The organism is Sphingomonas sp. AC411 (assembly GCF_979253035.1).
Genome location: NZ_CEEDAQ010000001.1, coordinates 1,319,265 through 1,376,935 on the forward strand (window position 1 = coordinate 1,319,265; position 57,671 = coordinate 1,376,935).

The 57,671-nt window shown below is 67.1% G+C and carries 37 protein-coding genes and 9 pseudogenes (2 of these 46 cut by a window edge); 23 read left to right on the forward strand and 23 right to left on the reverse strand.

Features of this window, described 5'->3' with window-relative positions:
- From AC0IX7_RS06740 to AC0IX7_RS06755, 4 genes and pseudogenes are all read right to left on the reverse strand, one after another.
- Positions 1–876 (reverse strand): annotated as a pseudogene (locus tag AC0IX7_RS06740) (nucleoside hydrolase); it reaches 284 nt to the left of the window's first position.
- A gap of 39 nt (positions 877–915) precedes the next feature.
- Positions 916–3,252, reverse strand: a pseudogene (locus tag AC0IX7_RS06745) (xanthine dehydrogenase family protein molybdopterin-binding subunit).
- Entirely contained in the window at positions 3,249–4,235 is a 987-nt protein-coding gene (locus AC0IX7_RS06750; protein WP_471810937.1) for an FAD binding domain-containing protein, read from the reverse strand. Before AC0IX7_RS06750 ends, AC0IX7_RS06745 begins: the two are co-directional and overlap by 4 nt.
- Positions 4,232–4,753 (reverse strand): 2Fe-2S iron-sulfur cluster-binding protein, encoded by a 522-nt coding sequence (locus AC0IX7_RS06755; RefSeq protein WP_471810938.1) that lies wholly within the window; start codon positions 4,751–4,753, stop codon positions 4,232–4,234. Before AC0IX7_RS06755 ends, AC0IX7_RS06750 begins: the two co-directional genes overlap by 4 nt.
- A gap of 257 nt (positions 4,754–5,010) precedes the next feature.
- Here AC0IX7_RS06755 and AC0IX7_RS06760 point away from each other — a divergent pair, with 257 nt between their 5' ends.
- From AC0IX7_RS06760 to AC0IX7_RS06795, 8 genes and pseudogenes are all read left to right on the forward strand, one after another.
- Complete coding sequence (locus AC0IX7_RS06760; protein ID WP_471810939.1) at positions 5,011–5,589, forward strand: ANTAR domain-containing response regulator; 579 nt, start codon at positions 5,011–5,013, stop codon at positions 5,587–5,589.
- Positions 5,589–6,802, forward strand: a pseudogene (locus AC0IX7_RS06765) (CmpA/NrtA family ABC transporter substrate-binding protein). The gene AC0IX7_RS06760 and the pseudogene AC0IX7_RS06765 overlap by 1 nt, the downstream one beginning before the upstream one ends.
- Before the next feature lie 380 nt (positions 6,803–7,182).
- Positions 7,183–8,544, forward strand: a complete 1,362-nt coding sequence (locus tag AC0IX7_RS06770) for an MFS transporter (RefSeq protein ID WP_471810940.1) — start codon at positions 7,183–7,185, stop codon at positions 8,542–8,544.
- Between the two features lie 63 nt (positions 8,545–8,607).
- Entirely contained in the window at positions 8,608–11,094 is a 2,487-nt protein-coding gene (gene nirB / locus AC0IX7_RS06775) for a nitrite reductase large subunit NirB (RefSeq protein WP_471813773.1), read from the forward strand.
- On the forward strand, positions 11,091–11,429 hold the full coding sequence (gene nirD / locus AC0IX7_RS06780; RefSeq protein WP_471810941.1) for a nitrite reductase small subunit NirD: 339 nt from the start codon (positions 11,091–11,093) through the stop codon (positions 11,427–11,429). The genes nirB and nirD overlap by 4 nt, the downstream gene beginning before the upstream one ends.
- A gap of 130 nt (positions 11,430–11,559) precedes the next feature.
- A complete protein-coding gene (locus AC0IX7_RS06785; RefSeq protein WP_471810942.1) occupies positions 11,560–14,154 on the forward strand; it encodes a molybdopterin-dependent oxidoreductase in 2,595 nt (864 codons plus the stop codon).
- On the forward strand, positions 14,144–14,941 hold the full coding sequence (gene cobA, locus AC0IX7_RS06790; protein ID WP_471810943.1) for a uroporphyrinogen-III C-methyltransferase: 798 nt from the start codon (positions 14,144–14,146) through the stop codon (positions 14,939–14,941). The genes AC0IX7_RS06785 and cobA overlap by 11 nt, the downstream gene beginning before the upstream one ends.
- A 159-nt stretch (positions 14,942–15,100) precedes the next feature.
- Positions 15,101–16,344: pseudogene (locus AC0IX7_RS06795) on the forward strand (NAD(P)/FAD-dependent oxidoreductase).
- 21 nt (positions 16,345–16,365) lie between these two features.
- On the opposite strand, the gene AC0IX7_RS06800 reads toward AC0IX7_RS06795, so the two are convergent.
- The 4 genes and pseudogenes from AC0IX7_RS06800 to AC0IX7_RS06815 form a co-directional block, all read right to left on the reverse strand.
- Positions 16,366–16,992, reverse strand: coding sequence for a hypothetical protein (locus AC0IX7_RS06800; protein ID WP_471810944.1), 627 nt, complete (start codon positions 16,990–16,992; stop codon positions 16,366–16,368).
- A gap of 3 nt (positions 16,993–16,995) precedes the next feature.
- A pseudogene (locus tag AC0IX7_RS06805) lies at positions 16,996–18,416 on the reverse strand (efflux transporter outer membrane subunit).
- Positions 18,413–21,614 (reverse strand): annotated as a pseudogene (locus AC0IX7_RS06810) (efflux RND transporter permease subunit). Before AC0IX7_RS06810 ends, AC0IX7_RS06805 begins: the two co-directional pseudogenes overlap by 4 nt.
- A complete protein-coding gene (locus tag AC0IX7_RS06815) occupies positions 21,611–22,810 on the reverse strand; it encodes an efflux RND transporter periplasmic adaptor subunit (protein WP_471810945.1) in 1,200 nt (399 codons plus the stop codon). The pseudogene AC0IX7_RS06810 and the gene AC0IX7_RS06815 overlap by 4 nt, the downstream one beginning before the upstream one ends.
- Before the next feature lie 157 nt (positions 22,811–22,967).
- Here AC0IX7_RS06815 and AC0IX7_RS06820 point away from each other — a divergent pair, with 157 nt between their 5' ends.
- The 5 genes from AC0IX7_RS06820 to AC0IX7_RS06840 are packed head-to-tail and all read left to right on the forward strand — an operon-like array spanning position 22,968 to position 24,961.
- Positions 22,968–23,348, forward strand: a complete 381-nt coding sequence (locus AC0IX7_RS06820; protein WP_471810946.1) for a response regulator — start codon at positions 22,968–22,970, stop codon at positions 23,346–23,348.
- A gap of 38 nt (positions 23,349–23,386) precedes the next feature.
- Positions 23,387–23,641: a winged helix-turn-helix domain-containing protein gene (locus AC0IX7_RS06825; RefSeq protein WP_471810947.1), complete on the forward strand. Its 255-nt coding sequence runs from the start codon at positions 23,387–23,389 to the stop codon at positions 23,639–23,641.
- Positions 23,638–24,096, forward strand: coding sequence for a hypothetical protein (locus AC0IX7_RS06830; protein ID WP_471810948.1), 459 nt, complete (start codon positions 23,638–23,640; stop codon positions 24,094–24,096). Before AC0IX7_RS06825 ends, AC0IX7_RS06830 begins: the two co-directional genes overlap by 4 nt.
- Positions 24,063–24,794 (forward strand): histidine kinase dimerization/phospho-acceptor domain-containing protein, encoded by a 732-nt coding sequence (locus AC0IX7_RS06835; protein WP_471810949.1) that lies wholly within the window; start codon positions 24,063–24,065, stop codon positions 24,792–24,794. The genes AC0IX7_RS06830 and AC0IX7_RS06835 overlap by 34 nt, the downstream gene beginning before the upstream one ends.
- Complete coding sequence (locus AC0IX7_RS06840) at positions 24,791–24,961, forward strand: ATP-binding protein (RefSeq protein ID WP_471813774.1); 171 nt, start codon at positions 24,791–24,793, stop codon at positions 24,959–24,961. Before AC0IX7_RS06835 ends, AC0IX7_RS06840 begins: the two co-directional genes overlap by 4 nt.
- A 12-nt stretch (positions 24,962–24,973) precedes the next feature.
- Here AC0IX7_RS06840 and AC0IX7_RS06845 read toward each other — a convergent pair whose 3' ends face one another.
- On the reverse strand, positions 24,974–26,173 hold the full coding sequence (locus tag AC0IX7_RS06845) for an acyl-CoA dehydrogenase family protein (RefSeq protein WP_471813776.1): 1,200 nt from the start codon (positions 26,171–26,173) through the stop codon (positions 24,974–24,976).
- A 271-nt stretch (positions 26,174–26,444) separates the two neighbouring features.
- Between AC0IX7_RS06845 and AC0IX7_RS06850 the strand changes: the two are divergent.
- Positions 26,445–27,008, forward strand: a pseudogene (locus AC0IX7_RS06850) (DNA-3-methyladenine glycosylase I).
- A gap of 17 nt (positions 27,009–27,025) precedes the next feature.
- Here the strand turns inward: AC0IX7_RS06850 and AC0IX7_RS06855 are convergent.
- Entirely contained in the window at positions 27,026–28,042 is a 1,017-nt protein-coding gene (locus AC0IX7_RS06855; protein ID WP_471810950.1) for a cupin-like domain-containing protein, read from the reverse strand.
- On the reverse strand, positions 28,039–28,725 hold the full coding sequence (locus tag AC0IX7_RS06860; protein ID WP_471810951.1) for a SapC family protein: 687 nt from the start codon (positions 28,723–28,725) through the stop codon (positions 28,039–28,041). The genes AC0IX7_RS06855 and AC0IX7_RS06860 overlap by 4 nt, the downstream gene beginning before the upstream one ends.
- Before the next feature lie 321 nt (positions 28,726–29,046).
- On the opposite strand from AC0IX7_RS06860, the gene AC0IX7_RS06865 reads away from it, so the two are divergent.
- The 6 genes and pseudogenes from AC0IX7_RS06865 to AC0IX7_RS06890 all read left to right on the forward strand — a co-directional run bounded on the left by AC0IX7_RS06865 (position 29,047) and on the right by AC0IX7_RS06890 (position 40,230).
- Complete coding sequence (locus AC0IX7_RS06865) at positions 29,047–32,016, forward strand: TonB-dependent receptor (RefSeq protein ID WP_471810952.1); 2,970 nt, start codon at positions 29,047–29,049, stop codon at positions 32,014–32,016.
- A gap of 61 nt (positions 32,017–32,077) precedes the next feature.
- Positions 32,078–33,619: a tryptophan halogenase family protein gene (locus tag AC0IX7_RS06870; RefSeq protein WP_471810953.1), complete on the forward strand. Its 1,542-nt coding sequence runs from the start codon at positions 32,078–32,080 to the stop codon at positions 33,617–33,619.
- Positions 33,620–33,635: 16 nt separating this feature from the next.
- On the forward strand, positions 33,636–35,588 hold the full coding sequence (locus tag AC0IX7_RS06875; RefSeq protein ID WP_471810954.1) for a sialate O-acetylesterase: 1,953 nt from the start codon (positions 33,636–33,638) through the stop codon (positions 35,586–35,588).
- A 64-nt stretch (positions 35,589–35,652) separates the two neighbouring features.
- Positions 35,653–38,322: pseudogene (locus AC0IX7_RS06880) on the forward strand (glycoside hydrolase family 3 C-terminal domain-containing protein).
- 13 nt (positions 38,323–38,335) lie between these two features.
- Positions 38,336–38,935 (forward strand): hypothetical protein, encoded by a 600-nt coding sequence (locus AC0IX7_RS06885; RefSeq protein WP_471810955.1) that lies wholly within the window; start codon positions 38,336–38,338, stop codon positions 38,933–38,935.
- On the forward strand, positions 38,851–40,230 hold the full coding sequence (locus tag AC0IX7_RS06890) for an NPCBM/NEW2 domain-containing protein (protein WP_471810956.1): 1,380 nt from the start codon (positions 38,851–38,853) through the stop codon (positions 40,228–40,230). The genes AC0IX7_RS06885 and AC0IX7_RS06890 overlap by 85 nt, the downstream gene beginning before the upstream one ends.
- Positions 40,231–40,359: 129 nt before the next feature.
- Here the strand turns inward: AC0IX7_RS06890 and AC0IX7_RS06895 are convergent, their stop codons facing one another.
- The 7 genes from AC0IX7_RS06895 to AC0IX7_RS06925 all read right to left on the reverse strand — a co-directional run bounded on the left by AC0IX7_RS06895 (position 40,360) and on the right by AC0IX7_RS06925 (position 50,260).
- The gene (locus tag AC0IX7_RS06895) at positions 40,360–41,892 is read right to left on the reverse strand and encodes a glycoside hydrolase family 43 protein (protein ID WP_471810957.1); all 1,533 of its coding nucleotides are present in this window, start codon (positions 41,890–41,892) and stop codon (positions 40,360–40,362) included.
- Between the two features lie 29 nt (positions 41,893–41,921).
- A complete protein-coding gene (locus AC0IX7_RS06900) occupies positions 41,922–42,983 on the reverse strand; it encodes an alpha/beta hydrolase (protein WP_471810958.1) in 1,062 nt (353 codons plus the stop codon).
- 19 nt (positions 42,984–43,002) lie between these two features.
- A complete protein-coding gene (locus AC0IX7_RS06905) occupies positions 43,003–45,267 on the reverse strand; it encodes a glycoside hydrolase family 95 protein (protein WP_471813778.1) in 2,265 nt (754 codons plus the stop codon).
- Positions 45,268–45,572: 305 nt separating this feature from the next.
- Positions 45,573–47,075 carry a family 43 glycosylhydrolase gene (locus AC0IX7_RS06910; protein ID WP_471810959.1) on the reverse strand — a complete coding sequence of 501 codons (1,503 nt, stop codon included), beginning with the start codon at positions 47,073–47,075 and terminating at the stop codon, positions 45,573–45,575.
- Positions 47,065–47,748 carry an acetylxylan esterase gene (locus AC0IX7_RS06915; protein WP_471810960.1) on the reverse strand — a complete coding sequence of 228 codons (684 nt, stop codon included), beginning with the start codon at positions 47,746–47,748 and terminating at the stop codon, positions 47,065–47,067. The genes AC0IX7_RS06910 and AC0IX7_RS06915 overlap by 11 nt, the downstream gene beginning before the upstream one ends.
- An 84-nt stretch (positions 47,749–47,832) precedes the next feature.
- Positions 47,833–48,555 carry an alpha/beta hydrolase gene (locus AC0IX7_RS06920; RefSeq protein WP_471813779.1) on the reverse strand — a complete coding sequence of 241 codons (723 nt, stop codon included), beginning with the start codon at positions 48,553–48,555 and terminating at the stop codon, positions 47,833–47,835.
- The gene (locus AC0IX7_RS06925) at positions 48,446–50,260 is read right to left on the reverse strand and encodes a carboxylesterase family protein (protein ID WP_471810961.1); all 1,815 of its coding nucleotides are present in this window, start codon (positions 50,258–50,260) and stop codon (positions 48,446–48,448) included. Before AC0IX7_RS06925 ends, AC0IX7_RS06920 begins: the two co-directional genes overlap by 110 nt.
- A gap of 465 nt (positions 50,261–50,725) precedes the next feature.
- Here AC0IX7_RS06925 and AC0IX7_RS06930 point away from each other — a divergent pair, with 465 nt between their 5' ends.
- From AC0IX7_RS06930 to AC0IX7_RS06940, 3 genes are all read left to right on the forward strand, one after another.
- On the forward strand, positions 50,726–53,239 hold the full coding sequence (locus AC0IX7_RS06930) for a glycoside hydrolase family 9 protein (protein WP_471810962.1): 2,514 nt from the start codon (positions 50,726–50,728) through the stop codon (positions 53,237–53,239).
- An 8-nt stretch (positions 53,240–53,247) separates the two neighbouring features.
- Positions 53,248–54,891, forward strand: coding sequence for a glycoside hydrolase family 43 protein (locus AC0IX7_RS06935; protein ID WP_471810963.1), 1,644 nt, complete (start codon positions 53,248–53,250; stop codon positions 54,889–54,891).
- Positions 54,892–55,005: 114 nt separating this feature from the next.
- On the forward strand, positions 55,006–55,659 hold the full coding sequence (locus AC0IX7_RS06940) for an outer membrane protein (protein WP_471810964.1): 654 nt from the start codon (positions 55,006–55,008) through the stop codon (positions 55,657–55,659).
- 98 nt (positions 55,660–55,757) lie between these two features.
- Here the strand turns inward: AC0IX7_RS06940 and AC0IX7_RS06945 are convergent, their stop codons facing one another.
- From AC0IX7_RS06945 to mdcG, 5 genes and pseudogenes are all read right to left on the reverse strand, one after another.
- The gene (locus AC0IX7_RS06945; RefSeq protein WP_471810965.1) at positions 55,758–56,390 is read right to left on the reverse strand and encodes an ACP S-malonyltransferase; all 633 of its coding nucleotides are present in this window, start codon (positions 56,388–56,390) and stop codon (positions 55,758–55,760) included.
- Positions 56,345–56,668 (reverse strand): hypothetical protein, encoded by a 324-nt coding sequence (locus AC0IX7_RS06950; protein ID WP_471810966.1) that lies wholly within the window; start codon positions 56,666–56,668, stop codon positions 56,345–56,347. Before AC0IX7_RS06950 ends, AC0IX7_RS06945 begins: the two co-directional genes overlap by 46 nt.
- Entirely contained in the window at positions 56,665–57,069 is a 405-nt protein-coding gene (locus tag AC0IX7_RS06955; RefSeq protein WP_471810967.1) for a triphosphoribosyl-dephospho-CoA synthase, read from the reverse strand. Before AC0IX7_RS06955 ends, AC0IX7_RS06950 begins: the two co-directional genes overlap by 4 nt.
- A 134-nt stretch (positions 57,070–57,203) precedes the next feature.
- Positions 57,204–57,584, reverse strand: a pseudogene (locus AC0IX7_RS06960) (triphosphoribosyl-dephospho-CoA synthase); the annotation flags it as partial.
- Positions 57,494–57,671: the 3' portion of a malonate decarboxylase holo-[acyl-carrier-protein] synthase gene (mdcG, locus tag AC0IX7_RS06965; RefSeq protein ID WP_471810968.1), read on the reverse strand. Its footprint extends 155 nt past the window's final position; the window shows 178 of its 333 coding nt (coding positions 156–333); its start codon lies beyond the right edge, outside the window; its stop codon occupies positions 57,494–57,496. The pseudogene AC0IX7_RS06960 and the gene mdcG, both read right to left, overlap by 91 nt.

Consider the following 57,671-nt stretch of genomic DNA (forward strand, 5'->3'; position numbering starts at 1 on the left):
TACGAGCGGGCTTCAAGCTGTCGAGAAAGCTGCGCGTCCACTGGGTCCCGGTCGACGGATCGACCGGCACCATCGTCACCTTCGGCCACGCCCCGTGCGCCATGATCCGCGCCGCTTCGGGGTCCCAGCGGATATTGAATTCGCGCCGCGGCGTATTGACGAACTCGCGCGCAAACTCCGCCGCCGCCGGCGTGTCGAGCATCTGCTGCGGATTGAGGCTGCCGCCCATGTAGACCAGTTCCTTCACGTTCGCGGCAAAACTCGGATCGAGGCTCTGCGCGATCGCGATGTTGGTCATCGGACCCGTAGCGAACAGCGTGATCTGACGGGGTGTGCGCGCACCATCCGGACGAGAAACGCGGCGGCGATCTCGCCGGAGGGCTTGGTAACCGGATCGCCGATCGGCAGGCTGGGCACGACCGAAGGCAAGGGCGCGCCCGGGCTCGGCTGGCCCGGACTGCCGGACACGGGCTCGGTCCACGGTCCCTTGAACTCTAGCCGTCCGTACAGCCCCTCCCACCGCTTGGTCGACTCCTGGGTGTTGAGCAGCGGATAGGTCGCGCCCGGCACAACCGGCACGTCGGTACGCCCGAGGATTTCGACCGTCCGCAATGCGTACGCCGTGGCGGTGTCGCGCCATACCGAGCCGCTCGTCGTCGTGATCCCGAGCACCTCGACATCGGGCGCCTGGAGCAGCAGCACGGGCGCACCGTTCAGTCCAACGACGTCGTCATCAATTATGACGAGGCGTTTGGCTGGCGCATTCTTTGCGGCAGTCGCTCCCGGCGTTCCGAGGATCATCAGGCCGACGAGGCACACCGTCCAAACGTACCGCAATGCCATCGCGCAACTTCCCCCGCCAAGCCGGCAAACCATAGACAGACGCAGGAAGGACGGACCGGCGACGCTGTTCTGTCAGATCAGCACCTTGTCCAACGTGATCGGCAAGTCCCGTACGCGTTTTCCCGTGGCGTTATAGATCGCATTCGCCACCGCCGCCGCGACTCCGGTGATGCCGATCTCGCCCACGCCGTGCGCGCCCATCGGGGTATGGGGGTCGGCAATGTCGGTCCAGATCACGTCGATCTCGGGCACGTCGAGATGTACGGGCATATGATACTCCGCCAAACTCGGGTTCATGATACGGCCGTTGCGCTCGTCGAACTGCGTCTCCTCCATCAACGCCATGCCAAGCCCCATGATGATCCCGCCGCGGAACTGGCTGCGTGCGGTCTTCGGGTTGAGGATCCGCCCGCAATCGAACGCACCCAGAAAACGGTTGACACGCGTTTCGCCGGTAACCGCGTTGACGCGCACCTCGCAGAACAGCGCACTATGCGAATGCATCGACCAGTGCATCAATTCGAGCGGTTGCGATGCCTCCTCGGTCACGACGATGCTGTCGCGCTGCGCCCGCTCCAGGATCGAGACATAGCTCTCGCGCCGCGAGGATCGTCGAGCTTGGTCAGCCCGCCGTCCTCGCTTCCGACCTCATCTGGCGACAGACCTGCGAGCGGCGAGTCATTGCCCGCCAGCTTCAGCAGTTCGGCGACCAGCGCATGATGCGCGGCGATCACGGCTGCGCCGATCGCCGCGGTCTGTTGCGATCCACCGGCCAGGATCGCGCCGGGAATGATCAGAATCGCCATAGTCGACCGAGACATGGTCTAGCGGCAGCCCCAACCGATCGGCTGCAACCATCGCGGTGGTCGTCGCGGTGCCCATCCCCATTTCCTGCGCAGCAACCTCGACCAGCGCATGTCCGTCACGGCGCAGCGTGATCCGGGCGGCTGCCCCCGGCATCCGGTAATAGGGATAGGTCCCGGTCGCGCAGCCCATGCCGATCAGCCACTCGCCTTCCCGACGCGTACCTGGCTGAGCACTCCGCTCGCCCCAGCCGAACCGTTCCGCTCCGCTGCGCCACGCCTCGACGATATGCCGCGACGAGAACGGAAGGCCTGACGTGGGATCCTCGTAGGGCTCGTTGCGGATGCGGAGCGCGATCAGGTCCATGTCGAGTTCGATCGCCAGTTCGTCGATCGCGGATTCCAGCGCGAAGGTGCCGACGGACTCGCCCGGCGCGCGCATGAACGTGTTGGCGAGCATGTTCATCGTCACGGTCTCGACCGACAGCTTGAAGCTGTCCGCTGCATAGCCGCCACGCGTGCCGAGGATGAACGGCTCGGGCATGTTGTTGTGCGGGGTCATCGCGGCGACCCCGGTGTGGATCAATGCCTTGAAGCGGCCACCGACGTCCGCCCCGATCGCGACGCGCTGTTCGGTCAGCGTCCGGCCACCGACGATGCGGTAGACGCCCTCGCGCGACAGCGTGATCCGTACCGGTCGCCCGGCCAGCTTGGCCGCGGCCGCGCCGAGAATCTGGTGATCCCACAGGCATTTGCCACCGAACCCTCCACCCACGAACGGGGAGGTAAGACGTACCTGCCCCGCCTTCAGGTCGAACACGTCGGCAATCGTCTGTGCGGCAGCGGTGACGAGTTGGCTCGCGTCGTGGACGATCAGGTCGTCGCCGACCCACGCGATCGTCGCGGCATGAGGCTCGATCGCGTTATGGTTGTGAGGCGGCGTGCGATAGACGTGATCGACCTTGTGCGGAGCCGCCGCCAGCATGGCGTCCGCGTCGCCGATCTCGTTCAGCAACGGCTGGCCCATGAACAGCCCCGGCTGCGGGCCCGCCGCCTTTGCTGCCTCGAACGACGTCGTCGACGGTTCGGTGGCATAGGTCGGTACGATCAGCGATGCCGCGTGATCGGCCTGCTCCTGCGTCTCGGCGAGCACCAGCGCGATCGGCTGGCCGTTCCAGTGAACACGGTCGTCCTGCATCACCGGCAAGTCCGCCGGACCCGCCGCCGTCGGTGAAGACCCAAACACCGCTGGCTTGTTCATCCGCGGCGCATTGAGATGCGTCATCACGAGCACGACGCCCGGCGCCGCCTCGGCCGCCGCCACGTCGATCGCCGCGATCCGCCCGCGCGGGATCGTCGCATAGGCGAGCGCGGCATAGACCATACCCTCCAGCGGAAACTCGGCTGCGAACGGTGCCGCGCCGCGCACCTTGAGCGGACCGTCGAGCCGCGACACCGACGTGCCGATCAACCCATGCTGCTGGCGGATCAGCGGATCGGGCACGCCGCCCGGAATCCAGCTGTCGGGTGCGAGCGGCACCAGCTTGCTCATCGCGCCCTGTACCAAGCCCTGCGCGGTTTCCTTGACCGTATCGACGATGCTCATGCTGCTGCTCCGGCAAGGTCGCCAAGGACGGCGACGAGAGTGCGCTTGGTCAGTTCGACCTTGAAGCCGTTGTCGCGGAGCGGCACCGCGTCCGTCATCTCGGCGACAGCGGCGGCACGGAACGCCTCTTCGGTCGCGGGTCCGCCCCGTAACGCGGCCTCCGCCTTCGACGCCCGCCACGGCTTGTGCGCGACCCCACCCAGCGCGATCCGCACTTCCGTGATGCGTCCGCCCTCGATCTCCAGCGCCGCCGCGATCGAGACCAGCGCAAAGGCATAGCTCGCCCGGTCGCGCACCTTGCGATAGGTCGAGTTGGCCGCGAAACTCATCGGAGGCAGTTCGATCGCAGTGATCAGCTCGCCCGGTTCCAGCACGGTATCGAACTCCGGCCGATCGCCCGGCAACCGGTGCAGTTCTACGAACGGCAATGTCCGCGCGCCGCCCCGCCCGTGCAGGTGAACGATCGCGTCGAGTGCGGCGAGCGCCACGCACATGTCCGACGGGTGCGTCGCCACGCAGTCGGTGGACGCGCCGAGGATAGCGTGCCCCCGCGTGAACCCCTCAATCGCGTCACATCCCGATCCCGGCGCGCGCTTGTTGCAGCGCGAACCGTCGGTGTCGTAGAAATAGGTGCACCGCGTCCGCTGCAGCAGATTGCCGCCGACGGTCGCCATGTTGCGGATCTGCGCCGACGCGCCCGCCAGGATCGCGCGCGACAGCACCGGGTAGCGCCTCCGAACCGTGATATGCTCGGCAAGCGCGGTGTTGCGGACCGCGGCGCCGATCATCAGACCGCCGCCCTCGGTTTCCTCGATACCGCCGGACAGTCCGGTCACGTCGACCAGCCCGGTCGGCCGCGCGACCGTCTCGCGGATCAAGTCGACCAGATTGGTGCCGCCGCCGAGATAGGCCGTCGCGCTTGCCTGCCCTAGCCGCAAGGCATCGGCGGCGTCTTCCGCCCGCGCATAAGTAAACGGGGTCATGCCATCATCTCCGCCGGGCCGGTCTCGGACGTCAGGGTTTCACGGATCGCATCGATGATGCCGTTATGCGCGCCGCAGCGGCACAGATTGCCGCTCATCCGCTCCTGCAGTTCCTCGCGGGTCAGCGTCACGTCGGCGGCGAGATCCGAGCTGACATGGCTCGGCACGCCGCGCTTGGCCTCCGCCGCCATGCCGATCGCCGAACAGATCTGCCCCGGCGTGCAATAGCCGCACTGGAACCCATCATGATCGATGAATGCCTGCTGCAACGGATGCAGTGCATCGCCGTCGGCCAACCCCTCGATCGTCGTGACCTCGCGCCCGTCATACTGAACAGCGAGCGCGAGACAGGAGACGATCCGCTCGCCATCGACGAGCACGGTGCACGCGCCGCACGCACCCTGATTGCAGCCCTTCTTGGTGCCGGAGAGATGCAGACCTTCGCGCAGCAGATCGAGCAGCGAAACACGAGGATCGTCGGGCGGCGCTACTGCTAACCCATTGATGAGTATCGACATCGCCACTCTCCTGCGGACCCTGCGGTAACGTTGCGACCGCTAGGAAAACACTTCAGTACCGAGCGGTATAGTCGGTAGCCGCGACATGCGCCAGAACTACTCGACTTTTTGCAGCGCTCGACATCGTGGCCGATCGGACAGGCGCCATCGCCGTCAGATTCCGTCGCCAGCTTGGTGCCGGTAACCGCGTGATGGTGGCATTTGGACTCGTCCATCCGCCGCTCGCCATTTGGTGCGGCGCCGCATAGGATGGCGGCATGCGGATCGCGATCATCGACACGAGCACGACGCGGGCGGCGATCATCTCGGACGGCCTGCGCGAGGCTGGGCTCGACGATATCGTGGTGATCGACGGCACGCTGGAGATGGTCGCGGCGCTGGAGAAGGCCGCGCCGGACGTGGTGCTGATCAACCTCGAGAATCCCAGCCGCGACATGCTCGAGGAATTCTTTGCGGTATCACGGGCGCTGGCGCGGCCGATCGCGATGTTCGTCGACCAGAGCGATGCGGAGTCCACCGCCGCCGCGGTCGATGCGGGGGTGTCGGCGTATATCGTGGACGGCTTGGCCAAGCAGCGGATCAAGCCGGTGATCGACCTCGCGATCCGCCGGTTCCAGGCATTCGCGCGGTTGCAGGCGGAGTTGCAGGAAGCCCGCAGCGCGCTGGCCGATCGGACGACCGTCGACCGTGCCAAGGCAATCCTGATGAAACGTCGCGGCATCGACGAGCCGACCGCCTACGGCCTGCTCCGCGCGCAGGCGATGCGCTCCAACCGCCGGATCGCCGAAATCGCCGACGCGATCATCACCAGCGATGCGCTCATGGGAGATTTATGATGGCGCTCGACCGGGTCCGCATCGGCTTCCTGCCGCTGGTCGATGCCGCGCTGCCGATCCTCGCGCGCGAACGCGGGTTCGCCGAGGCCGAGGGGCTGGAGATCGAGCTCGTCCGCGACATGACCTGGGCGACGGTGCGCGACCGGCTGCTGTACGGCCATACCGATGCCGCGCACATGGTCGCGCCGCTGGCGATCGCGACGGCGCTGGGGCGTGGGCGGCCAGCGGTGCCGATGGCGGTGCCGTTCGTGCTGGGGCTCAACGGCAACGCGATCACGCTGTCGTTGCCGTTGGCCGCGGAGGTGCTGGACGGGGATGCGTTGGGTGATCCCGTGGTGCTTGGCGCGCGGTTGAAGGCGGTGGCGATCGCGCGCGCCGCGACGGGGCGGCGGCTACGGTTCGGCGTGGTGCATCGCTATTCGAGCCATAATTACATGCTGCGCTACTGGCTCGCGGCGGTCGGCATCCGGCCCGATATCGATGTCGAGATCGTGACGACCAGCCCGACCTTTGCGGCGGACGCGCTGGCGGCGGGTGAGGTCGACGGCATCTGTGTGGGGAGCCGTGGAACGGCGTCGCGGTCGATCGCGGGGTCGGGCGGATCGCGCTGGTGACGGCGCAGGTCTGGCGGCGCGGCGTGGAGAAGGTGCTGGCGATGCGCGCGGCGACTTTGGTCGAGCGCGGCGACGTGGTCCACCGGCTGATCCGCGCGCTCCACGCTGCGGCTGCGCAGTTCGTCGATCCCGATACGCTTGAGGCGAATGCGGCGATCCTATCTCGCGCGGACTATCTCGATGCACCGGTCGATGCGGTGTCGCGCGCGATCGGCGACCGGGTGCGACTGGTGAAGGATGCGGCGCCGATCCACGTTCCGGACTTCATGTTTCAGTACCGCGAGGCGGCGAACTTCCCGTGGCGGAGTCAGGCGGCGTGGCTGTATTCGCAGATGGTGCGGTGGGACGGCACGCCGTTCTCGGCGGAGGAGGCGGAGGTTGCGCAAGGCGTGTTCCGGCCGGACATTTACCGCGCCGCGCTGGCGGGCTCGGGCGCGCCGTTGCCGAATGCGAGCTCGAAACTGGAGGGGGCGATCGGCGCGGACAGCATCGGTGCGGGGTCTACGCAGGGTTGGTTGATCCTCGGACGCGATGCGTTCTTCGATCGACGCGCGTTCGATCCGGATGATATCGAGGGATATCTCGCCGGATTGCCCTGAACCTCGGCTTCCCCCTCCCTGAAAGGGAGGGGTTGGGGTGGGTCGGTCGGTTTAATCCACTCCAGTACGAACATGCGGAAGCCGACCCACCCCTGCCCCTCCCTGTCAGGGAGGGGTGATCCCGGGGTCGATCGCCCCACCAAACCCAAATCTGCTGCACGTGCGAAATGGCGCTTGCGCGATAAGGCCACTTCGGTCATCTTCACATCGTCCGGCAAGGAGTCGGACACGAAATCATCGCGAGACCGGTTCCAATGACGGGACCTGACCGCGTAGGACGATCGACCGATCGTCCATAGGCAACGAAGCCGCTCCGATGCGTCCACAAGGTCGCCGTCGGGGCGGCTTTTTCTTTGTCCATCGCAGATGGAGGACCGACCATGTTGTTCGCATCACCGGGAATCGATACCACCGCACCGAAGGCCACACGGATCGATCTGTTCAGCGCCGCCACGCCGCAGATGCGCGCGTTCCACGTCACGTGGCTGGCGTTCTTCGTGTGCTTCTTCGCGTGGTTCGCCGCCGCGCCGTTGATGCCGCTGATCAAGGCCGAGTTCGGCCTCAGCAAGGATCAGATCGCCAACATCAACATCGCCGCGGTCGCGGTGACGATTCTGGTGCGGCTGGTCGTCGGGCCGCTCTGCGACCGGTTCGGGCCGCGACGTGCGTATACATGGCTGCTGCTGCTCGGTGCGATCCCGGTGTTCGGGCTGGCGTTCGCGCAGACCTACGAAACGTTCCTGTTCTTCCGCCTCGCGATCGGCGCGATCGGCGCGTCGTTCGTTATCACGCAATATCATACGAGCGTGATGTTCGCGCCGAACGTCGTCGGCACCGCCAACGCGACCGTCGGCGGCTGGGGTAATGCGGGCGGCGGCGCGGCGCAGAGCCTGATGCCGCTGGTCGTCGCGGCGCTGGTCGGTCTCGGCGTCGAGCACGCGTTCGGTTGGCGCGCGGCGATGTTCGTGCCGGGCGTCGCGATGGTCGCGATGGCTTTCGTCTATGCGCGCTACACGCAGGACACGCCGCAGGGCGACATCGTCGACCTCCGCGCGGCGGGGATCGAACTCGATGGCGGCAAGGCGACCGGCATGGCGATCTTCCGCCGCGCCGCCTCCAATTACCGGACCTGGATGCTGGCTGCGACTTACGGCGCGTGCTTCGGCGTCGAGATCTTCATCCATAACATCGCCGCGAGTTATTACGTCGACCGGTTCGGGCTTTCGCTGACGGGCGCAGGGCTGGCGGCCGGGATCTTCGGTGGCCTCGCGCTGTTTGCCCGTGCGCTCGGCGGGATCGCGAGCGACCGGATCGCGCTCAGCAAAGGCCTCGACGGCCGCGCGTTGCTGCTGTTCGCGCTGATGCTCGGCGAAGGCGTCGGACTGGTGCTGTTCGGCAACGCCGGCAGCGTCACGCTCGCGATCCTGGCGATGACGATTTTCGGGCTGTTCACGCACATGGCGTGCGGCGCGACCTATGCGCTGGTGCCGTTCATCGACCGCAAGGCGCTGGGCGGGGTCGCCGGCCTGATCGGCGCGGGCGGCAATATCGGCGCGGTCGCGGCGGGATTCCTCAACAAGGCGTCCGCCACCCGCAGCAATGCCTCATCGTGCTCGGCTACGTCGTCGCAGGCACCGCGGTCTGCGCGCTCGCCGTCCGCTTCTCCGCCAAGCACAAATCGGACGAGCGCGCGCTGCTCGACGCGGCGCTCGACGCACGCCGCACCAGCGACCGCTCCGTGAACGGCGCGCTTCCCGCGTGACCCTCCCTTCCCCGGCTCCAACCCGACTGGACGATCTGATGGAATACCAGACCATAACCCCTCCCCTGATACCCGCGAGCATCTCGTCGTGATCGGCAACGGCATGGCCGGCTGTCGCGCGGTCGAGGAGCTGATCGCGCGTGATCCGACCCGCTACCGCGTGACGATCTTCGGCGCCGAGCCGCACGTGAACTACAACCGCATCATGTTGTCGCCGGTGCTGGCGGGCGAGAAGACGTTCGAGCAGATCGTCATTAACGACCACGCTTGGTATGCGACCAACACGATCGAGCTGGTGACGAGCGATCCGGTGCAGGCGATCGACCGCGTGGCCAAGACCATCACGGCACGGTCGGGGCTGACCGTGTCGTACGACCGGCTGCTGATCGCGACCGGCTCCGATCCGTTCATCATTCCCGTCCCCGGCAAGGACCTGCCCGGCGTCATCTCGTTCCGCGACATGGCCGACGTCGATCACATGCTGGAGGCCGCCGGAAAAGGGGGCGCGGCGGTGGTGATCGGCGGCGGGCTGCTCGGGCTGGAGGCGGCGCATGGCCTCGCGTTGCGCGGCATGAAGGTGACGGTGATCCACCTGATGCCGACGCTGATGGAACGCCAGCTCGACGAGGCGGCAGGCTGGCTGCTGAAATCGGCGCTCGAAGCCCGCGGTCAGGTCATCCTCACCGAGGCGAACACCGCCGAGATCGTCGGTGATACCCATGTCGAGGGCGTGCTGCTCAAGGACGGTACGTTGATCCCCGCCAGCCTCGTCGTCATGGCGGTTGGCATTCGCCCCTCCGTCGCCCTCGCGCGCGACGCCGGGCTGGAGATCGGCCGCGGGATCAAGGTCGACGACCATATGGTCACCAGCGACCCGTCGATCCTCGCGGTCGGCGAATGCGTCGAGCATGACGGCAACGTCTACGGCCTCGTCGCGCCGCTGTGGGACATGTGCCGCGCGCTGGCCGACGGGCTAACCGACAGTCACAGCGGCTATCGCGGATCCGTGACCTCGACCAAGTTGAAGGTCGCCGGGCTCGACGTGTTCTCGGCGGGCGATTTCTCGGGTGGCGGGGCGTGCGAGGACATCGTCCTGCGCGATGCGTCGCGCGGCATCTACAAGCGCGTCGTGGTCAAGGACGACCGGATCGTCGGCGCGGTGCTGTACGGCGACACGACCGACGGCGGCTGGTATTTCGACCTGCTCAAGCGGGCGGAAGACATCGCCCCCATCCGCGACATGCTGATTTTCGGCCAATCCTTCGCCTCGGGAGGAGGCGCTGCGGACCCTAAGGCGGCCGTTGCGGCGCTCTCCGACGATGCGGAGATCTGCGGCTGCAACGGCGTCACCAAGGGCAAGGTCGTGGCATGCATCGGCGCCGGCAACGCGACGCTCGACGCGGTCCGTGCGACCTGCAAGGCGTCGGCGTCGTGCGGGTCGTGCACCGGGCTGGTCGAGACGCTGCTCGCGGTCACGCTCGGCGACGAATATTCGGGTGAACGAGACGTCAAGACGATGTGCAAATGCACCAGCTTCGGCCACGACGACGTCCGCCGCGAGATCGTCGCGCAGGGCATGCGATCGATCCCCGAAGTCATGCAGAAGATGAGCTGGTCGACCCCCGACGGGTGTTCGTCGTGCCGGCCTGCGCTCAATTACTACCTGCTCTGCGCGCTGCCGGGCGATTACAAGGACGACCAGCAAAGCCGGTTCGTCAACGAACGGCTGCACGCCAACATCCAGAAGGACGGCACCTATTCGGTCGTGCCGCGGATGTGGGGCGGGCTCACCAACCCGCGTGAGCTGCGCGCGATCGCCGATGTCGTCGAGAAATACGATGCGCCGATGGTCAAGGTGACGGGCGGCCAGCGGCTCGACATCTTCGGGATCAAGAAGGAGGATCTGCCCGCGGTCTGGGCCGATCTCAACGCCGCCGGGATGGTCAGCGGGCATGCGTATGGCAAGTCGCTGCGGACCGTGAAGACGTGCGTCGGGTCGGACTGGTGCCGGTTCGGGACGCAGGATTCGACGGGGCTCGGCGTCAAGGTCGAGCGGATGACCTGGGGCTCGTGGATGCCGCACAAGTTCAAGATCGCGGTCAGCGGCTGCCCGCGGAATTGCGCCGAGGCGACGATCAAGGATTTCGGCGTGGTCTGCGTCGACAGCGGCTACGAGCTGTCGGTCGGCGGCAATGGCGGGATGAAGGTCCGCGCGACCGACTTCCTGTGCAAGGTCGCGACCGAGGAAGAAGCGATGCACTATTGCGCCGCGTTCATCCAATTGTACCGCGAGGAAGCGCGCTATCTGGAGCGAACCGCGCCGTGGATCGAGCGGATCGGCGTCGAGTATATCCGCGAACGGATCGCCGAGGATCCCGAGGGTCGCGATGCGCTGGCGGCGCGGTTCCTGTTCTCGCAGCAGTTCACGCAGGACGATCCGTGGGCGGCACGCGCGGCGGGCGAGCACCGCGAACAGCATGCACCGATGGCGCGCTTCACGCCCATCGACGGAACGAGGGAAATGGCATGATCGGCGAATGGCTCGATATCGGCTGGGTCGACGAGATCCCGGTCCGCGGCAGCCGCACGGTGCAGGTCACCGGCGGCGACGACATCGCGGTGTTCCGCACCGGCGACGGCAAGGTGTTCGCGCTCGCCGACCGCTGCCCGCACAAGGGCGGACGACTGTCGCAGGGGATCGTCCACGGCGGCGCGGTGGCGTGCCCGCTGCACAATTGGCGGATCGCGCTGGATACGGGCGAGGCGCTGGGCGAGGACAAGGGGTGTACGCCGGTGATCCCGGTGAGGGTGTCGGGTGGGCGGGTGTTGCTGTGCCGGACGAGCACGATGAAGGCGGCGGCGTGATCGCGCTTGCTATCCTCCCCTGCAAGGGGAGGGGGACCAGCGAAGCTGGTGGAGGGGTGACCCGCTATCGAGAGGGCGACACCCCTCCGTCAGCCTCCGGCTGCCACCTCCCCTTGCAGGGGAGGACCTAATGGCGGCCGTTCGTACGACGTGCGCGTATTGCGGTGTCGGCTGCGGCATTCTCGCGACTCCTACCGGCGAACGCTCCGTCACGATCGCAGGCGACCCCGACCATCCCGCCAACGCCGGCAAACTCTGCTCCAAGGGCACCCACCTCGGCGAGACGATCGGCCTCGAAGGCCGCCTTCTCACCCCGATCATCGGCCTGCGCCGCGCATCGTGGGACAAGGCGCTCGCCCTCGTCGCCAAACGCTTCCGTGACACGATCGCGCAGCACGGCCCCAACAGCGTCGCCTTCTACGTCTCGGGCCAGCTGCTGACCGAGGACTATTATGTCGCCAACAAGCTAATGAAGGGCTTCATCGGCTCGGCCAACATCGACACCAACTCGCGACTCTGCATGGCAAGCGCAGTCGCCGGGCACATGCGCGCGTTCGGCGAGGACGTCGTGCCCGCGAGCTACGACGATCTCGACGCCGCCGACCTGATCGTGCTGGTCGGATCAAACACCGCCTGGTGCCACCCGATCGTCTATCAACGCGTCCGTGCACGATGCGATGCCGGCGCGAAACTCGTCGTCATCGACCCGCGCCGGACCGAGACCGCGGACGAGGCCGACCTACACCTCGCGATCCGGCCCGGCACCGACGTGGCGCTGATGAACGGGTTGCTGGCGTGGTGCCGCGACGCAGGCGTGATCGATCACGACTATCTCGCCGCGCACGTCGCCACGCCCGACGCGTTCTGGGACCAGCTCGGCGAGGGCAGCGACCTCTGGTCGGTAGCGCGGACCTGCGACGTTTCGCCGCAAGACCTGAAGCGCTTCTTCGAACTGTTCGCCGCGACGCCGAAGACCGTCACCATGTTCAGCCAGGGCGTGAACCAGTCATTGTCAGGCACCGATCAGGTCAACGCGATCACCAACCTACACCTCGCGACCGGCCGCATCGGCAAGCCCGGTGCCGCGCCCTTCTCGATCACCGGCCAGCCCAACGCGATGGGCGGGCGCGAAGTCGGCGGGCTAGCGTCGAGCCTCGCCGCGCACATGGATTTCGCGCCGGAGAACGTCGCGCGCGTGGGCCGGTTCTGGGCCGCGCTCAACATGGCGACCAAACCGGGGCTGAAGGCGGTCGACCTGTTCCGCGAGCTCGGCAACGGCCGGATCAAGGCGTTGTGGGTGATGGCGACCAACCCCGCAGTGTCTATGCCCGACGCAGGCCGCGTGCGCGAGGCGCTGGCGGCGTGCCCGTTCGTCGTGGTCTCGGACGTGATCGAAACGACCGACACCTCGGTCCACGCGCATGTCCGCCTGCCCGCCGCGGCGTGGGGCGAGAAGGACGGCACCGTCACCAATTCCGACCGCACGATCAGCCGCCAGCGCGCGTTCATAGCCGCGCCCGGCGAGGCGAAACCAGACTGGTGGATCGTCACGCAGGTCGCGCGGCGGATGGGGTGGAAGACCGCGTTCCCCTACGATCGCCCCGCCGAGATCTGGCGCGAACATTGCCGGTTGTCGGCGTATGAGAACAACGGCACGCGGCTGTTCTCGCTTCCCGGCCATGCGGCCAAGGGCAACGCCGAATATGACGCAATGACGCCGTTCCGCTGGGGTAGCACGCCGTTTTCGGATGGGCGCTTCCCGACATCCGACGGCCGCGCCCGGCTTGTGCCTGTAGTCCAGAAGCCGGTCGCCGCACCGCTCGCCAAATGGCCGATGACGCTCAATACCGGCCGCTACCGCGATCAGTGGCACACCATGACCCGCACCGGCCTGTCACCGAAGCTTGCACGCCACCGCGAGGAACCGCTGGTCGAAGTTCACCCCGATGATGCCGAACGGCTCGGGATCGTCGATGGCGGCCTCACGCGCGTGACGACGCCGCAGGGCGACAGCCTGTTCCGGGCAAGCGTCGTCACGGCCCAGCGGGTTGGCGAGCTGTTCGTGCCGATCCACTGGACCGACCGCACCGCGACCGGCGGGCGCACCGGCCTGCTGCCCCGCCCGCTCGCCGATCCCATCTCGGGCCAGCCGGGCTTCAAATCGACCCCCGTGCGGATCGAGCCCGTCGCGACCGAATGGCGCGGCTTCGTCGTCACGCGCGGCGAACTGGCAACGCGCCCCGATTGCCTGTGGGCAACACGCGTTGCGGTGCCGTGCGGAACGGCATGGGACATGGCGGGGAATGGCGACGCCGCCGCGCTCGACGCGCTGCTGCCCAAAGGCGAGCGGATTGAGGCGATCGACTCTGCCCGCGGGAGCCGCCGGATTGCGATCCTTCAGGGCGGCAGGCTCGCCGGCGTCCTGTTCGTCACCAGCGACGGCACACTCCCGCCCCGCGACTGGCTCGTCGCGCAACTGAGCGAGGACGTTGCCGCCCCGACCCTGCTCGCCGGCCGCGCACCGGGCGTGCAGATCGACCGCGGGCCGATCGTCTGCGCGTGCTTCGACGTCGGGCTGAAGACCATTCTCGCCGCGATCGCCGACCAGCAGCTCGCCGACGTTCCCGCGATCGGGGCGGCCTTGAAAGCCGGCACCAATTGCGGATCGTGCCGCCCTGCCCTCGCCAATCTCCTCGTCACGCAAGGATCAGCCCATGTCGCATGATTTCCCGCCCGGTTCGGTCTGGCTGGTCGGTGCCGGCCCAGGCGATCCCGACCTTCTCACGCGCAAGGCCGAACGCCTGCTCGCGGCTGCCGATATCGTATTCTACGACGCGCTGGTCGGTCCGGGCGTCCTCGCCCTCGTTCCAGCGGGAACCGAGATGGTAAGTGTCGGCAAGCGATCGGGCCGACATTCGAAGGATCAGGTCTCGATCAACGTCCTGATCGCCACGGCCGCCAAAGCCGGCAAGCGCGTCGTCCGTTTCAAGGGTGGCGACCCGTCGATCTTCGGACGCTCGACCGAGGAGATCGACCACCTTGCCGCCCAGGGCATCACGGTACGCATCTGCCCCGGTATCACCGCCGCCAGCGCCGCCGCAGCCTCAGGCGGTGCCTCGCTGACGCTCCGCGGCCTCGCGCGAAAGCTCACATTCGTCACCGCGCACGCCCGCGCGGGCGAAGCACTCGAGCTCGACTGGACCGCCCTCGCCGCGCCCGATGCAACGCTTGCCGTCTACATGGGCCGCGCCGCCGCCGCCGAAGTCGCGCGCAACCTGATCGCCGCAGGCCGCGCACCCGACACGCCGGTGATGGTCGCGGTCAACGTCTCGCTCCCGACCGAACGCATCCTTCGCGGCCGGCTGTCGGCGCTCGCGTTCCTGGTCGAGACGATCAGCGACCGTGATCCCTCGCTGCTGCTGATCGGCGAGGCGGTCGCTTCGAGGACGCTCGAAACCGTCGAGGAAACGGGGTTCGTGTCCTCGCGTTTCGCAAGCGTGGGTGGCGATTAACCTCACCCTCCCGTTCTCGCCCGCATTCTGCCTAGCCTGACCGAGAACGGGAACGTGACGCGCGACGCTGCCGCGGATATCATCGCCGGCGAAGCGGGCTGTCCTCACGGATCGACGGCTCCGGCAGATATTAACGCCATGCGTGGCGACGAGGTACGGATGACGCACACGACTTCCTATGACGTTTTGATCGTCGGCGCGGGCCATGCCGGTGCCCAGGCCGCGGTCGCGCTGCGCCAACGCAAATATGAGGGCACCATCGCGCTGCTCGGCGACGAACCCGACCATCCCTACGAACGGCCACCGCTGTCGAAGGAGTATCTGTCGGGCGACAAGCCGTTCGAGCGCATACTGATCCGTCCGCCGGCGTTCTGGGACGAGCGCGCGATAATGCTGCTGCCCGGCCGTCGCGCGACCCATGTCGATCCGATCGCAAAGACCGTAACGCTCGGCGACGGTTCGACGATCGGCTATGGATCACTGGTCTGGGGGACGGGCGGATCGCCGCGGCGGCTGTCCTGTACCGGGCATGCGTTGCGCGGCGTCCACGCGGTCCGCAACCGCGCGGACGTCGACCGGATGATCGCCGAACTCCCGGGCGTCTCCCGCGTCGTGGTGATCGGCGGGGGTATATCGGGCTCGAAGCCGCGGCCGTCCTGAACAAACTCGGCAAACACGTCACTGTCCTCGAAGCGCTCGACCGGGTCCTGGCGCGCGTCGCCGGCGAGCCCCTGTCGCGGTTCTTCGAAGCCGAGCATCGGGCGTACGGCGTGGATATCCGCCTCGAAGCCAAGGTCGCCTGCATCGAGGAACACGACGGCGCAGCCAGTGGCGTGCGTCTCATCGACGGGGAAATACTGGCGTGCGAGATGGTGATCGTCGGCATCGGTATCGAACCCGCAGTCGGGCCGCTTCTCGCGGCAGGCGCGGAGGGTGACAACGGCGTGCTGGTCGACGCGTTCTGCCGCACCAGCCTGCCCGATGTCTTTGCGATCGGCGATTGCGCGGCGCATGCCAATGCGTATGCGGGCGGCGCCGTCATCCGACTGGAATCGGTCCAGAACGCCTCCGACCAAGCGAACGTCGTCGCGCGAACGATCACCGGCGACCCGCAACCCTACCACGCCGTCCCCTGGTTCTGGTCCAGTCAATATGATCTGAAACTGCAGACCGTCGGGCTTTCGGCCGGCCACGACGCGGTGATCATCCGCGGCGAGCCCGCGACGCGATCGTTTTCGCTGATCTATGTCAAGGACGATCGCATCGTCGCGCTCGACTGCGTCAACGCGACCCGCGACTATGTGCAGGGTCGGGCGCTGATCGGCCTGCTTGCACCGACCGACCACGCCGATCTGGCATCGCCCGCCATCCCCCTGAAGGAAACGGCTGCCCGCTTGCAGTGACAGCCGACCGCCGCAGCCGGGTCAGCTCGCAACCCAGATCCGGTCGTGGCCGAGGTCGAAGATCACCCGCATGTCCTTGAACGCAGTGAGCCCGACCGACGGGGTGGCGCCGCGTATCATGACGGCGTTCTTCAGGGCCGCATGCCCGAGCGCGACGGCGCTCGCGGCGTTCGGCGCGGTCACGTCGGTAGCGTGGGCGAGATCGAGCACCGCAGCGGTCGGTGGCGCAGCGTCGAGCGTCAGCGGCACCGTCATCGAGCCGTCCGCCTGATGCGTGACTGGGATCGCGGTCATCCCGCGTTCGGCGCGCGCTGCCTCGCCCGGCAGCAACAGGCGCAGCTCGTGGTGCGGGAAGTCTATCTCGATCGGGTTGGCGTCGAGGATATCCTGGCCGATCCGCAGCTCCGCGCCTGCCGCCGGATCGGGTTCGACCGCAGCGATCGGCGCGTAGAGATACTCCGCGCGGATGCCGATCTTGACCCGGTCGCGGTGCACGATCCGATCGGCAAGCGTCGCACCGATCGCCGAATGCGGCGCGCCCGGCATGATCGCGATCAGGGTGCGTGCGTTGTCGACCCTGCCGTGAAACAACAGGGTCGCCGCCATCAGGACGAACTTGCCGCTCGTCGCGCCGGTTATCCCGCCCATCGTTTACCCTCCCGAAACGCCGCCGCCTGCGGCCTGGAACAGCGCGACCGTGTCCGACAACCGCGCGGCGCGCGCCTGCACCGCCTGCGCGCGGGCCTGCGCGTCGGTGGCGGTGGCGTTGAGCAGCGCAGGCGTTCCGACATCGCCGAGCGCAAGCTGACGCCGGACGAACCCGAGCGCACGCCCCGACGCATCGGTCGCCCTCGTGGCCGAGTCGAGCGCGTCGGCATCGGTCCGCAGCCCGGTCAGCGCGTCGGAAACGTCCCCGAATGCTTGCAACACCGCGGCACGATATTGCGCCTTGGCGGCATCGAGCGCGGCTTCGGCGGCATGTTGCTGGTGGCGGAGGGCGCCGGCGTGGAAGATAGGCTGGGTGATCCCGCCGATCAGTGTCCAGAACGGGTTGCCGCTCTTGAACATATCGCCGAACCGTTCGGCGGTACCGCCCGCCGATCCGCTGAGCGAGATTGCCGGCAGGCGCGCGGCGATCGCGGTGCCGACATCGGCCCCTGCCCCTTCGAGCTGCGCGCGCGCGGCCAGCACGTCAGGCCGGCGCGCGACGAGATCGGACGGAACGACCAGTGGCAGGTCTCGCGGCAAAGTGAGCGATGCGAGCGACGGCAGCGGCGGCAGGTCCGAGCCCGCCGACCGCCCGATCAGCGTCGCGATCACCACCCGCTGATGCGCTTCGGCGCGCACCAGCGGCGGCAGCGCGCCTTCCGCGGTCGCCAGCGCCGCCTGTTGCGTCGAGACGTCGGCCGCACCGACCGCACCGAGCTGCTGACGCTTGACCAGCGTCTGGAGGATATCGCGATTGACCGCGATGGCCGTCTGCGCAGCGGCGATCTGCTCGGCGAGCGATGCGCGCTGGATCACCGCCTCGACCAGATTGGCGATCACCGTGGTCCGCGCCGCGGCAAGCCGCTGCCGCTGCGTTTCGGTGGCGGCGCGGGCTGAGCGGATTTTCGAGCGGATGCCGCCGAACACATCCGGGTCGTAGCCGACCGTCACCTGCGCGGTGTGGAGCGTATAAAGCTGCTGGTTCTGGTCGGCGACCGCAGGCGACAGCGCGTTCGAGATGCGCGTGCGCTCCGCCTGATAGTTCACATCGGCCTGCGGCAGCGCCGAGCCCGCAGTCGCAGCCGCCTGCTCGCGATATTGCCGGAGCGTCGCTTCCGCGACGGCGATGTCGGTCGAATGCGCCTGTGCCTCGTCCACCAGCGTGTCGAGTTGGGCGCTGCCAAGCTGCGCCACCATTCGGCAGGAACCGCCGTCAGAGTCGTAGCCTGGGCCGCGCCGCTGGACGGCGCGAAGGTTTGCGCCGCGAGAGCCGGCGGGAGGCTGGCGTGCGCGTCGAGATCGCGCGGGCCCATCGTGCACGCGCTGGTGACGCCCGCGAGCAGGAGGATGGCGAAACGCTTCATGCCGTGGCCTCCGTATGGCCGTCTTCATGGGGATGATGGCCGACATCGCGCCCGTGCGCACCGCGATCTTCGGGCGGCACCCGCTTCGAGAAGCGATCGATCAGCACCGGCAGGACCAGCAGGATCAGGATCGGCGCGAGCGTCATCCCGCCGACCACGACCAGCGCGAGCGGCTTCTGCACCTGGCTGCCGATCCCGCTCGACAGCGCAGCCGGAAGCAACCCGATCGCCGCGACGAGGCAGGTCATCACGACCGGCCTGAGACTATGGCGGACTGTAGTTGCGAGCGCATTCTCCCGCCGCGCGCCCTCGTCGACCGCGTGGTTATAGGTCGTGACCACGAGGATCCCGTCCATCACCGCGATCCCGAACAGCGCGACGAAGCCGATCGCCGACGAGATGCTGAACGCGGTTCCGGTCAGCGCCAGCGCGAGCACGCCGCCGATGATCGCCATCGGGATCGCCGAGAACGCGAGCAGGCTGTCGCGGATCGAGCCGAAATTCGCATAGAGCAGCAGCAGGATCACCAGCAGGCTGATCGGCACCACGACTTCCAATCGCGCGACCGCGTTGTTGAGATTGTCGAGTTCGCCCGCCCATTCGAGATGATAGCCGGGTGGCAGGTGGACGGTCCGCTCGATCCGCGCATGCGCCTCGTCGACCGCACCGCCGAGATCGCGACCGCGGACCGAGAACTTGATCGGGATGTAGCGCTCCTGATGCTCGCGGTAGATGAACGACGCGCCCGAGGTGAGCTTCGCGTCGGCGACCTCCGACAGCGGCACCTGGATCGTGCTGACACCGTCCGGAGACGGCACACCGATCGTGATCCGGCGGATCGCGTCGATCGTGTCGCGCTGTTCGGGTTTCAGCCGGACGACGATCGGGAAGTAGCGATCGGTGTCCTTCTCGTACAGGTCGACGTTCGACTTGCCGCCAATCGCCGCGGCGACGGTAGCGTTGATGTCGTCGGGGTCAGCCCGTAGCGCGAGGCGCGCGCGCGATCGACGTCGATCCGCACCGTCGGTTGGCCCAGCGACTGGAAAACGCCGAGATCCTCGATCCCGCGGACCTTGGACATCTGCGCCTTGATCTGATCGGCGTATTTCTCGAGCGTCGTCAGGTCGGGACCGAACAGCTTGATCGAGTTCGCCCCCTTCACGCCCGAGGCGGCCTCCTCGACATTATCCTCGATGATCTGCGAGAAGGAGAAGTCGACGCCGGGATATTTGGCCGACAGCCGCTTCGACAGTTCCTCGGTCAACGTCTCCTTGGTGACGCCGCTCGGCCAGGTATCGAACGGCTTAAGCGGCACGAAATATTCGGCGTTGAAGAAGCCGGTCGAGTCCGTCCCGTCGTCCGGGCGACCATGCGCGGACAACACTGCCTGCACCTCCGGATATTGCATCAGGATCCGGCGGACGCCGTTGACCACCGGCTGCCCCGCCTCGAGGCTGACCGACGCGGGCAGCGTCGCGCGGATATACATGTTGCCCTCTTCGAGATGCGGCAGGAACTCGATCCCGAGCGAGCGAACGCCAACCACCGCGAGCAGCATCAGCAGCAGCGCGCCACCGATAGCGACGACCCGGTTGCCGAGCGCGAACGCGGCGGCCGGCTCGTAGACGCGGCGCAGCTTGCCGACGATCCACGTCTCCACTTCGGACAATTTGTCGGGCAGCAGCAGCGTCGCCAGCACCGGCGCGACCGTGAAGGTCGCGATCAGCCCGCCGGAGATCGCATACGCATAGGTCTTCGCCATCGGCCCGAAGATATGACCCTCGACGCCGGTCAGCGTGAACAGCGGCAGGAAGCTGGCGATGATGATCGCGGCGGCGAAGAAGATCCCGCGACTGACTTCGGAGCTGGCCCCGAGCACCGCGGAGAATCGGCTCGCGAGCGTGTAATGCGCACTCCGCCCCTCGAGCTGTTCGCTTTCGACGTGCGCGGACCGCTCGACCATGTGGCGGAAGATGTTCTCGACCATGATCACGCAGGCATCGACCACGAGCCCGAAATCGAGCGCGCCGACCGAAAGCAGGTTCGCGCTCTCGCCCTGCAACACCAGGATCAGGATCGCGAAGGCGAGTGCGAACGGGATCGTCGCCGAGACGATGATCGCGCTGCGCAGATTGCCGAGGAAGATCCACTGGAGTGCGAAGATCAGCAGGATGCCGACCACCATGTTCTCCAGCACGGTGTGGATCGTCAGGTGGATCAGGTCGGAGCGATCATAGACCCGGTCGAGATGGACGCCCGGCGGCAGGATGCCCGACGCGTTGATGTCGGACACTTCCTTCTGCACCGCGAGGATCGTCGGCATCGACTGCGCGCCGCGCTGCATCAGGACGATGCCCTGAACGATGTCGTCCTGATCGTTGTAGCCGGCAATGCCGAGGCGCGGTTCGTTGCCGATGCGGACATGCGCGACGTCCTTCAGCAGCACGGGCTGGCCGCCGCCGGTGCCGACGAGCACGTTCTCGATCCCCGAGACCGACTGGATCAGGCCGATACCGCGGACGATCGCCGCCTGCGACCCGAAGTTGATCGTCTGGCCGCCGACATTGCCGTCGCTCTTGCCGAGCGCCGCCAGCACCTGTGCGACCGTGACGTTGTGCGCGGCGAGCCGGTCGTTGTCGATCACCACGTCATAGGCGCGCAGCTTGCCGCCCCATCCGGTAACGTCGATCACGCCCGGGATGCGCTTGAACCGGCGCTGTAGGACCCAGTCCTGCAACGTCTTGAGGTCCATCACCGAATAGCCCTTCGGCGCGGTGATCTTGTAGCGGAAGATTTCGCCGACCGGGCTGGTCGGGGACAACGTGGGCTGCGCGCCGCCCTGGAGCGGGGAAGCTGCGACAGGCGGTTGATGACCTGTTGCTTGGCCTGGTCGTTGGTCAGGTCGTAGCTGAACTGGATCTTGATGTCCGACAGCCCGAACAGCGAGATCGCGCGGATCGCGGTCAGATGCGGAATGCCAGCCATGCCGACCTCGATCGGGATGGTGACGTTGCGCTCCATCTCCTCGGCCGACAGACCCTGCGTCTGCGTGATGATCTCGACCATCGGGGGGACCGGATCGGGATACGCCTCGATGTTGAGATTGTAGAAGCCGACGCCCCCCGCCACCAGCATGGCGACGAAGATGCCGACGATCAGCAGGCGCTGACGCAGCGCGAATTCGACGATCCGGTTCATTCGCCGAGACCGGCTTCGTTGACGAACAGCGCGCCCGCCGTGACGATGCGCTCGCCCGACTTGAGGCCGGCGACGATCGCGACCTTGCCGTCCTGCTCCTCGCCGGCTGTCACGGTGCGCGCGACCAGCAGGCCGTCGGGCCGAACCACCCAGACGCGGGCGTCGTCGCCTTCATGGATCACCGCCTCGGCGGGGACCAGCAGCGCGTCGCCGCTGTGCGGGCGTTGGATCGAGAAGCTCGCGAACATCTGAGGCTTGAGCGCGCCGTCCGGATTGGCGATCGTCGCGCGCACCGGCAGGCGGTGGCTCTGCGGATCGAGCGCGGCGCCGACCAGGTCGATCGTCGCGTGGAAACTGCGCCCCGGCAGCGCGGGCGTCGTCACGGTGACGCTGTCGCCGAGATGCACCGCGCTCGCATCGCCCTCGGCAAGCTGCGCGATCAGCCAGACGCGCGACGGATCGGTAATCGTCATCACCGGCTTGTCGCCGCCCTGCGAGAGATACTGGCCCGCCGACACGTCGCGCGTCGCGATCAGACCGGAGATCGGCGCGTGCAGCGTCGTCACGTCATGGATGCCGGACACGTCGCCGACGCTCTCCAACCGCGCGATCTCGCCCTGCGACTTGCCGAGGATCGCCAGCTTGTCGCGTGCCGCCCCCAGCGCGGCCTGCGCCGTACGCGCCGTCGCCTGCGCGGCGGCGAGATCGGTCTTGGCCTGCTGATAATCCTTCAGCGCGCCGCCGGCCGTCTCGTAGATCTGCCGCTGGCGCTCCGCGGTCCGTTCCGCGGTGGCGAGTTGCGCCTGCGCGTTCTGCGCCGCCGCCCGTGCGGCGAACAGCCCGCTGCGCGCATCGACGAAATCGCTGGTCTTGATGAGCAGCAACGGCTGGCCCTGCGTGACGTGCTGCCCGGCGTCAGCGAGCACGCGCACCACCTGCCCAGAATAGGGCATCAGCACCGGCGTGCTGCGATCGCCGTCGACGGTGATCGCGCCACTCGCCAGCGTCCGCGCATCGGACGCGCCATAGCCGACGCGCATCGTCGTCAGCCCGGCCATCTGGTCCTTGGTCGGCCGGAACGTTCCCGCCGGCGCGACCGGTTCGGGCGCCGGCACGTGATGCGTGAGCTTGCCGATCAGCGCGACGATCAGCACCAGCCCGACGATCACGGCGGCCGCGATTCCCAGCCAGCGCATCTGCGCGGATCGAGAGAGCGCGCGGGTCGGGGGAGCGTTTCGGGTGTCGTCGATGCGTGCATAATCAGCCCCTTGGGGATTAGACTGGAGCCGGTAGCGTCGCTGGCTTACAGCGCGCTTACGGATGCTGCGCTGCACCCAAACGAGGCGAAGATCGATGCGGGTATTGCTGATCGAGGACGACCGCGATCTCGCCCAGGCGCTAACCGCAGCGCTGTCCCCGCGCGGCTTCGCGGTCGATCTCGCGCGCAGCGGCGATGAGGCGGACGCCTATCTCCAGCACGGCGACTATGCCGCGATCCTGCTCGATCTGGGACTGCCGGACGAGGACGGGCTTTCGCTGCTGCACCGGTTGCGCGGGCGCGGCGACACTCGCCCGGTGCTGATCCTCACCGCGCGCGGCGCGATCGACGCGCGCATCCGCGGGCTGAACGAAGGCGCCGACGATTACCTGGTGAAGCCGTTCGACGTCGATGAACTCCACGCCCGCCTGCTCGCGGTATTGCGTCGCCAGGGGGCTATATCGGCCGGTCGCTGACGTGCGGCCGCCTCAGCTTCGATCTCGAAACGCGGCTGGTGCGGGTCGCGGACGCGGCGATCGCGCTGTCGGTGCGCGAGACCGAGCTGCTCGAACTGCTGCTGCGGCGCGCCGGCAACGTCGTGCCGAAGCGGATCGCCGAGGATCATCTGTTCGGACTGGGCGGCGATCTCGGCTCGAATGCGGTCGAGGTCTATGTCCATCGCCTGCGGAAGAAACTCGACGATGCGGATAGCGGCGCGCGGATCGAGACGGTGCGCGGCGTCGGCTACATGATCGTGTGCAAGCCGTGAGGCCGAGGCAGCCCCGGTCCCTGCTGCCCCGGTCCCTGCTGGGCCAGTTCGTCGCACTCCACATCGTCACCGCCTTGATCGCTACGATCGCGCTGTCGCTCGGCGTCGCAGCGCTGCTGCATAGCACCGCCGATCATTACCAGCGGCGGCTGCTCCGCCAGCAGGCGGCGACCGTCGCAAGCGCCCTGCCCTCGTATGCCGCACTTCGCAGCGACGCGCTGACCGATGGCATGGCGATCGCCGTCATCGACCGGAACCGTGCGGTTCTGTTGGCAAAGGCCCCGCCCGCCCGCACGTCATCGCCGCTGCACCGCTGGATCGCGGCGCGCATTTCTTCCGCCGCGGGGCCGTCGAGGCGTACAGCCTGCCGACGCGAGACGGGCGCTGGATCGTCGCATCGCAGGACAGCGCCGCGCCCGAAGTGGTCACCGACGACATCGTCAGCGCATTCCTGAAACGGTTCGCTCTGCTCGTCCTGCCGATCGCCGCGCTGGTGCCGCTGATCGGCGCGCTGCTGACCCGACGCCTCACCCGGCGGATGCAGGCGGTGTCGGCGACCGCGGCCGCGATCGGTCCACGCACGCTCGACACGCGGTTGCCGCGCGGCACGCTGCCGTCCGAGGTCGAGCCGCTCGCCGCCGCCACCAACGAAGCGCTCGACCGGCTAGAGGACGGCTTCCGCACGCAGGCCGCGTTCGCCGCGGACATCGCCCACGAACTGCGCACGCCGCTCGCCGTGATCCGCCTGCGCGCGGATGCGGTCGACGACGCGGCGGTGAAGACGGCGCTGCTCGCAGCGGTCGACCGCGCCGCCCGCGTAGTGACGCAACTGCTCGCACTCGCCGATCTCGAACGGCCGGTCGAGGAGGACGGCGAACCGCTCGAACTCCTCGCACTGGCCGAATCGGTGATCGCCGGTCGCGCGCCGGGGATCATTGCAGGCGGACGAACGATCGCTCTCGAAGACCAGTCGTCGGACATCGGCGGCACCGGCTATCCGGGCGCCATCGTCCTCGCGCTGGAGAACCTCGTCGACAACGCCGTGCGCCACACCCCGCCCGGCACCGCGATCGTCGTCCAGATCGGGCCGGGCCCTGCCTCGCCGTCACCGACGATGGCGACGGCGTCGCGCCCGACCAACTCGCACGGCTGAAGGACCGCTTCTGGCGCGCCGACGGCTCCCGCTCCGAAGGCTCGGGGATCGGCCTGTCGATCGTCGACCGCGTCGCCCGCGCGCACCACGGCGTTCTCGACGTCGCGACCGGTCCCGGCGGCAGGGGGCTGCGCTTCACCATGACACTTGGCCCGCGCTCGTCCTGAAAAGCGCCTCGCTCAACCCTGAGCCTCGCTGGCCTGCGCCTTCCAGTCGCGCTTGATCTTCTTGGCGAGGCTCCATTTATGGACTTCGGTCGGGCCGTCGTAGATGCGGAAGGCGCGGACCTCACGGAATACCTGCTCGACGATCGTATCGCCAGTCACGCCCGTGCCGCCCATCACCTGAACGCAGCGGTCGGCGATCCGCATCAGCGCCTCCGACACCGCGACCTTCGCCATCGAACTCTCCGCGGTACCGAGCGATCCGGTATCGAGCACCCCGGCGCACCAGTCGATCATCAATTCGGCCTGGCGGAGGTCGATCATATTTTCGGCCAGCATGAAGCCGACACCCTCGTGATCGATCAGCGGCTTGCCGAACGCGTGACGGCGACAGGCATAATCGACAGCGATATCGTTGGCGCGGACGCAGGCGCCGAGCCAGCGCATGCAGTGTGACAATCGTGCCGGGGACAGCCGCACCTGAGCGTAGCGAAACCCCTCGTGCGGCGCGCCGAGGATCGCGTCTGACGAAACACGCAGACCGTCGATCGCGATTACCGCGTGACCGCCCGGCATCGAACTGTCGATCGTATCGAGCACGCGTTCGATGCGGATCGCCGGATCGGGCAGATCGACCAGGAACATCGTCGCCGCGAGCTTTCCGTCACCCGCGTCGGTACGCGCCATGACGATGCCGACCTTCGCGCCGTCGGCCCCGGTGATGAACGCCTTGCGCCCGTCGATCACCCAGTGGTTGCCGTCGAGCCGCGCGGTCGTCTGCATCATCGACGGATCGGAGCCCGCGCCCCCTTCTGCCGCCGGCTCGGTCATGAAGAACGCCGACCGCGCATGGCCGGCGATCATCGGCGTCAGGAAACGTGCCTTCTGCGCCGTCGTACCGGCCTTGCCGATCAGGTACATATTGCCTTCATCGGGGGCCATCGTGTTGCAGGCCAGCGGACCGAGCGGCGACAGGCCCGAGCGGATCAGCACATACGCGGTCTCCGCCTGGGTCAGGTGCTCGCCATCGCCGAGAATGTGCGGCGTCAGCACGCCGGCCTCGCGTGCCAGCCCCCGCATCTCGTGGACGAGATCGTCCGACGGACCATGGGGACCGCGCCGCGGATCGCGCTCGAAGGGTATGACGACCTCGCGCACGAACCGCTCGACCCGCTCACCGATCGCCACCGCCCGTGCGGTCGGGGCAGCACTCATGAGGACCATCCGTGGTCGATCATGGTATCCGAACGGGGTGCCCGCGCGCTTGGTGGACGATAGGTCGGTCGGCATGGCGTCCAGCGATCCTCTCTCGGCAATTCGCACCGTCTTCGGTGCCCTTCATCACCTTCGCTATCGCACCAGACGCTGGCAAGTTCCGATCCTTTCTCGGTGCGCGACATTGCCGCGCAGGATCGACAGAGGCGCGCAAACCGCGCATCGTACCGGGCAACATGACACTTCCCGATCAAACCTCGCGGTGCCCGACATGACGATTTCGGACGTCACGCGCTGTCGCTGGGCGCAGAGCGATCCGTTGCTTGCCGCCTATCACGATGCCGAATGGGGCGTGCCCGAGCGCGATCCGCGCGCGCTGTGGGAAAAGTTGATGCTCGACGGGTTTCAGGCCGGGCTGGCCTGGATCACGATCCTGCGAAAGCGCGATGCGTTTCGTGCGGCATTCGCGGGCTTCGACCCCGAGACCGTTGCTGGGTTCGGCGAGGACGACGTCACGGCGATGCTTGCCAATGCCGGCATCGTCCGCTCGCGCGCCAAGATCGAAGCGACGATCGGCAACGCCCGCGCCTATCTGGCGATGCGCGACGCCGGCGAAGATTTCGCCGATTTCGTCTGACGCTTCGTCGACGGCTCCCCGGTCGTCGGCGATGGCGAGAAGGCGCTGACCCGGTCGCCGGCATCGGCGGCGCTGTCCGCGGCGCTCAAGCAGCGCGGGTTCAAGTTCGTCGGGCCGGTCATCGTCTATGCGTGGATGCAGGCATGCGGACTGGTCGACGACCACGAGGCATGCTGTTTCCGGCGAACCGCCGCGTGATGCGGCGCGGTTCGCCGTCAGCCGCCGCGCAATAGGCGCATGACGAGCGTGCGGATGCGCGCGTAATTGTCCTTCGATTGTGCCCCGAGCACGCCGTGCTGCTCGACGGGCAGGAACGACAGCGGGTGGCCGTCCGGGCGAAACACGTAATGATCGAACCATGCGCGCCATGCTTCGCGCTCGGCAGGCGGCCGCTCGGCGATCGCGAGCATGGACATCAGCATCGCGGTGTATGGCTGGTCGGGCCCTGTCGCGAAACCATCCCACCAGAAATTGACGAGCACGTTGACCTCGCTGAGCGCCTCGACCTGATGCCACCACAGCTTCGGGATATAGAGGGCGTCGCCGGGATCGAGTTCGACGACCAATGCCCGGTCCCTCGCCTGCGCGAACTTCGGGTACCGCGGATCGCCCGGTTCGCTGCCGACCGCGAGGCTTATCGGTTGCCCGGCCAGCGTGTGGTCGATCGGCCCGACGTACAGGTCCTCGATCGCATCGGGCGGAAACAGCGTGAAGCGACGCCGACCCACCGCCACGCAGGCGACATTGTCCATCGTATCGTAATGGCAGGCGACGGTGGACGGGTGACCGATCCAGAACCGCGGACGGACGGCGACCGGCACGAACGGCAGCCGGGTCGTCTCCTCGATGCCGGGGAAATACGTCTCCGCCGCCAGCGACCCCATATACATGCTGGGTCGATCAGGCTCGGACGCGCTCGCGAGGATCTGCGTGAGCGCGTCGTCGAACCGGATCATGCTCCGATCGAAATTGAAGCCAGCCATCGACGCATCGTAATTGTACCGCGCCGCGATCTCCGGTTTGCCGACGAACACCTCCGCCAGCCGCCCCGCGTCGAAGCGCCGGAATTGGTCGATGACCCCGGCCAGGTTTTCGCCCGGTGCCGTACGATCGGCCAGCATCGCCCAATCGCGCGCCGCACCGCGCATGATCGCGGGTTCTCCCCGTTCCATGACGATCGTCCGGAAATGGTCCGGATCGCGCAACGCGCCAGCGGGCGGCTCGTGGATCATCGGCCGATTTCTCCCAGCCGGTCGTTCCGGCGGCGTCCCAGCGTCCGCAGATGGCGCACCGACCCGGTCTGGGCATAGGCAAGCTGCAGATCGCCACTGTGGAAGAGGTCGAGCGCGGCCGCGTCGGGCAGCGCGTGCAACGCGTCGAGGCTGATCGTGTACAGCCCTTCGAGCGTCAGGCTCTCGCCGTCGTCGAACGACATCGAGATGTCGATCGGTTCCAGCAGGCGGTGCTCCAGCAGGCGTCCGATAAACGCATCGGTTTCGGGGAGGCCTCTCTCCAGCACATGCAACGCGTGCTGAACCCGTTTCAATGGTAGCGCTGCCTCTCCATCCAGCTCGAATACCGGCTGGCCATCGGGCGCGACGAACACCGGATGGTCGCGATCCACGACCAACTGTCCGTCGGTGATATAGAAGCCCTGGCGCTCCAGATCGGCAGGACGATAATCCGCCAGAACGCCCTCCTTCGTCAGCAGATTTTGTCCCGGCTCCAGCCCCATCACGACCCCGGCGTAGAACGCGCCCGTCTCCGGATGCTTGGTGAAGAGGATAGGATAATAGGGCGCGGCCTGCAAAAACTCGTCCGCGACGATCTGCGCAAAATGCCGCTGGCCATCACAGGCCCGCGATACGCGAAGCGACGCATGCTGTGCGTGGTTCAGCATTTCCCAGGCCGGCATCGCCTTCTCCCTATCTCGCTATCGTCTTTGCCCCTCAGATCGCACAGCGCGGCGCGGTTGCAAAGGCGCGGTGCGATCACTCATACAAATGCTTGCAACTCCAAATAGGGTGCGTATGGTGGGAGCGCTAACGGTGATGGCCGAGACGGTTCGTAGAGCACCTGATTCGCCCATCACAAGATTTGGTCGCGCATGCTTCTCAGAAGAAGAGCGGAGCGACGTTGCATGAGGGGATGACTGGATATGACCACGAATTTTCGTGATTTGGGCCTTCACAGCTTGTCGCGGCCAAAGAACACACTTGCTTGTGCCACCAGCGTCATGGCGTTGATGTGGTCGATCCCTGCTTTGGCACAGGACCAAGGTACGCCGCAGAACAGCACGACCGTTCAGCCGGCCGCCCCGCAGCCCGCCGTCCCTTCCACCGCGAACACGACTACCGCGGCGCAGGCCGGGCAGCCGCAGGATCCGGCGACCGCGCCCGACGCATCGCAGGGCAACGCAGCCGGCGAAGGCGACGAGATCATCATCACCGGCCTGCGCGGCTCGTTGCAGCGCAACCTCGACCTGAAGCGCACGTCCTCGGGCGTCGTGGACGTCATATCTGCCGAGGATATCGGCAAATTCCCCGATTCGAACGTCGCAGCGGCCTTGCAGCGCCTTCCCGGCGTGTCGATCCAGCGCTCGGGTTCGCGTGGCGAGCCTACGGGCATCACCGTCCGCGGCTTCGGCGGCGATTTCAACACCACTCTGTATGACGGCCGTCGCATCTCGACCGCCACCGGTGGTCGCCAGATCGATTTCAGCACCGTCGGCGTCGACTTCATCGGCCAGCTCAGCGTGCTCAAGACCCCGGACGTATCGCTGTCGTCGAGCTCGATCGGTGCGACGGTCGACATCCAGTTCCCGAAGCCGTTCGATCATCCCGGCTTCCGCCTTGCCGCGACCGGCTCGGGTTCGATCCAGGAGCGGGCCGGCAGGATCGTGCCGACCGCGGGCCTGCTGATCAGCGATACCAACGCGGACGAGACGTTCGGCGTGCTGGCCGACGTCATCTACACGCGGCGTGATACCGATACCAACCGCGTGTACGTGTCCGGTTGGCCGGGCGGTAACTTCGCGCCGTGCCAGCTGGCTGGGAACGCCGGTGCCGGGGCGTGCTCGCCGACCAGCGATACGGCATCGGCGGCGTACGCGAACCCCAACAACCGCCAGAACATCCCGGGCTGGTTCCCGCAGCAATATGGCGCGGAGCAGCAGCGCGTGAAGGACGAGCGCGTCGACGCCCGCGTCGCGTTCCAATATCATCCGACCGACGACCTGATGATCACGCTGGACAATAACTTCTCGCGCCAGGAAATCGTCCAGAACAACTACGCGTTCGGCGTCTGGTTCAACCAGGGCGATCTGCGCAACGTGACCCTCGACGGAAACGGGACCGCGGTCGACTTCACGCAGGCCGGTACGCCGACCGACTTCACGGCGGCGCGCAACACCGAGATCCTGCAGACCAATCAGACCGGCCTCAACGTTAAATACGACGTGACCGACAATCTGACGCTCGAGGCCGACGGGTCCTATGCGAAGAGCTGGCGGAACCCCGGCAACGTCATCGGCAGCCAGAACGGCGACATCGGCTATGGCAGTGCGCTGGGCAACACGTTGCAGTTCACGGTCGACGGCAACAGCAGCGGCGCGTTCCCGACGATTAGCAACTTCGGTCCGGCCGGCAACACCGCCGCCTGGGCGGACACGTCGCTGATCGGCACGCATGTCGCGGTCAACCAGACGCAGCGCAACACCGACGAACTGATGCAGTTCCGCGGCAATGCCACCTGGAAGCAGGACGACCTGACGATCAAGGCCGGCGGCCAATTCTATCAGGATACGTTCAACTTCCGGAACACCAGCACGTTCACGAACAATTTCTGGCAGGCCTATGCCGGTTATGGTGCGCCCTCCGCCGGCACCTCGGGCGTCGCGCCCCTGCCGGGCAGCCTGTACCAGGGATCGGTCAGCCTCAACAACTTCATCCCGGGGTTCGACGGCAGCCTGCCGCCATCGGTGTTCGTGTTCAGCCCGGTCGCCTACCAGAACTATCTGACCAGCCTGGGCAACCCGCAGGCGCAGAACGTGCCGGGCTTCAACTATGCGAACGTGACCGGCTTCACCGGGACCTTCGACGAAGCGGTCGATCCGGGCAGCATATTGCGCGTCAGGGAGCGGACGTGGTCGCTGTACTTCAGCGTCAACTTCAAGACCGAGATCGGCAGCCTGCCGTTCACCTTCAACGCAGGCGTGCGTAACGAGAACACCAACCTCGTCTCGACCGGACAGGGTCGCCTGCCGACGTCGCTGGTGACCAGCACGGCGGACCGGACGCTGCTGAGCATCCCGACCTATACGGAAGTGCAAGGCGTCACGAGCAACAGCTCCTACTCGTACCTGCTGCCCAGCATGGATGCGAAGCTGGAACTGACGGACAATCTAATCCTCCGGTTCGATGCCTCGCGGACGCTGACCCGTCCGTCGCTCGCGCTGCTGAACCCGGTGCTCAACGTCGGCAACGGCCAGCGCATCGGCGCCCTGTCGGCAAGCGGCGGCAACCCGGACCTCAAGCCCTATCTCGCCGACAATTTCGATATCGGGGCGGAATGGTACTATAAGCGGAACTCGTACCTGTCGGTCGGCTTCTTCCTGAAGAACGTCAGCAACTTCGTGGTCGGCGGCGTGACGCGGCAGACGATCAACGGCCTCGTCGATCCGACCACCGGACAGCTCGCCAGCTTCGCGGTCACCCAGCAGGTCAACGGACCCGACGCCACCGTACGCGGCGTCGAGCTCGCCTGGCAGCAGGTCTTCGGCGACACCGGCTTTGGCTTCCAGGCCAATGCGACGTTCGTGAACACCAACCGGCCCTATGACGACAAGAACATCTCGCAGACCGGCTTCGCGGTCACGGGCCTGGCGAACTCGGCGAACTTCGTCGGCTTCTACGACAAGGGCGGGTTCCAGTTCAGGACGGCGCTCAACTGGCGCGACAAGTATCTGCTCCAGTTCGGCCAGAACCAGAACACCGGGTCGTTCGGTGCCGAGCCGACCTTCGTCAACCAGAGCTTCCAGATCGACCTGACGACGAGCTACGACATCAACAAGCACTTCAGCGTGTTCGGCGAGGCGCTGAACATCAACAACAACCAGCAGAGCACGCACGGTCGATACGACAACCAGCTGCTCGACGTGTTCGATTACGGCCGTCGCTACACGGCCGGTATCCGCTACCGCTTCTGACCCTCTCCCCCTGGCGGAGCACGATTTGTTCGTGCTCCGCCTCTTTCGATTACGCTGCACCATGCACGAAATTCAGAACATCGTTATCGTCGGCGGCGGCACCGCAGGGTGGCTGACCGCGGGCGTCATCGCGGCCAAGCATCAGGCCCGTCGCCAGCACGGCTTCACCGTGACCCTGGCCGAATCGCCCAACGTGCCGACCATCGGCGTCGGCGAAGGGACATGGCCGACGCTGCGCTCCACGCTCAAGAAGATGGGCGTGTCGGAGACCGAACTGTTCCGGCAATGCGACGCATCCTTCAAGCAGGGCGCACGGTTCAACCGCTGGGCCACCGGCGCGCCGGACGACGGCTATTACCATCCGCTTATGCTCCCGCAGCATTTCGGGCAGGTGAACCTCGCGCCGCACTGGCTGGCGGAAGAGGGCGGCACGACGTTCTGCGACACGGTCACGCCGCAGGGCCGGATCTGCGACGAAGGGCTCGGTCCCAAGACGATCGCGACGCCCGAATATGACGGCCACGCGAACTACGCCTACCACCTCGACGCGGGCAAATTCTCGCACTTCCTCCAGCGGCATTGCTGCGACACGCTGGGTGTCCGCCACGTCAAGGCGGACGTCACCGAGGTCCGGCTCGACGAGAGCGGCGACATCGCCAGTCTCGATACCGAGCAGGGCATATCGATCGCGGGCGACCTGTTCGTCGACTGCACGGGCTTTGCCGCACTATTGATCGGCGGCGCGATGAAGGTACCATTCCGCAGCTGCACCGACGTGCTGTTCTGCGACACCGCGCTGGCGATGCAGGTGCCGTACGACCTGCCCGACGATCCGATCGCGAGCCATACGATCTCGACCGCGCAGTCGGCGGGCTGGATCTGGGACATCGGCCTGCCGACGCGGCGCGGGGTCGGCCATGTCTTCTCCAGCAGTCACATCAGCGTGGATGCCGCCGAGCAGGAACTGCGCGACTATATCGGCCCTGCCGCGCGCGACCTGACCGCGCGGCAGCTAGCCATACGTGCCGGTCACCGCGAGCAGTTCTGGGCGCGCAACTGCGTCGCGGTCGGTCTTGCGGCGGGGTTCCTCGAGCCACTCGAAGCCTCCGCGATCGTCTTGATCGAGCTTTCGGCGAAGATGATCGCGGAACAGATGCCGGCCTGCCGCGAGGTGATGGACGTCGTCGCGCGCCGCTTCAACGACACCACCAGCTACCGCTGGGGCCGCATCATCGACTTCCTCAAGCTGCATTATGCACTGACCAAGCGCACCGACACCGCGTTCTGGCGCGACAATGTGCGGCCGGAAACGATCCCCGACCGCCTGATGGGACTGATGGAATTGTGGCGCTTCCAGTCGCCATGGGTGCATGACGAGTTCGACCGCGCCGAAGAGGTCTTCCCGTCCGCCAGCTATCAATATGTGCTGTACGGCATGGGTGCGCGGACCGCGGTGATGCCGGGCACGATCGACGACGACCTCGCGCTGGCGCGGCGTGCGCGACACGACAACCAGATGCAGACGCAGCGACTGGTCAGCAGCCTGCCGGGCCACCGCGATCTCATCGATAAGATCAAGCGGCACGGCCTTCGGTCGATCTAGCCGTCAGGGGAACATTATGCGGACCGTCACAGCGTGCTTGGCCATCGGCGCGATCCTAACCATCGGCGCGACCGCCGCGTCGGCGGCCCCGCGCCTCGACGGTATCCTGAGCGATCACGCGGTAATCCAGCGCGGCCAGCCCGTCGTCCTGACCGGACAGGCGGCGGCTGGCGAGACGGTGATGATCACGCTCGCCGGCCGCAGCGTCACGGCCAAGGCCGCGCGCGACGGCAAGTTTTCGGCGACCCTGCCCGCGCTTCCCGCCGGCGGTCCCTACGACCTGACGATCGCCGCGCCGAGCGGTGCGGCGGTCCTCCGCGATATCCTGGTCGGCGACGTGTTCCTGTGTTCGGGGCAGAGCAACATGGAGTTGCGCGTCGACCAGGGTCAGAGCCTGTTCCCAGACGCGCATCCGGAGGTCGACGACAAGCTCCGGCTGCTGACCGTAGAGAAGGTCTCCGCCGCTGCACCGGTCGCGCGATTTGCCCAACAGCCAGCATGGACCGTGTCCGGCCCCACCACCGCGCCAAGCTTCTCCGCCGCGTGCTTCTACATGGTCCAGGCGCTGCGCCGCACGTCGGGCGTGCCGATCGGCGCAGTGCATTCGAGCTGGGGCGGATCGCGGATCAGCGCGTGGATGAGCGACGCTGCGCTGCGTCAGGCCGGGCTCGGCGACCCCGCCGACCTGCTCGCGCTTTATGCCCGCGATCCCGCCGCGGCCAACCGCCGCGCGTCGACGATCTGGGAAAGTTGGTGGCGCACGGGCTCGGGCGACGCCGTCGGCCGCGAGCCGTGGCAGCCGGATGCCGCGCTCGACTGGCGTCCCGTGCCAGCGATGACCAATTTCGAGACATGGGGCGTGCCAGAACTCGCCAGCTACAACGGCATGCTCTGGTACCAGCACGAGGTCCAGCTGACCGCCGAACAGGCGCGCGGCCCTGCGACCCTGGTGCTTGGCATGGTCGACGACGCGGACCGCACCTGGGTCAACGGCGTGGGCGTCGGCGGCAGCAGCCTCGCCTCGCAATCGCGCGTCTACGCGCTGCCCGCCGGCAGTTTGAAAGCCGGGCGCAACGTCATCACCGTCAACGACGACGACGTCTACGCCTATGGCGGGATGACCGGCCCCGCGGATGCGATGCGCCTGTCGTTCGCCGACGGAACGAGCGTACCGCTCGGTACCGGCTGGCGTTATGCGATCGCCAAGCGTCTCGCGGGCGCCGCGCCGCGCGTGCCGTGGGACGACATCAATGGCGCGGGCACGCTCTACAACGCGATGATCGCGCCGCTCGGCGCCACGAAATTCGCCGGGATGGCCTGGTATCAGGGCGAGTCCGACACCGGCATCCCCGGTTACGATCGCCGGATGACGGCATTGATCGCCGACTGGCGGCGCCGTTTCGGCACGCCCGAGACCGGCTTCGCGATCGTCCAGCTCGCCAATTACGGCAGCCCGGCGATCGCGCCCAACGAAAGCGGCTGGGGCGACGTCCGCGATGCGCAACGACGCGTGGCGGCGGCAGACCCGCACGCCGGCATCGCCGTCGCGCTCGATCTCGGCGATGCGCTCGACATCCATCCGGGCGAGAAGCACGAGGTTGGCCAAAGGCTCGCCCGCGTGATGCGCGCGGCGGTGTACGGTGAAAAGATCGCGCCCTCCGGCCCGGCGGTCGCCGATGCACGGCGTGAGCCGGATGGCAGCTTCACGGTCCGGTTCCGCGGCGTCACGGGCGCGTTGCACGCTCGCAGTTCCGCGCAGGCGATCGGCTTCGAACTGTGCGGCGCTGCGGTCGGCACCTGCCGCTACGCTCCGGGCAAGGTCGCGAGGTCGGAGGTCACGCTCCCCGGCGATGGCCAACCCGTCACACGCGTCCGCTATGCCTGGGCCGACGCCCCCGCGACCAACCTCGCCGACGACGCACCGCTGCCCGTCGGCACGTTCGAAGTGCCGGTCGTGCCGGCGCGATAAGCCTCAAACGGGCGCGAACAACAAGAACGGCCGCCGAAACGCGCCGCAACGGGACAGACTGACGATGCGCATGACCATGAGGGCGAAAGCCCTGGCGACGGCCGGGCTCGCGCTCGTAATCTCCCCTACGATCGCACGCGAGCCGGCCGCTGCACCGAGCGAGCGGACGGCAACCGACCCCGCCGAGCAGATGGCCCGCGCCATCGTCGCGCGGATGACGCTCGACGAGAAACTGCCGCAATTGCTCAACGTCGCGCCCGCCATCCCGCGGCTCGGCGTGCCCGCGTACAACTGGTGGACCGAGTCGCTGCACGGCGCGCTCGGCCCGCTCGCGACCACTAACTTCCCCGAGCCGATCGGCCTTGCCGCGACCTTCGACGGTCCGATCGTCCACGACGTCGCGGGCGCGATCAGCGAGGAGGTACGCGGGCTGCACACGCTCGGCCGCGAGACCGGCAGGAACGGGCATATCGGCACCGGGCTCGACACTTGGTCGCCCAACATCAACATCTTCCGCGATCCGCGCTGGGGTCGCGGGCAGGAGACATATGGCGAGGATCCGTTCCTGACCGCGGCGATGGGCGTCGCCTTCGTCCGCGGGATGCAGGGCCCCAACCCCGATCGCCCGCAGGTGATCGCCACGCCGAAGCACTTCGCGGTGCACAGCGGGCCCGAGGAACGCGGCATTCCGCTAACGTCTTCGTTTCCGCGCACGACCTGGAGGACACCTACCTCCCCGCCTTCCGCGCGGCGCTGGTCGACGGACGCGCGGCATCGGTGATGTGCGCCTACAACCGCATCGACGGTCAGCCCGCCTGCGCCAGCGATCTGTTGTTGAAGGAGCATCTGCGCGAGGCGTGGGGCTTCAAGGGCTATGTCGTGTCCGACTGCGATGCGGTGAAGGACATCGCCGACAACCATAAATATGCGCCCGACAGCGCCGCCGCGGTCGCCGCTGCGATACGTGCGGGCGTCGACAACGAGTGCAACGGCGAAACCTTGGGCGACACCGCCGGCCTGGACACCCGGTATCGCGAGGCACTCAGTCGCGATCTGATCACCGAGGCGGACGTCGACCGGAGCCTCGTCCGCCTGTTCGCCGCACGCTACCGGACCGGCGATCTGCCCGGACTTACCGGCGCACCCAAGCGCTACCGACCAGCGTGGTCGGTGCTCCCGAGCATCGGCGGCTGGCACTGGCTGCGGCCGAGCGATCGATGGTGCTGCTCAAGAACGACGGCATCCTGCCGCTGAAGCCCGGCGTGAAGCTCGCCGTGATCGGCCCGCTCGGCGATGCCACGCGCGTGCTGCGCGGCAATTACTCGTCGCCGCTGTCGGGCCGGCCTGTGTCGGTGCTGGAGGGGCTGAAAACCGCGCTCGGTGCCAGCCAGGTCACGCTCGTGCCGTTCGGGGAGTCCGTCACGGACGGTGACCGCGTGCCAACGTCCGCGCTGCTCACGCCCGACGGCAAGCCCGGCCTGCTCGCGCGCTACTATAATCCGACGACGCCGATGCCCGCCCAATACGCACCTGGAACGCGCGAGAAACTGGTCGCCGCGGCCAAGTATCAGACACAGCCGGTGGTCACCCGCATCGAGCCCGACGTCGGCGACCGCAATCTCGATCTCGCGCGGGTGGCCGACGTCCACCGCACCGAATGGACCGGCTTCCTAGTGCCCCCGAAAGCGGCACCTACCGCGTCGGGCTGTCGGGTTCAGGCGGGACGCTGACGCTCGACGGCAAGATGATCTCCGACCGGCGCAAGGCACGCTGGAACGACCTCCCCGGTATGGCCACGCTGAAACTCGAAGGCGGCAGGCGTTATGCGATCCGCGCCGAGGGCAGCGGGGTCGACTTGGTGTGGAAGCGCGTGTCAGATGCGCCATCGGCCGAACTTCGTCGCGCGGCGGCCGCCGCCGACGTGCTGGTCGCGGTCGTCGGTCTCACCTCGGACCTCGAAGCGGAGGAGACCGGCGTGACGGTGCCGGGCTTCTCGGGCGGCGACAAGACCACGCTGGATCTGCCCGCGGACCAGATTGCGATGCTCGAACAGGCCAAGGCCAGCGGCAAGCCGATCGTGCTGGTCGCGATGAACGGCAGCCCGATCAACCTCGCCTGGGCGAAGGACAACGCCGCCGCGGTGCTGGAGGCCTGGTATCCGGGCGAGACCGGCGGCACGGCTGCGGCCAACATCATCACCGGCCGCACCAACCCGTCGGGCCGCCTGCCGCTCACCTTCTACCGCAGCGTCGCGGACCTGCCGCCGTTCGGCGACTACGCGATGAAGGGCCGCACCTATCGCTACTTTGCGGGCACGCCGGTCTATTCGTTCGGCCACGGGCTCAGCTACACGCGGTTCGGCTATACGACGCCGACCGTGACGCCCGCACGCGGCGGCGCCGAGGCCGGCATCCGTGTCACCACGCGACTGACCAACCAGGGCGATCGGCCGGGCGAAGAGGTGGCGCAGCTTTACCTGAATTTCCCGGATCGGCCGGGCACGCCGCGGATCGCACTGCGCGGCTTCCAGCGTGCCGCGCTCCGTCCCGGTGAGGCCCGCACCGTCACCTTCGACCTGTCGCCGCGCGATCTGAGTTCGGTGGCCGTCGATGGCACGCGTTCGGTCGCGGCGGGCAGCTACCGCGTCACCGTGGGCTCGGGCCAGCCGGGAACCGGCGCGCCGGTCCAATCCGCACGCTTCACCGCCCGCCCGTCGAAGGAATTGCCGAAGTGAAGCGCACCCCTTAATGATGATCGGCGTGGCGCTGGCCGCCTTGTGCGGTCCGCTTGCAGCCGCGACAGCCGCCGCCGACCCACTGACGCCTACCGGCAAATGGAGCGCCAACACCGACGGCTCCGCGCCGGTGCCGCCGATGGGCTGGAACTCGTGGAACGCCTTCAACAGCGACGTCGACGAGGAGAAGGTGCTCGCCTCCGCACAGGCGCTGGTCGATACCAAGCTGCGCGACATCGGCTATCGCTACGTCAACATCGACGATGGCTGGTGGCTCAAGCGTCGCCAGCCCGACGGGAGGTTGCTGATCCGCACCAGCCATTTCCCGTCGGCTGCGACCGGCGCGAACACCAGCTTCCGCCCGCTCACCGACCGGCTGCACGCGATGGGGCTGAAGGCCGGCATCTATTCCGACATCGGCCGCAACAGCTGCGGCCAGATCTACACCCCGATTTCAAGAACCAGCCCGAAGGCAGCGTCGCGGAACGCGAGGTCGGGCTGTACGGCCATGTCGACCAGGACATTCGGTTGTTCTTCGCCGAATGGAATTTCGATTTCATCAAGGTCGATGGCTGCGGCGCACGCGGCCTGCCGGCGGATGCACCGCGGGTGAAGTCGGGTCTCTATCGCGCGCTGACACCGCTGGTCGACATGCAGTCGCTCGGCGGATCGGACGTGGCGGGCATCCGTGGCCTCTACGAACAGGTCCACACCGCGCTGCACACGCACGCTGGCGACCGCCCCTACGTCTATTCGCTGTGTCTCTGGGGCGCGGGCGACGTACGCGCCTGGGGCAAGGACGTCGGCAATACCTCGCGCACCAGCGACGATATCCAGCCGGTCTGGCCGCGGATGCTCACCAACCTCGACACCGTCACGCACCGCGCGCTCTATGCGCATCCCGGATCGTGGAACGACCCCGACATGCTGTTCGTCGGCACCGGCGATTTCGACGCGGCGCATCTGACCGAGGCGCGGTCGCACTTCTCGCTATGGGCGATGGTCAATTCGCCGCTGATCATCGGCTACGACCTGCGCAAACTGACGCCGGAACTGCTCGCGATCTTCGGCAATGCGGACATCGTCGCGCTGAACCAGGATCCGGCCGGCAACCAGGCGGTGCTCGCCTATGATTCCGGCGAGGTGCAGACCTTCGTCAAGACGCTCGCCGACGGCAGCAAGGGCGTCGCGCTGTTCAACCGTACCGCCTCGCCCGCCAAGGCCGTGCTGACCGCTGAGCAACTCAAGATGCTGCCGACCGCCGACGTGCGGTTGAAGGACCTCTGGACCAAGAAGGACCAGAGCTTTCGGAAGGAGGTAGCGGTGACGCTCGCGCCGCACGAAACGCTGATCTTCCGCGCGACCGGCACGCGGCGCCTGCCGGGCGGGCTGTACCTTTCGGAGCAGACCGGCCGCGTCAATCCGGCCGCCGACGGAGTGGTCGTGCCACAGCCCGATCCGACGATCTACCAGTCGATCACGCCGTGGACCGGCACGCGAGGTCCCGGCGAACACCCGCAATATGGCGGCTGGGGCGGCGCCGAAGCCGACCGCGCACCGTATGGCAAACTGATGCGGGTAGCAGGCGCCGACTTCGACACGGGGATCGGCGTCCTGGCGAACTCCCGACTCGAAGTCCGCAACCAGGGTTACGCGCGGTTCGCGGCCAAGGTCGGCATCAACGATTCCGGCCAGCCGCGCTCGGGCACGACGGTGTTCGAGGTATGGGGCGACGGTCGCCTGCTCGCCAAGTCGCGGCCGATGGAATTTGGAGAGGCGGCGGTGCCGCTGGAGGCGAAGGTGGCGGGCGTGCGGATCGTGGAGTTGGTGGCGCGGGGGAGTGGTGCGACGGTAAATACCGGCACGCCGCAACCTGCAACATGGGCGGACGCCGCGCTCTACAAATAGGGACGGGGAGGCCGCCCCTCCCCCGTTCGCCCTGAGCGTAGTCGAAGGGCCCCTCTCCACATGTGTAACACCCGTTGAGAGCGGTGCTTCGACTTCGCTCAGCACGAACGGAAGGGTTTGAAAACGACGCTAACGTACCCGCTCCGGCTTGGCCGGCAGCAAGGCCGACAGCGTGAACCGGTCGACGTCCATCCACCCCGAACTAGCCGTCGGCGCATAGCAGAACAGCGCGAGTTGCTCGCCCTGGAACGTCCCCGTCCGCCACGCGAACGCAAGCGGGAAGTCGCCGCCCAGACCAGTCCAGCGCCGCCCGTCCACACTATACGCCACCCGCGCAATATCGGTCGTGAAGTCCATATCGGTCCGCAACCACAGCGCCTCCGCCCGAGGCAACGGCGCAGTGGCGCGAACCTCGGTCCGCGCACCATCGACCGTATCTTCGGTCACCTCCATCGCCAGCGTCGCCTTGCCAACTGCCGCGCCCTGCACCGTGATATTCCCGCTGAACTGCCCAAACGTCCCGAACCCGCAACGATCCCCCGGCGCCAGATGGCGAATGTCCAGCTTCACCTCGCCTCGGCTCGCAGGCCCCTGCCCCTTCTGCACCAGCGTATTGCGCGCGCTCCAGAACCCGGCCGCGACCGTCGGCTTCAACCGCAACCAGCCCGGCCGCTCGGTCAGCGACCAGCGCGAAGGCTCGGGATTATGGTTCCACTGCCACTGCAAGCCGAGCGTCCGCTTCCCGAAATCATCCGACGTCGCCGGTTCCGCAAAAGTACCTCCGGGGATCGGCTTGGCCGCACGCCGCGGCACGCGACCGGGTGCCTCGCGCGTGCCCCATACCGGCCAGTCGTCCTGCCAGAACACCGGGCTGAGGTTCGTCATTCGCCCGATCGCGCCGCTATCCTCCATCACGAAGCCGAACCAGCGGCCATCGGGCAGGTCGACCAGCGCACCCTGATGCCCGCCGGTCTTGTCGTCGATCTGGTCGCGCGTTTCCCACGGCCCGAACAGGCTGCGCGGCCGCGACACGCTCAGCGCAAGCCGCGGCGGCAGCGCGTTGAACATGTAATAATACGAACCGCGCCGGATGATCTTCGACCCCTCCGCACCCTTGATGTAATGGACCTTCTGCGACGCGGTGACGTGCGCCAGATCCTTGTCCAGCGTCAGCAGCGTGATCGTGCCGTCCGCGGTACTCGCGGTCGCCAGATACGCGCGCCCATCCGGCTCGATGAACAGCCCCGGATCGAACGCCTCGCGCTCCAGTTCGTGATAGCGCCACGGCCCGCGCACGTCCTTCGCGTACCAGATCCGCGTCTTCTGCCCGACCGGCGTATTGGCCAGGTAATAGGTGCCAGCGTGGTAGCGTAACGAGGAGGCGTAGAGCCCGTGCCGGTACGCGTTGCCGCCCTTCAGATCATATTCGGGCTTGCCCTCCAGCCGATCGACGAGATGCGACGCGAGCGTCCAGTTCACCAGATCGCGGCTATGCAGGATCGTGATCCCGGGCGTGTTCGCGAACGTCGTGGTCGCGAAATAATAGTCGCTGCCGACGCGGATGATGTCGGGGTCAGGATAATCCGCGAACAGCACCGGGTTGCGGAACGTCCCGTCGCCCTGATCCGATCGCCACACCTGCGCCGACGCGGCGGTCGCCATCAGCCCCAACGCGATTGCCAACCCGACCCTCACTTGCCGAACGCCAAAGCGCGCGAGAAGAACGGCATCATCTTGTCCTGCACGCGCCCGGCGACGCCACTGGTATGATCGCCCGGATACACCTCGAAGCTGTTCGCGATCCCGTAGCTGTCCAACGCTGTGTGGAGCTTGCCGGCATCGTCCTTCAACCCGTCGCGATCACCGACGTCGATCCCGATCGCCGCATAGCGTCGCATATTGCCGACATACTGATCGAGCATCGCCAGCGGCGCATTGGCCGCCCAACGCGCCATGACGTCGGGCTGCGGCACGCCATCCTTGACCGGCAAATCGAGATACAACGGCGGCGCCTTGGGATTGGGCGACCACGCCGCCGCCGTCGCGAGTTGCGCGCGCTGCCCCCATGACAAGGTCGCGCTGTCCGCCGGCGAGCGCAGCGCTCGGATCGCGGTCTCTGTCGCCGCATCCGGCGTGCCGAGCGCACGCGTTGAGAGGCAGCACGGGCTCATCATGTAGAGAGCGCCGAACGTTTCGGGATGCTTCATGCCGATCCGCGCGGTGCCGTAACCGCCCATCGAATGCCCCGCGAGGCCGCGACTGCGACGATCCGCGATCGTCCGGTAATGGCCGTCTATATAGCCGACCAGATCGCGCGCGACGAACGTCTCGAAGTCGCCAACCGTCACCGAACTCGAATAGAAGGACCCGTTATGCGCGGTCTTGCTGTCGGGCAGCACGACGATCATCTCGCGAGCACCCTTGGCGAACGCGCCCTCGATCGTCTGCGGCACGTGGATCTCGCCGATCCACTGTTCGACGCCGATCGAATAGCCGTGCAGCGCATAGACCACCGGATAGCGCCGCTTCGGGTTGGCGCGATAGCTCGGCGGCAGGACCACCAGCACGGCCCGGTCCGGACTTTCGCCTTCGAGATTGCCTTCGATCGCGGGCGAGTGGACGGTAATCCGCTCGATCGTCACCGGGCGTGCACCGGCGACGGGCGGCGGTGCCGGCGTCTTGACCTGCGCCGATACCGGATCGATCGACAGCACCGCCAACGCGGTACCGAATGTGGCAAGAACTCTGTTCACGGCCATCCCCTTTGCTTGCTCATGCGCGCGCCAGGTCGCTACCGCGCAGCCTGACCGCCTTACCCGGCGTCAGCACGACCTCGACCCGCCGCGGACCCAATCGGATCACGCGGCGTCCCGATAGCTCGCCGCGAAACACCGCCTCGACCAGTTCGCCGCCCCGCCACTCCAAATCGACCGCACACCGGCCGCGCGCGCGCAATCCGGTCACCGATCCAGTCGGCCATGCACGCGGCAGTGCCGGCAGCAGAAGTATCTCGTCACCGCGGCTCTGCATCAGCATCTCGGCGATCGCACGCGTGCCGCCGAAATTACCGTCGATCTGGAATGGGGGATGCGCGTCGAACAGATTGGGATAGGTCCGCTCGGGCCCCAGCAGGAAGGCGAGGATACGGTGTGCGTGGTCGCCGTCGCGCAGCCGCGCCCACAGGTTCGCACGCCACGCCGTCGCCCAGCCGGTCGACTCGTCGCCGCGCAGTTCGAGCGAACGCCGCGCCGCCTGCGCCAAGGCCGGCGTCCGGTCCAGATCGATCTGGTCGCTCGGGAACAGCCCGTAGAGATGCGAGACATGGCGGTGGTGCGGCTCTGGTGCGGCTGCGTCCCAGTCGCGTTGCCATTCCTGAAGCTGACCCTGCGCACCGACATGATCGGGCGCGAGCCGCGCCCGCGCCGCCGCTACCTGGGCTGCAAACGGAGCATCGATCTTCAGTAACGCCGCCGCCTGCGCGACCTGATCGAACAGGTCGCGCAGGATCTGCATGTCCATCGCCGGCCCCGCGCAGATCGACGCGCCCGCCGGATGGATGTTCTCGGGCGACAGCGATGGATTGGTTACCAACGCGCCGGTCGCCGGATCGGTCTGGAGCGTGTCGAGGAAGAACAACGCCGCCCCGCGCATCAGCGGATAGACCGAGCGCAAATAGGCGAGATCGCGCCCGTAATCGTAGCGATCCCACAGATGCGTGCACAACCACGCGCCGCCGGTCGGCCACAGCCCCCACTCGGCCCCGTCGATCGGCGCGGTCGCCCGCCACAGATCGGTGTTGTGATGGCACACCCAGCCACGCGCGCCGTACATCTTGCGCGCGGTACGTTCGCCGGTGACCGCCAGTTCGCGCACCATCCGGACCAGCGGCTCGGTACATTCGGCGAGCGCGGTGACCTCCGCCGGCCAGTAGTTCATCTCGGTATTGATATTGACCGTGCATTTGGACTCCCAGGGCGGCTTGATCTGGTCGTTCCAGATGCCCTGGAGATTGGCGGGCTGGCTGCCGGGCCGCGACGACGCGATCAGCAGATAGCGGCCATAATCGAAATAGAGCGCGGCGAGCGCCGGGTCGGCGGCGGCATCGTTCGCGCGAATCCGTTCGTCGGTCGGGCGGTCAGCGATAGCCGTCCGCCCGAGATCCAGCGTCACGCGGCGGAACAGCGCCCGATGCGCGGCGATGGTCTCGGCGCGGATACGGTCGATCCCGCGGGCCTGGGTGCGATCGAGCGTGGCCAGCGTCGCAGTTTCGGGATCGCCACTCACGTCATCGAAACGACGATAGCTCGTTGCCATCGCGATCGACACGGTAACCGATCGCGCACCGCGGACGCGCAGACTGTCGCGATCGGCGACGATCGCCCCGGCGGTGGTCGACACCTGCGCGCGGGCCGCGAACCTCAATCGCCCCGCGATACCCGCGCGCTCGCCGTTACGCCCGGTCAGCGTCAACACCGCCCCGCTCGCCGAGACGACCGCGCCGGGATGCGGCGACGTCAGGCCGATGCGGATATCGAAGGGACGATCCGCGGTGACCTGTACGACGATCACCTGATCGCCCGGTGCGGCGAACACCTCACGATGGAAACGCGTGCCGCCTGCGGTAAAGCTGGTCGTGGCGATCGCCGTGTCGAGATCGAGGTCGCGCCGATACGCCGCGACCGCGCCGATCCCCGGTATGTCGAGCAGCAGGTCGCCGACCGGTTGGTACGCCATCTGCGTCCGGGGCACACCCATCAGCTTCGCGTTTGCGAGAGCCTGCGCCTCGGCGAACTTGCCGGCATCGATCAGCCGTCGCATTTCGGGAAGCGTATCCCGCGCCGCCGGGTTGACCGGATCATAGGGCCCGCCCGTCCACAGCGTGTCTTCGTTGAGCTGCAACCGCTCGGTGGCAGTACCGCCGAACACCATCGCCCCGAGCCGGCCATTGCCCACCGGCAACGCCTCGGTCCAGGCGACGGCCGGTTGGCGATACCACAGCCGCGCGTCCTTCCCCGCCGCCGCCGCCCAAGCAGGCATAGGCAAGACCAGAGCCGCGGCGCTCGCCGCTGCCCCTCCAGCAGATCGCGCCGTGAAGGATCGCTAGGCATTGGTCCGTCCGCCCAGTTCGGGCGCGCCAGCCGGTCGATCGGCTGTTCCCCGTGCGAGGGTACAAAGCCGCGTCATCGCAGGAAGGAGATCCAACGCGCGGACACTGTGCCGACTGGACGGTCGATACGGCATTGCGGGGCGGTGGCTTATCAAGGTCATGCTGTCGCTTTCGGCTATGTCTTCGCGCAACTCTATGTCTCGGTCGTTAGGTGAGGCCAGCCTCGGCGACGGCGCTAGGGTCGCCGAAACGTCCATCTGCCGGCGGGACTGACCGGATCGAACGGCGCGAGCGTCGGCGTGCTCGCACCGATCGCCACGAGCGCGAGGCCCGGTTTTCTCCCCGGTGCCGCTTTCGGCGCGATCCGATAGGTGCCGTCGGTCAGCTGATCGATCTGCCACAATTGCTCGCTGGCACCCGTGAAGGTCGCCACGGTCTCGACCTCGCCCGCAGCGTTGGCGGCAAGCGCGCGGTCGGTACCGGCGATGACGATACTGTAGAACGGCGCGCCGAAATAGCCGCCTGCACCGGGCACCGGCGCGATCGTCCACCGCTGGCGCGGCCGGTTCATGTAATCACCAAGATCGACGCGGATCGATCCCTGCGGCCAGCCTATTGATTCCTCGGCAAGCGTCTGGTCCGCGATCGGCGCCACCGGATCGCTCGGCTTCGCCATGAAGCTGCGGCGCGCGTCGAATGCTATGCGGACGACATCCGTCGCGAGTTGCAGCGCGTAGCCGCTCCGCTCCGACGCGATCTCATACGTACCGGGCGCGATATTCTCGCCGGCGACCGGCCAGCCGTCGGTCCACCGAAGCGGCGCGATTCCCAAGACGCTGCGCCCGCTGCGATCCATGTCCGCCTCGTAATGCATTGAGAATTTTTCGACGCCGTTGCCGAGCTCGATCAGGCCGAAATGACCGGGACCCATGTTTCGCCCGCGCGCGCTGATCACGAGCTTGCCGCCGCCTCGCAGCAGCGGCGTGCCCATGTGATCGACATACGGACCGAGCGGGCTACGCGATCGGCCGACGCGGATGTGATAGGTGGAATTGGGACCGTCACAGCAGGTCCCGTGCGTCCCGAGCAAATAATAATAGCCGTCGCGATGCATCATCGCGGTGGCCTCCATGTCGATCGCGATATCGACCGGCTGGTTACCCGCCACACGCAGTCCGGTCTTGGGATCGAGCTCGATGATGCGGATCGGTCCGAAATAGGTTCCGTACGTCAGCCAAAGGCGCCCGTCGACGTACAGGAATGCCGGGTCGATCGCGTCGGCGGTCTCGACGCCGTCGCTCGAGGCGACCACGCCGATATCGTGAAATTTGAACTTCGGCGATTTCGGGTCGAGCGAATAGGTCCACATCATCTTGACCTGGCTGGCGTGTCCGCCGCCCATGCCGCCGCCACCGACCGCATAGGCCATGTAATAACGGTCACCGATCTTGATGACGTCCGGGGCGACGCCGCCACCGGGACGCTCCGGACCGCCATGCCATGTCCAGCCGTCTTCGGATACCAGGCCGCCGCCGCGCGTGCCGAACGTGTAGTATCTGCCATCCGACAGGGTCACCGTCGAAGGATCGTGGATGAAGGTCTCACCCTGCAACTGTGCCCTCGCCGGCAAAATGCCGACCGCCAGGGTCGTGCAGAGCACCACGGCTACCGTAACCAGACGCTTCATACGGCCCTCCATTTTTCGGCTGAGCAGGTCGAGACCGACGTCATCGGACATCGATCTTCAGATCGGTGATCGGCCGGCCGTTGGCGCCGACGAAACGGACGCAGAAATCGCTGAGGCCCGGTCCGTTGATCACCGCACCGCGGATCACGTTGCGGCCCTTGCGGAGCGTCACCCGGTCCGACAGCACGTCGTCCATCACCATGCGGCGATCGTTGAAGAGGCCGACGGTCTCTTTCCCGTTCAACCACCACATCGATGCCGAGTTTGAGCCCACCGCCAGCCGCACGTCGCGCATCTCGCGCGGGCTGTCGACCACCGTCACCGCCCAGAAGATCACGCCGTACGTCTGCTTGCCGAGCGCCTTGGCGAAGTCGAACAGCTTCACGTCGAACGCGGTCGAATCGAGCGCGTGCCAGCGTAACGGCGTGGCGACCTGCACCAGTTGCCCGTCACGCGGCACCGCACCGAACTGGCCGGTAAAATACTGCGTGGTCAACGCCTGCCGGACATAGGTGGCGGTGAAGCCCGAATTGCTCCAGTTGGGCTTGTCGATCGGCTCCAGCAACAACCAGCGACGCAGGAACCCGTCATTGTCCGGCGTGGTCGCGCCGGGCGTCACCCGCGCGAAATGCGGCGCTAGCGCTGTTGTGGTGGTGGTGGTGGTGGTGGTGGCCGCCTCCTGCCCCACGGCGCCCGATGGCAGCCCCGCCAGTATGCCCAGCACAAGCCACGGCGCGCTCCGCCATGCCCTTCGGCCTATCCCTGCGATCGTCATACCCGTGTCCCTCCCCCATCGTCCCGCGCGCGGTCATCGACGGACCAGCAGTTGGTTGGCATCGAGCCAGTGCATGAAATCTTCGAACCATCCGGTGCTGGTCGTACCGGTCTTGCCGAGCCCGAAACCGTGGCCGCCTCCCTGGTAGAGATGGAACTCGACCGGCCGCCCCGCCTTCTGCCAGGACTCGACGAGCCCGAAGCCCTTGTTCGCGAACAGTGGATCGTCCGCGGCGAGCACGGCGAACAACGGCGGCGCACCCGCTGGAACCGGAACCGCCTCCATCGATCCATAGATCGGCGCGACGAACGCCAGCCGCGTGTCCGGTGCCGCCAGCGCAGTCGCCATCGTCGTCATGGCTCCTGCCGAAAAGCCGATCATGCCGATGCGGGCCGGGTCGATCTTCCAGCCATCGGCCCGCGCCCGTACCAGCGCGACCGCAGCGCGCGCATCGGCGATCTGATCGCCGAGCCCCGCGATCGCATCCGCAGGCTTCAGTCTGCCCTGCGGTCGACCGGCGCCCGCGAACATCGCGGTCACCGCTTTCTCGAACCCGGTCATGTCGGCGGGCGTCGGCTTCAGCCGGTATTTCAGCACGAAGGCCGCGATGCCCCGGTCGGCGAGCGCCTTTGCCACACGCCAGCCCTCATTCTCCATCGACAGCATCAGGAAACCGCCGCCAGGCGCCACGATCACCGCGGCACCGGTCGCCTTGGCGGGATCGGGCAGGAACGGCGTCAGCGTCGCGGTCGTCACGTTGCGGGTCATCGCGACGCCATATTGCCGGAACCACGCCTCGGGCGCGGTCTGGTTCTCGACCGAGCCGGTCCCGAGCGGGATCGCAGTCGGCTCGGCCGGCGCCGCCATCGCCGTCATCCGCGCGTCCTGCGCCATGACCGGCGCGGCCAGTGCGAGCATGGCCGCCACCACGCCAAATCGTCCCGTCCAACGCATCGTCGTTTCCCCTTCTAGACCCGCAATCAGCCGAGCAGGATGCGCCGCGAAGCGCCTTCCGGATCGTCGACCATGCGGGAGTTGGTATCGAACACCATCGTCTGGCAGCGCTGCGGATCGCTCGGAGTCCAAGCGAGGCCGGACTGGCTCGGATTGCCGGTTCGCGCGAAATTCGCCCACGCAGTCGCCATCGTACGCGCGAGCCGTCGCGCGTCGGGCGTGTTGCCGGTACCTTGGTCGCACAGCCGCGTATTGTCGAAGCAGAAGGCCAGATCGGCCGTGTGCCACGCCCCGCGACGCCGCCGAGCTGTGGCGACTGCCACTGGAACAGGTATTGATAGACCGGCGCGGCGCGCTGAGCGTGCTTCAGCCGCACCATGTCCTGCACGCGGTTGCGGTTCTGCAGTCCCTGGACACCGTAGGCCAGCGTACGCACCGCTTTTTCAGGGTGCGCCTGCTGCATCGCCACGATCAGGTTTGCCGCCTTGGCTGCGCCGATCTGCGTGGTCAGGTCGGTGCGCCACTGCGCTTCGGACGGCGCATAGCCCCAGCGCATCCCCTCCTCGCTGGTGTTGCCGATCATCATCGGCACGTCGCGCGACACGTCCGGCGCGACCTCCGAGAACGAACGCACGTCGATCACCCTGCCGTCGAGCGTCGGGTTCCAGCCGACCCGCGGCGTGAGCGATGGCCCCATCGGACCACGCGGGCCGTTGATGTCGTTCGCGACCGTGTTGCCAGCCTCGAACAAAGGCTTCCATGCGATCCTTTGAAGCGCGCCGATATCCCTCGGACCGATGTTCAGGGCACGCAGGACTCGCCGCGAGAAATCGCGCGACTGCTCTGCGGTCGGCAGCGCGCCGCCGCCGCCCGATTGTACGGCCGCACGGTGGATCAGGCCCTTGCCGCTCGCCATGCCGAGCAATGTCGTCACCTTGGATCCGCCGCCCGACTGTCCGTAGATCATCACGGTGTCGGGATCGCCGCCGAACTGCGCGATATTCTCATGCACCCAGCACAAGGCGGCGACGCAATCGGTCATGCTGACGTTGACCGACTCCTCGTAGGCCGCCCCGCCGATCTCGGTCAGGTCGAGGAAGCCGAGCACGTTGAGCCGGTGGTTGATCGACACCTGCACCACGTCGTGATGCCGCGCCATCTGCGCGCCATCGTGTGCAGCAAGTTCGTACGACGATCCGAACGCGAACCCGCCGCCGTGGAAATACACCATTACCGGTCGCTTGCCCGACAAGGCCGGCGTCCAGACGTTCAGCTTCAGCATGTCCTCGCCGACGAAGCCGTCGGTCCATTGCTGGAGGAACGTGTGCTCGACGGCGCTGAAGTCGTGGAGCGTCTGCGGGCAGTTCGCACCATAGGACAGCGTATTGCGCGGTTCGGTCCATCGCGCCGGCGGCTTGGCGGGCAACCAGCGATTTTCCCCGCCGGTATCCGCGCCGTACGGGATGCCCTTGAAGGTAAAGACATCGTCCTGAACATAGCCGCGCACGGGACCATATTGCGTCCGGGCAGTCGCTGACTGGGGGTGGAACAGGATCCGGCGGGCCGTGGCGCTGCATACGCCGCGTCGGTTGCGGGCAGCATGAGACCCGCTCCGGTAGCGATCGATGCACGCATCGCACCACGACGATCGACGATCAGCCCGGTCATCCTCTTCTCCCAGGGACTGCTGCGGGGTCCTTGTACGGCCTTGCCGACGATCGGCGCTGCCGGACCACTCTCGCGTCCTTGTCGGAGTGATATGGTGATACCGCTATCGAGTCCAGTGATTAGCCGGACCGTGAAGTTATTCCCGAACACTGTCGACAGCGGCTAGCGCGCCCTGCTGTTAGCGCTATAGTTCTGGCAAATGCGACGCGGTTAGACGGCGCGCGAAGACTTGGGAGAGGATCTGACTATGGCGGCAAGACCCGTATTCTGCGTATTGGCGACACTGCTCGCCACCGTGTCACCCGTGATCGCTCAGACAAAGCCAGCGAGCAAAGCACCGGAGCTGACGCTGAACGCGGCCGGCTATTACGAAGCGCCCGCCGCCAACGTGCTCGTCTTCTCCAACTGGTACGATGGCCTGTTCGCCGATTCGAAAATCAGCGGCGTCGAGATCATCCAGCAGGGCGAACGGATCGCGACCAATGGCGATGTCCGCCTCTCCGCCACCCCCGGCCAATGGGATGCGATCGGTCGCCTGATAGACCGCAAGGTCGACGCGGCAACCGGCGCGATCACGGTGACGCTCGAATATCCCGACTATAAATGGCAGTACCGGGTGCGATCGGAAAAGCGCGGCGGGGCCATCGCTGTCTCGGTGATCCTCGACGAGCCGGTACCAGCCGCGCTTGCCGGCAAGGCCGGATTCAACCTGGAATTCCTCCCCAGCGCCTATTTCCATCACAGCTATATGGCGGACGACGCGACCGGCACTTTCCCGATCTATCCCGCCGACGCGATGGTCCCGACGCCGGACCGCAACGCCGCAAGCGGTCGTGCCGAAGGGCCCGGCGCCGAGCCGACCGCGATCGCCAAGGGCAGTCGCTTCGTGCTCGCGCCCGAGGATCCGGCACGCCGCGTGACGATCCGGTCCACCGCCGAAGTGCAGCTGTTCGACGGTCGCAATCAAGCGCAGAACGGCTGGTTCGTGCTCCGATCGCTGCTGCCCGCCGGACGCACCGGCACGGTCCTCGAATGGACGATCCAGCCGAACAGCGTTCCCGGCTGGCTGCGTCCTCCGGTGATCGCGCATTCGCAGCTCGGCTACGCACCGGATGCGCGGAAGGTCGCGACGATCGAACTCGACCGCAACGATCGTCGAACGCTGCCCGCGCGCCTGCTCCGCGTCGGTGCGGACGGCAGCATGACGCCGATCCGCACCGCGCCGGCCAAGCGCTGGGGCGAGTATTTGCGCTATACCTATCTGCAGCTCGATTTCAGCGCGGTCCGGCAGCCCGGCACCTATGTGCTCGAATATGGAGCGACCCGCACCGCGCCGTTCCGGATCGCCGCCGATGCCTATGCGGGCGCGTGGCATCCGACGCTCGACGTCTATTTTCCGGTTGCGATGGACCACATGTTCGTCAACGAAGGCTACCGGGTCTGGCACGGCGACGCACACCGCGACGATGCGCGCCAGGCACCCGTGAACCATGAGCATATCGATCTCTACGCGCAGGGGCCGACCACCGACACGAAGTTCAAGCCGGGCGAACACATACCGGGCCTAGCGGTCGGCGGATGGTTCGACGCGGGCGACTACGACATCCGCACCCAGTCGCAATATCAGGTGATCCGGTCACTGGTCGACAGCTGGGAACGCTGGCATCCGACGCGCGACACCACCGCGATCGACTGGACGCGGCGCAAGACCGAGATGCACGTTCCCGATGGCACGCCCGATCTCGTCCAGCAGATCCGCCACGGCACGCTGCAACTGATCGCGCAGTTCGATGCGGTCGGCCATGCGATCCACGGCATCGTCGAGCCCGACGTCGCGCAATATACCCATCTCGGCGACGCATCGACGAAGACCGACGGGCTGGTCTACGATCCGACGCTGAAGCTCGGCGAGGAAAAGGGCGGACGCAGCGGTACGCCCGACGATCGCTGGGCGTTCACGACCAAGGCGTCCGCGCTCAACTATGGATCGATCGCGGGACTTGCCGCGGCCTCGCGCGCGCTGGCCGACGTCAACCCTGCCCTGTCGAAAAAGGCGCTCGATATCGCGACGCGGACCTGGGCCGAGGAACAGTCGCACGCGCCCGATCTGTACCAGCACGGCAACACGACCGGTGGGCCGCTGGAGGCCGAGCAATTCTCCGCCGCCGTCGAACTGCTGCGGTCCACCCGCGACCCGCGCTATGCCGCCGCCGTCCAGTCGCTATGGCCCGCAATGGAGAAGCGCTTCGCCTTCACGCTGCGGGATGCCGTGGCCGCGATCCCGTTCATGCCGCCCGCCTACCGCGACGGCATGGTCCCGGCGGTCCGCGCCTATGCGGCTTCAACGGCTGCGGCGGCGAAGGCCAACCCGTTCGGCGTGCCGATCACCACCGGCGGCTGGGCGGGCAGCGGCACCGTGCTGGGAACCGCGCTCAACGCCTATGCGCTGCACACGGCGTTTCCGGAGATCATGCCCGCCGACGCGGTGTTCCGCGGTCTGGAATTCCTGGTGGGGCATCACCCCGCGTCCGACCTATCGTTCGTATCGGGCGTCGGCACCGTGTCGAAGGAGGTCGCGTACGGCAACAACCGCGCGGACTTCTCGTTCATCGCCGGCGGCGTCGTGCCGGGCGTGCTGATCGTCAAGCCGGACCTGCCCGAGAACCACGAGGATTGGCCGTTCTTCTGGGGTGAGAACGAATACGTCATTCCCGAGGGCGCGATGTGGATCGAACTCGCGCTCGCCGCGCAGGATCTCGCCAATCGCTCCGCCAGCGCAAAGCCGACCGCAACCGTGCGCGCGGGCGCCGTTCGATGAGGACCATCATGAAACTTCACACGCTTGCCCTGTTGCTCTCGGGTGCCGCCCTCGCACCGCCCGCCGCGGCCAGCGATGCGCCGCGGTTCAGCCGCTTCAGCTATGACGGCCACGCCCAGGAGAAGGTGACCGTCGGGCCGAACCAGTACCGCAACCCGATCCTGTCCGGCTATTATCCCGATCCTTCGGTGACGCGGGTCGGCGACGATTATTACCTCGTCCTGTCGTCGTTCGCGCATTATCCAGGCCTGCCGATCTTCCGGTCGAAGGACCTGGTGAACTGGACGCAGATCGGCAATGCGATCGACCGGCCCGAACAGCTCGACTTCACCGGCATGCGGACGTCTCAGGCGGTGTTCGCACCCGACATCTCGTATCACGACGGGGTGTTCTACATCGTCAACACCTGCGTCGAGTGCAAAGGCAATTTCGTCATCACGGCGAAGGACCCGGCGGGGCCGTGGTCCAACCCGATCTGGCTACCCTTCGAAGGCATCGACCCGTCGATCTATTGGGAAGGCGACAAGGCCTATATCGTCAACAACCGCGCGCCCGCCGAGCCGCCGCGCTATGACGGCCACCGGGCGATCTGGATTCAGGAATATGACTGGCGTGCAGGTAAGATGGTCGGCGACAGCACGCAACTGATCAACGGCGGCGTCGACATTTCCAAGAAGCCGGTCTGGATCGAGGGCCCGCACATCTTCCGCAAGGACGGCTATTATTACCTGACCGCGGCGGAGGGCGGCACCAGCGTCAACCATTCGCAGGTCGTGCTGCGATCCAAGTCCCTGCGCGGGCCGTTCGTGCCGTACGCCGACAATCCGATCCTGACGCAGCGCGATCTCGACCCTGCCCGCCCGAATCCGATCACCTCGGCGGGCCACGCCACGCTGGTGCAGACGCAGCGTGGCGACTGGTATGCGACCTTCCTGGGCGTCCGTCCGTACGAGGGCGACTATTACAATATCGGCCGCGAGACGTTCCTCCTGCCGGTAACGTGGAAAGACGGATGGCCGATCATCCTGCCCAAGGGACAACCGATACCGTTCGTCGGGACGAAGCCGCGGCTGCCCATGAGCGCGCCTGGCCCGATACCGACCAGCGGCGACTTCGGTTATGTCGACGACTTCGACGGCAGCACGCTGGGGATGCAGTGGGTCGGCGTACGAACGCCGAAGACGCCGTTCTACCGGCTCGATCGCGGCGACCTCGTGCTCGGTCACGGCACCTCGATCGGCGACCTGAAGGGTGTTCCTGCGTTCGTGGGGCGGCGCCAGCAGCATCACGTCGCAACCATCTCCACGACGCTGCAATTCTCGCCCGACACCGACGGCGACCGCGCAGGCCTCGTCGCGATGCAAAGCGACCTGAACTACCTCTTCTTCGGCACGACGCGGATCGCGGGCAAGCCGGTGGTGGCACTCTACGCCAGCGACAAGGGGACGGAGCGGATGATCGCTTCCGCGCCTGCAACCAAAGGGCCGGTCACGCTGACGATCCGCGCCGACAAGGATCGCATGGCCTTCGACTACCAGACTGCCGTCGGAAAAAGCACGCTGGCCGAGAACGTCGACGTCCGGTTCCTGAGTACGAAGGCGGCGGGCGGGTTCGTCGGTACGGTGGTCGGTCCCTACGCCTGGTATCGCTGAGGAACCTCCCGGCTCCGGGAAATAGATCGAGATTGGTCGCACTATAAAGGCTTCTTAACGAAATTCCGCTCTTTGGAGGCAAGCCGGCGATCGCGCCGGCTGCGGGAGTATTTCATGAAGATCGTTGCGTCGGCAGCTGCCGTTATGGTGGCTTGTATTTCTACGTCTGCCTTTGCCCAGGACATCGTACCATCGTTCGACGGCCCCCGGATCGAACTTCGGGCCGGTTGGGATCATCCGGATGTTCGCGTCACTTTGTCCGATGGCGTCGACAGCATCAGCCGAAGCGCGGGCAAGAGCGGCGTGACCTATGGCGGAGAGATCGGCTACGACGCCCGCACGAACGGCAATTTGGTGATCGGCGCCTATGCGGGCATCGATGGCTCCACGACCAAGGCCTGCGGCGAACTTTACGGTGAAGATCGTCTGTGCGTCCGCGCCGGCCGCAACATCACCGCCGGTGCCCGCATCGGTACCGTCGTCGGTGATTCGTTTCTGCTGTACGGCAAGGGTGGCTATTCGAACGGCCGTGTTTCGGTCGACTATCGGGACTATGAACTGATCCTCGCCGACCAGAACGAACATCGCAACTTCGACGGTTTCCATGTCGGCGGCGGCGTCGAGGCGGCGATCACCGGCGGCGTCTATGGACGTCTGGAGTATATCTACACCAAATACGGTCGCGTATCGGCGGCACTCGACGGTGCGACCGCCAGCCTGAAGCCGACCCGGCATCAGGTGGCCTATGCGATGGGCGTCCGCTTCTGATCCGAACGCTGAAGCCCACTCCGCCCGGACGATCCGGGCGGGGCCGCTTCGGGCGGTACAGTAACGCCGGTTCGCCAGCGAGTACCGCTCGGGCTTGGTCAGCGCGCGAGCCAGTCCGTGATGCCGGCCTGGCTACGGAAGTTGTCGACGCAGCGGGCTTCGACCGTCGGATAGCGGGCGCGCATCATGTCGGCAAGCGCGGTGCCCGGACCGAGTTCGAGTACCTGGTCGACACCGCGCTCGACCAGCGCTTCTAGTACCGCGGCCCAGTCGATGGTCGTGGCGACCTGCTCCGCCAGCCCCGCAACGCCGCTTGCACCGCGCACGATCGAGGCGTCAGCCGCGCCGATCAAGGTTCGTCCGCGGGTCGGCCGGGCGGGTTCACCGCCGTCGAGCTGCTTGCGAAACACCGCGACGGCCGCCGCGAGGCGCGGGGTATGCGAGGCGACATGCACGGCGATCGGTCTTGCCGCCACCGCTCCTTCTCCCAGTGCGGCTGCACAACATCGCTCGACCTGCCGATGCTCACCGCCGATGACGAACATAAGGTCCGGGTTGATGATCGCGATCGCACAGTCGAACCGGGTCACCAGCGCTTGAACATGCTCGCGTGCCAGCCCGCGAACGAAGCCCAGCCCGTCGTCCGCCCCGCTCGCCGCATCCATCGCCTCGGCGCGAACCGCCGTCAGTCGCAGGGTGTGCTCGGAAGACCAGATCCCGGCGACTCCCATGCGGTCATCTCGCCGACGCTATACCCAGCGATGACGAACGGCGCCGTCGGCGCCACGCAGGCAGCCGCAATGAGGCCGCGGGTCACGCAGAGGATTTGGCTCGTCCGGTTTGCGAACAGCGCGGAGTCGGGGGCATGGCTTAGCAGGGTCCGGATGTCCTGACCCAGCAGCGTGCTGGCCTCCGCCAGAATCGACGCCGCACGCGGATCGTCTGCGAACAGATCGAGCATCGCCCGATCCTGCCGCCCCTGTCCCGAGCAGAGCAGAGCGAGAGTCACGCCCCGCGCGCTTCGACGAATAGTGCCATCGCGAGCAGGTCGGCACACCCGCCAGGGCTGAGCCGCCGTGCCGTGAAGGCCTGGTGCATCGCCACCGCCCGCGCACGCCAGTCGGGGATCGCGACGCTGCCCGAGGCGAGGAACGCGCGGGCATGGGACTCCGCGAACGCCAGCCCTTCCGTGCCACCCCGATAAAGCAGGTTGGTGTCCCCCACCCCGACGATCAGCGCCATCAGCGCATGGACGCGGCGAGCCTCGCCGTTCGCGGTCAGCAGTCGCGCTTCGGCGAGAGCGGGCAACGCGATATCGTACAGGGACGCAAACCCGGTCGCCGCCTCGGCGCGCGCGCCGCCGGTGGCATGGCGGCGCGCGACGGTGCTGCCGTGGCTGTGCAGCGCCACCGGCCCGCGGCAAATCTCGGCGCCCCAGCGGTGCGCGACGATCTCCCCAACGTGCCGGAAGCGCGATACGCGGCGCGAAACCCCGCGGCTGCACAGAGCAATCCCATCCCGAAGATCGCGCCGCGGTGCGTGTTGACGCCACCGGTCACCGCCATCATGGCGACCTCCGCCTCGACCCCGATCGCGCGGAGCCGATCCATGCCCGCGCCGGCCGCGCCTGCATCGGCCAGCCTTGCGAAGAACGGTTCGAGCGTCTCGGCGCTGCGGTTCATCATCGCCGCGTCCATGTCGTCATGCGCGCCGGTATCGACCGGGCTGACGAGGCCGGGCTTGGGGTAGGTGGCGATTTCCAGCTTGAGGCAGTCGGTCGCGATCCGGGCGATGCCGTCACAGTCGATCGCCGTTGCCGGGCGGGCCAGCGCGGTCATGCGAACATCTCGGTGCGCGCGATCATGCGGTTGCCGTCCGCGGCCTTCACCAGCATCTCGGGCGCATCCGACGCGAACTCGCGCCATTGCACCGCGAGCCCGGTGGGCGTCACGATTTCGCCGTCCAGCCGCACCGGCGCCCCCGCGTCGATCCGCGCCAGTGCAGCAACCAGC

Coding starts and splice junctions, on each gene's coding strand:
- AC0IX7_RS06750 (WP_471810937.1), bottom strand. CDS start 4,235: ATGACCCCGTTTACTTATGCGCGGGCGGAAGACGCCGCCGATGCCTTG.
- AC0IX7_RS06755 (WP_471810938.1), bottom strand. CDS start 4,753: ATGTCGATACTCATCAATGGGTTAGCAGTAGCGCCGCCCGACGATCCT.
- AC0IX7_RS06760 (WP_471810939.1), top strand. CDS start 5,011: ATGCGGATCGCGATCATCGACACGAGCACGACGCGGGCGGCGATCATC.
- AC0IX7_RS06770 (WP_471810940.1), top strand. CDS start 7,183: ATGTTGTTCGCATCACCGGGAATCGATACCACCGCACCGAAGGCCACA.
- nirD (WP_471810941.1), top strand. CDS start 11,091: ATGATCGGCGAATGGCTCGATATCGGCTGGGTCGACGAGATCCCGGTC.
- AC0IX7_RS06785 (WP_471810942.1), top strand. CDS start 11,560: ATGGCGGCCGTTCGTACGACGTGCGCGTATTGCGGTGTCGGCTGCGGC.
- cobA (WP_471810943.1), top strand. CDS start 14,144: ATGTCGCATGATTTCCCGCCCGGTTCGGTCTGGCTGGTCGGTGCCGGC.
- AC0IX7_RS06800 (WP_471810944.1), bottom strand. CDS start 16,992: ATGGGCGGGATAACCGGCGCGACGAGCGGCAAGTTCGTCCTGATGGCG.
- AC0IX7_RS06815 (WP_471810945.1), bottom strand. CDS start 22,810: ATGCGCTGGCTGGGAATCGCGGCCGCCGTGATCGTCGGGCTGGTGCTG.
- AC0IX7_RS06820 (WP_471810946.1), top strand. CDS start 22,968: ATGCGGGTATTGCTGATCGAGGACGACCGCGATCTCGCCCAGGCGCTA.
- AC0IX7_RS06845 (WP_471813776.1), bottom strand. CDS start 26,173: ATGAGTGCTGCCCCGACCGCACGGGCGGTGGCGATCGGTGAGCGGGTC.
- AC0IX7_RS06855 (WP_471810950.1), bottom strand. CDS start 28,042: ATGATCCACGAGCCGCCCGCTGGCGCGTTGCGCGATCCGGACCATTTC.
- AC0IX7_RS06860 (WP_471810951.1), bottom strand. CDS start 28,725: ATGCCGGCCTGGGAAATGCTGAACCACGCACAGCATGCGTCGCTTCGC.
- AC0IX7_RS06865 (WP_471810952.1), top strand. CDS start 29,047: ATGGCGTTGATGTGGTCGATCCCTGCTTTGGCACAGGACCAAGGTACG.
- AC0IX7_RS06870 (WP_471810953.1), top strand. CDS start 32,078: ATGCACGAAATTCAGAACATCGTTATCGTCGGCGGCGGCACCGCAGGG.
- AC0IX7_RS06875 (WP_471810954.1), top strand. CDS start 33,636: ATGCGGACCGTCACAGCGTGCTTGGCCATCGGCGCGATCCTAACCATC.
- AC0IX7_RS06885 (WP_471810955.1), top strand. CDS start 38,336: ATGATGATCGGCGTGGCGCTGGCCGCCTTGTGCGGTCCGCTTGCAGCC.
- AC0IX7_RS06895 (WP_471810957.1), bottom strand. CDS start 41,892: ATGGCGACCGCCGCGTCGGCGCAGGTGTGGCGATCGGATCAGGGCGAC.
- AC0IX7_RS06905 (WP_471813778.1), bottom strand. CDS start 45,267: ATGCCTGCTTGGGCGGCGGCGGCGGGGAAGGACGCGCGGCTGTGGTAT.
- AC0IX7_RS06910 (WP_471810959.1), bottom strand. CDS start 47,075: ATGTCCGATGACGTCGGTCTCGACCTGCTCAGCCGAAAAATGGAGGGC.
- AC0IX7_RS06935 (WP_471810963.1), top strand. CDS start 53,248: ATGAAACTTCACACGCTTGCCCTGTTGCTCTCGGGTGCCGCCCTCGCA.
- AC0IX7_RS06940 (WP_471810964.1), top strand. CDS start 55,006: ATGAAGATCGTTGCGTCGGCAGCTGCCGTTATGGTGGCTTGTATTTCT.
- AC0IX7_RS06945 (WP_471810965.1), bottom strand. CDS start 56,390: ATGGGAGTCGCCGGGATCTGGTCTTCCGAGCACACCCTGCGACTGACG.